Origin of the sequence: Paenibacillus paridis (assembly GCF_006345825.1) — a bacterium.
In the GTDB taxonomy this organism is placed as follows: domain Bacteria; phylum Bacillota; class Bacilli; order Paenibacillales; family Paenibacillaceae; genus Pristimantibacillus; species Pristimantibacillus paridis.
On record NZ_VCIX01000071.1, the window covers coordinates 57,672 to 115,342 of the forward strand.

At 49.7% G+C, this 57,671-nt stretch carries 48 protein-coding genes (2 of these 48 cut by a window edge); 19 read left to right on the plus strand and 29 right to left on the minus strand.

Features of this window, described 5'->3' with window-relative positions; genetic code table 11:
• From FJQ58_RS04965 to FJQ58_RS05000, 8 genes are all read right to left on the minus strand, one after another.
• Positions 1-298 carry the beginning of an endo-alpha-N-acetylgalactosaminidase family protein gene (locus FJQ58_RS04965; RefSeq protein WP_139991326.1) on the minus strand. 1,742 nt of this gene lie to the left of the window's left edge, so only the first 298 of its 2,040 coding nucleotides appear in the window; its start codon is at positions 296-298; its stop codon lies beyond the left edge, outside the window.
• 21 nt (positions 299-319) lie between these two features.
• Positions 320-1,984 (minus strand): extracellular solute-binding protein, encoded by a 1,665-nt coding sequence (locus FJQ58_RS04970; RefSeq protein ID WP_139991327.1) that lies wholly within the window; start codon positions 1,982-1,984, stop codon positions 320-322.
• Between the two features lie 80 nt (positions 1,985-2,064).
• Positions 2,065-2,958, minus strand: a complete 894-nt coding sequence (locus FJQ58_RS04975) for a carbohydrate ABC transporter permease (RefSeq protein WP_139991328.1) — start codon at positions 2,956-2,958, stop codon at positions 2,065-2,067.
• A gap of 25 nt (positions 2,959-2,983) precedes the next feature.
• Complete coding sequence (locus FJQ58_RS04980) at positions 2,984-3,925, minus strand: ABC transporter permease (protein WP_139991329.1); 942 nt, start codon at positions 3,923-3,925, stop codon at positions 2,984-2,986.
• A gap of 191 nt (positions 3,926-4,116) precedes the next feature.
• On the minus strand, positions 4,117-5,910 hold the full coding sequence (locus tag FJQ58_RS04985; protein WP_139991330.1) for a cache domain-containing sensor histidine kinase: 1,794 nt from the start codon (positions 5,908-5,910) through the stop codon (positions 4,117-4,119).
• Positions 5,903-7,534, minus strand: coding sequence for a response regulator (locus FJQ58_RS04990; RefSeq protein ID WP_162341318.1), 1,632 nt, complete (start codon positions 7,532-7,534; stop codon positions 5,903-5,905). The genes FJQ58_RS04985 and FJQ58_RS04990 overlap by 8 nt, the downstream gene beginning before the upstream one ends.
• Positions 7,535-7,698: 164 nt before the next feature.
• Positions 7,699-9,612: a threonine--tRNA ligase gene (gene thrS / locus FJQ58_RS04995; RefSeq protein WP_139991332.1), complete on the minus strand. Its 1,914-nt coding sequence runs from the start codon at positions 9,610-9,612 to the stop codon at positions 7,699-7,701.
• A 382-nt stretch (positions 9,613-9,994) separates the two neighbouring features.
• Positions 9,995-10,777: a helix-turn-helix domain-containing protein gene (locus FJQ58_RS05000; RefSeq protein WP_139991333.1), complete on the minus strand. Its 783-nt coding sequence runs from the start codon at positions 10,775-10,777 to the stop codon at positions 9,995-9,997.
• Positions 10,778-10,882: 105 nt separating this feature from the next.
• Between FJQ58_RS05000 and pyk the strand changes: the two genes are divergently transcribed.
• Positions 10,883-12,298 carry a pyruvate kinase gene (gene pyk, locus FJQ58_RS05005; protein WP_139991334.1) on the plus strand — a complete coding sequence of 472 codons (1,416 nt, stop codon included), beginning with the start codon at positions 10,883-10,885 and terminating at the stop codon, positions 12,296-12,298.
• Positions 12,299-13,753: 1,455 nt separating this feature from the next.
• Here pyk and FJQ58_RS05010 read toward each other — a convergent pair.
• Positions 13,754-15,007: a DUF1963 domain-containing protein gene (locus tag FJQ58_RS05010; RefSeq protein WP_139991335.1), complete on the minus strand. Its 1,254-nt coding sequence runs from the start codon at positions 15,005-15,007 to the stop codon at positions 13,754-13,756.
• Positions 15,008-15,126: 119 nt separating this feature from the next.
• On the opposite strand from FJQ58_RS05010, the gene FJQ58_RS05015 reads away from it, so the two are divergent.
• Positions 15,127-15,423 (plus strand): hypothetical protein, encoded by a 297-nt coding sequence (locus FJQ58_RS05015; protein WP_139991336.1) that lies wholly within the window; start codon positions 15,127-15,129, stop codon positions 15,421-15,423.
• Here FJQ58_RS05015 and FJQ58_RS05020 read toward each other — a convergent pair whose 3' ends face one another.
• Entirely contained in the window at positions 15,424-16,173 is a 750-nt protein-coding gene (locus FJQ58_RS05020) for a response regulator transcription factor (protein ID WP_139991337.1), read from the minus strand. It abuts the gene before it with no gap.
• Between the two features lie 6 nt (positions 16,174-16,179).
• On the minus strand, positions 16,180-18,066 hold the full coding sequence (locus tag FJQ58_RS05025) for a sensor histidine kinase (RefSeq protein WP_139991338.1): 1,887 nt from the start codon (positions 18,064-18,066) through the stop codon (positions 16,180-16,182).
• A 240-nt stretch (positions 18,067-18,306) separates the two neighbouring features.
• Between FJQ58_RS05025 and FJQ58_RS05030 the strand changes: the two genes are divergently transcribed.
• From FJQ58_RS05030 to FJQ58_RS05050, 5 genes are all read left to right on the plus strand, one after another.
• Positions 18,307-19,653: an ABC transporter substrate-binding protein gene (locus FJQ58_RS05030; protein ID WP_139991339.1), complete on the plus strand. Its 1,347-nt coding sequence runs from the start codon at positions 18,307-18,309 to the stop codon at positions 19,651-19,653.
• A gap of 129 nt (positions 19,654-19,782) precedes the next feature.
• Positions 19,783-20,658, plus strand: a complete 876-nt coding sequence (locus FJQ58_RS05035; protein WP_202915214.1) for a carbohydrate ABC transporter permease — start codon at positions 19,783-19,785, stop codon at positions 20,656-20,658.
• Positions 20,655-21,476, plus strand: a complete 822-nt coding sequence (locus tag FJQ58_RS05040; RefSeq protein WP_139991340.1) for a carbohydrate ABC transporter permease — start codon at positions 20,655-20,657, stop codon at positions 21,474-21,476. Before FJQ58_RS05035 ends, FJQ58_RS05040 begins: the two co-directional genes overlap by 4 nt.
• Positions 21,477-21,504: 28 nt before the next feature.
• Complete coding sequence (locus tag FJQ58_RS05045; protein ID WP_139991341.1) at positions 21,505-22,356, plus strand: AraC family transcriptional regulator; 852 nt, start codon at positions 21,505-21,507, stop codon at positions 22,354-22,356.
• A 34-nt stretch (positions 22,357-22,390) separates the two neighbouring features.
• Entirely contained in the window at positions 22,391-23,677 is a 1,287-nt protein-coding gene (locus FJQ58_RS05050; protein WP_139991342.1) for an alpha-L-fucosidase, read from the plus strand.
• 134 nt (positions 23,678-23,811) lie between these two features.
• On the opposite strand, the gene FJQ58_RS05055 is transcribed toward FJQ58_RS05050, so the two are convergent.
• Positions 23,812-25,473: a hypothetical protein gene (locus tag FJQ58_RS05055; RefSeq protein WP_139991343.1), complete on the minus strand. Its 1,662-nt coding sequence runs from the start codon at positions 25,471-25,473 to the stop codon at positions 23,812-23,814.
• Positions 25,474-25,855: 382 nt separating this feature from the next.
• On the opposite strand from FJQ58_RS05055, the gene FJQ58_RS05060 reads away from it, so the two are divergent.
• From FJQ58_RS05060 to FJQ58_RS05070, 3 genes are all read left to right on the plus strand, one after another.
• Positions 25,856-26,932, plus strand: a complete 1,077-nt coding sequence (locus FJQ58_RS05060; RefSeq protein WP_139991344.1) for a Gfo/Idh/MocA family protein — start codon at positions 25,856-25,858, stop codon at positions 26,930-26,932.
• A 71-nt stretch (positions 26,933-27,003) separates the two neighbouring features.
• Positions 27,004-29,394, plus strand: coding sequence for a glycoside hydrolase family 95 protein (locus tag FJQ58_RS05065; RefSeq protein ID WP_139991345.1), 2,391 nt, complete (start codon positions 27,004-27,006; stop codon positions 29,392-29,394).
• Between the two features lie 242 nt (positions 29,395-29,636).
• Positions 29,637-30,011, plus strand: coding sequence for a hypothetical protein (locus FJQ58_RS05070; protein WP_139991346.1), 375 nt, complete (start codon positions 29,637-29,639; stop codon positions 30,009-30,011).
• Between the two features lie 48 nt (positions 30,012-30,059).
• Here FJQ58_RS05070 and FJQ58_RS05075 read toward each other — a convergent pair whose 3' ends face one another.
• Positions 30,060-31,478, minus strand: coding sequence for a DHA2 family efflux MFS transporter permease subunit (locus FJQ58_RS05075; protein WP_139991347.1), 1,419 nt, complete (start codon positions 31,476-31,478; stop codon positions 30,060-30,062).
• 4 nt (positions 31,479-31,482) lie between these two features.
• The gene (locus FJQ58_RS05080; protein ID WP_162341320.1) at positions 31,483-31,908 is read right to left on the minus strand and encodes a MerR family transcriptional regulator; all 426 of its coding nucleotides are present in this window, start codon (positions 31,906-31,908) and stop codon (positions 31,483-31,485) included.
• A gap of 289 nt (positions 31,909-32,197) precedes the next feature.
• Here FJQ58_RS05080 and FJQ58_RS05085 point away from each other — a divergent pair, with 289 nt between their 5' ends.
• Positions 32,198-32,662 (plus strand): hypothetical protein, encoded by a 465-nt coding sequence (locus FJQ58_RS05085; RefSeq protein WP_139991349.1) that lies wholly within the window; start codon positions 32,198-32,200, stop codon positions 32,660-32,662.
• Between the two features lie 108 nt (positions 32,663-32,770).
• Here FJQ58_RS05085 and FJQ58_RS05090 read toward each other — a convergent pair whose 3' ends face one another.
• Complete coding sequence (locus FJQ58_RS05090) at positions 32,771-33,241, minus strand: CcdC family protein (protein ID WP_139991350.1); 471 nt, start codon at positions 33,239-33,241, stop codon at positions 32,771-32,773.
• A 635-nt stretch (positions 33,242-33,876) separates the two neighbouring features.
• Between FJQ58_RS05090 and FJQ58_RS05095 the strand changes: the two genes are divergently transcribed.
• The gene (locus FJQ58_RS05095; protein ID WP_139991351.1) at positions 33,877-34,428 is read left to right on the plus strand and encodes an NADAR family protein; all 552 of its coding nucleotides are present in this window, start codon (positions 33,877-33,879) and stop codon (positions 34,426-34,428) included.
• Positions 34,429-34,560: 132 nt separating this feature from the next.
• Here FJQ58_RS05095 and FJQ58_RS05100 read toward each other — a convergent pair whose 3' ends face one another.
• The 5 genes from FJQ58_RS05100 to FJQ58_RS05120 form a co-directional block, all read right to left on the minus strand.
• Positions 34,561-35,214, minus strand: a complete 654-nt coding sequence (locus FJQ58_RS05100; protein WP_139991352.1) for a suppressor of fused domain protein — start codon at positions 35,212-35,214, stop codon at positions 34,561-34,563.
• A 611-nt stretch (positions 35,215-35,825) separates the two neighbouring features.
• Positions 35,826-36,812 (minus strand): cation diffusion facilitator family transporter, encoded by a 987-nt coding sequence (locus tag FJQ58_RS05105; protein WP_139991353.1) that lies wholly within the window; start codon positions 36,810-36,812, stop codon positions 35,826-35,828.
• A gap of 280 nt (positions 36,813-37,092) precedes the next feature.
• Positions 37,093-37,485: a hypothetical protein gene (locus FJQ58_RS05110; RefSeq protein ID WP_139991354.1), complete on the minus strand. Its 393-nt coding sequence runs from the start codon at positions 37,483-37,485 to the stop codon at positions 37,093-37,095.
• A gap of 120 nt (positions 37,486-37,605) precedes the next feature.
• Complete coding sequence (locus tag FJQ58_RS05115) at positions 37,606-38,331, minus strand: hypothetical protein (protein WP_139991355.1); 726 nt, start codon at positions 38,329-38,331, stop codon at positions 37,606-37,608.
• A 359-nt stretch (positions 38,332-38,690) separates the two neighbouring features.
• Positions 38,691-38,990 carry a hypothetical protein gene (locus FJQ58_RS05120; RefSeq protein WP_139991356.1) on the minus strand — a complete coding sequence of 100 codons (300 nt, stop codon included), beginning with the start codon at positions 38,988-38,990 and terminating at the stop codon, positions 38,691-38,693.
• A 250-nt stretch (positions 38,991-39,240) separates the two neighbouring features.
• On the opposite strand from FJQ58_RS05120, the gene FJQ58_RS05125 reads away from it, so the two are divergent.
• Both FJQ58_RS05125 and FJQ58_RS05130 read left to right on the plus strand, forming a co-directional pair.
• Complete coding sequence (locus FJQ58_RS05125) at positions 39,241-40,200, plus strand: phosphodiester glycosidase family protein (RefSeq protein ID WP_238403821.1); 960 nt, start codon at positions 39,241-39,243, stop codon at positions 40,198-40,200.
• Between the two features lie 38 nt (positions 40,201-40,238).
• Positions 40,239-41,249, plus strand: a complete 1,011-nt coding sequence (locus FJQ58_RS05130) for a bifunctional glycosyltransferase family 2/GtrA family protein (RefSeq protein WP_139991358.1) — start codon at positions 40,239-40,241, stop codon at positions 41,247-41,249.
• Between the two features lie 75 nt (positions 41,250-41,324).
• Here FJQ58_RS05130 and FJQ58_RS05135 read toward each other — a convergent pair whose 3' ends face one another.
• Entirely contained in the window at positions 41,325-41,987 is a 663-nt protein-coding gene (locus FJQ58_RS05135) for a polysaccharide deacetylase family protein (RefSeq protein WP_139991359.1), read from the minus strand.
• Positions 41,988-42,164: 177 nt separating this feature from the next.
• Between FJQ58_RS05135 and FJQ58_RS05140 the strand changes: the two genes are divergently transcribed.
• Together FJQ58_RS05140 and FJQ58_RS05145 are read left to right on the plus strand one after the other, a co-directional pair.
• Positions 42,165-43,328, plus strand: coding sequence for a hypothetical protein (locus tag FJQ58_RS05140; protein ID WP_139991360.1), 1,164 nt, complete (start codon positions 42,165-42,167; stop codon positions 43,326-43,328).
• Positions 43,329-43,350: 22 nt separating this feature from the next.
• Entirely contained in the window at positions 43,351-45,090 is a 1,740-nt protein-coding gene (locus FJQ58_RS05145) for a hypothetical protein (protein WP_139991361.1), read from the plus strand.
• A 518-nt stretch (positions 45,091-45,608) separates the two neighbouring features.
• Here FJQ58_RS05145 and FJQ58_RS05150 read toward each other — a convergent pair.
• From FJQ58_RS05150 to FJQ58_RS05175, 6 genes are all read right to left on the minus strand, one after another.
• Positions 45,609-45,788, minus strand: coding sequence for a hypothetical protein (locus tag FJQ58_RS05150; protein ID WP_139991362.1), 180 nt, complete (start codon positions 45,786-45,788; stop codon positions 45,609-45,611).
• A 225-nt stretch (positions 45,789-46,013) separates the two neighbouring features.
• Positions 46,014-46,769, minus strand: a complete 756-nt coding sequence (locus FJQ58_RS05155) for an ABC transporter ATP-binding protein (protein WP_139991363.1) — start codon at positions 46,767-46,769, stop codon at positions 46,014-46,016.
• An 18-nt stretch (positions 46,770-46,787) separates the two neighbouring features.
• The gene (locus tag FJQ58_RS05160; RefSeq protein ID WP_162341322.1) at positions 46,788-47,552 is read right to left on the minus strand and encodes an ABC transporter ATP-binding protein; all 765 of its coding nucleotides are present in this window, start codon (positions 47,550-47,552) and stop codon (positions 46,788-46,790) included.
• Positions 47,553-47,583: 31 nt separating this feature from the next.
• Positions 47,584-48,405, minus strand: coding sequence for an ABC transporter permease (locus tag FJQ58_RS05165; RefSeq protein ID WP_139991365.1), 822 nt, complete (start codon positions 48,403-48,405; stop codon positions 47,584-47,586).
• Positions 48,393-49,340 (minus strand): ABC transporter permease, encoded by a 948-nt coding sequence (locus FJQ58_RS05170; protein ID WP_139991366.1) that lies wholly within the window; start codon positions 49,338-49,340, stop codon positions 48,393-48,395. Before FJQ58_RS05170 ends, FJQ58_RS05165 begins: the two co-directional genes overlap by 13 nt.
• A gap of 2 nt (positions 49,341-49,342) precedes the next feature.
• Positions 49,343-50,944, minus strand: coding sequence for an ABC transporter substrate-binding protein (locus FJQ58_RS05175; protein WP_162341324.1), 1,602 nt, complete (start codon positions 50,942-50,944; stop codon positions 49,343-49,345).
• Between the two features lie 135 nt (positions 50,945-51,079).
• On the opposite strand from FJQ58_RS05175, the gene FJQ58_RS05180 reads away from it, so the two are divergent.
• The gene (locus FJQ58_RS05180) at positions 51,080-51,838 is read left to right on the plus strand and encodes a class I SAM-dependent methyltransferase (RefSeq protein ID WP_139991368.1); all 759 of its coding nucleotides are present in this window, start codon (positions 51,080-51,082) and stop codon (positions 51,836-51,838) included.
• A gap of 72 nt (positions 51,839-51,910) precedes the next feature.
• Here FJQ58_RS05180 and FJQ58_RS05185 read toward each other — a convergent pair whose 3' ends face one another.
• Together FJQ58_RS05185 and FJQ58_RS05190 are read right to left on the minus strand one after the other, a co-directional pair.
• Entirely contained in the window at positions 51,911-52,141 is a 231-nt protein-coding gene (locus FJQ58_RS05185) for a DNA-binding protein (RefSeq protein WP_139991369.1), read from the minus strand.
• A 123-nt stretch (positions 52,142-52,264) separates the two neighbouring features.
• The gene (locus FJQ58_RS05190) at positions 52,265-53,524 is read right to left on the minus strand and encodes an ATP-binding protein (RefSeq protein WP_139991370.1); all 1,260 of its coding nucleotides are present in this window, start codon (positions 53,522-53,524) and stop codon (positions 52,265-52,267) included.
• Between the two features lie 346 nt (positions 53,525-53,870).
• Between FJQ58_RS05190 and FJQ58_RS05195 the strand changes: the two genes are divergently transcribed.
• Positions 53,871-55,082 (plus strand): hypothetical protein, encoded by a 1,212-nt coding sequence (locus FJQ58_RS05195; RefSeq protein ID WP_139991371.1) that lies wholly within the window; start codon positions 53,871-53,873, stop codon positions 55,080-55,082.
• Positions 55,079-57,671, plus strand: the 5' portion of a protein-coding gene (locus FJQ58_RS05200) for a DEAD/DEAH box helicase (protein ID WP_139991372.1). 356 nt of this gene lie beyond the right edge of the window; only the first 2,593 of its 2,949 coding nucleotides appear in the window; it begins with the start codon at positions 55,079-55,081; the stop codon falls past the right edge of the window. The genes FJQ58_RS05195 and FJQ58_RS05200 overlap by 4 nt, the downstream gene beginning before the upstream one ends.

Here is a 57,671-nt window from a genome sequence, read left to right on the forward strand (position 1 = left end):
CTGGATCAGCTTGGACCTCCACCCGCACCTTCACCATATTTTGCTCCAATCGGTACTCCATGTTCATTCGAAGCCCCGAATGTCGCCAATGAAGAAGATAAGAAACCTTGTCCAGGCCGGCTTCTACCGAGGCCGCAATCTCCCACTCCTCCCACTCGGTCGCTTTTCCATTCACGGCCAGCTTCCCGTCAGGACCGCTGCCCAGCAGCTTTGTATTCGAAGCTTTATACAAATAGTCTTTAATTCCCGGCCAATCATATAATTGAACGGCCAGCAGCTCGTTTTCCAGCTTATACATGTTGTTTCCTCCCGATTGCGTTTAAGAATTGCCGAGCTTTTGCTTCATTTCCGCATATTGCCTCGTGTACTCCGCTTCCAGCTTAGCGACTCCCAGCTGTTCGGCCACCTTCAGAAAGCTGTTGAAGGTTGCTTCAAACTCGGCTTCCGAGCTTGCAAATACCAGCTTCGTAACATAGTCCTCACGTGCTGAATTCAGCTTGGCATCAATGACGCCGAACTCGCTCGCGCTGTCGATTTTAAAGTTGAATTCCGGAAAAAACTTCATTCTTGGCGACATCAGCTTATCGTACGCCACCCTTTTCTCATCCTTCGGATTCCACTGCACCGTATTGGATACGGACCAGTTCGCAAGCAGAACAATCGGCTCGCCGAAGCCAACCTGGCTCCATGTGCCGCCCCAATCCTTGTTCAACGCATCACTGAAGTCTTTCGTATACGTTGGTTTGCCTTGCGGGAAATAATCATTCGGAACCGATGAGTCATAGTAGAAATGCGGGCCGTTCGCAAGATCCTTGAAATCCGCCTCGCCTTGTCCTTCGGCGCCAAAGAAGAAATCAGCCTGCCCCTCCTTCGATGCCGCATATTCCAGCAGCTTCATCGTGCGCTCTGGGTTTTTATTGCTTTTTGGAATAACGAGCGCGAGCCATCCGGTAGGAATGGTTGGAGCCATATACGTGCTGAACGGCTGCAGCATTTCGAACTTGGTGTCCGGATTGTCCTTCGGCGCCGGAGAGTTCTCTGCCGTTGAGTTGTAGGCCCACACGATTGAATCGCCAGCGGCGACCTTCTGAGCGGTAACATCGTTTGTGTTGACGAAGGACTCCTTGGTCAGCAGCCCCTTGCTTGCCAGCTCAAACCCAAACTTGATCATGTCCTTCCACTTCGAATCATATATTTTGTTCTTCACGTCATCGCCTGTTACGTAATACGGCTCAATGCCGAACTGCGGCTCAAACCAGCTTAGATTGCCGGTATGCTGGCTTTTATCGCCGAGATACGGAATTTTGTCTGGATGGTTCTTCGCCATTTGCTCAAGCGCCGCGATATATTTCTCCGGCGAAGAGGTATCTGGGCGGCCGATTTCATCGTAATAATCTTTACGGACAATGAGCTGCGGCAACCAAACGGGAGCAAGACCCGCGTTTTTCTTCGCTTCCTCCAAATACTTCTCCGTTTGATAGCCCGAAACCAGCTTATACGTTTTGCCGTCCTTCTCTTTGAAGTTTGTCAGCAGCTCCGGGCCGTACTGCTCATCCAGCACGCTGCGCAGCTTTGGCGCATATTGATCTATTAATTCATCCATCGAATACAAGTAATTTCCGTCGATCAGCTGCTGCAGCATTTTATTGCCGGCATCAACGACCAACACATCGGGCAGGCTGTTGCTCGCAATCATCAAGGAGATGTCTTTGCCGTCCCCGTCGTCTTGCACCGGTTTTTTGACGTTAAAGCCGATGCCCGTTTTGGCCTGAATCCGTTTGGCACCCGGTCCCGACCAGTCCCCATACCAGGCACGATCCGAGTACAAGCTGAGCGTCAGCGGCGCGCTGCCATCGACTTCAGCCCCGTTCGTTGCTTTCGTGCCATCGGTCTGGTTGCTGCCTGTGCCCGCGCAGCCCGCAGCTAATACTAGAGACATACATGCGGCTATCAAAACGGATAAGTTCTTAAACGATGCTTTCATTTTGTATTTCCTCCCTTTTGTCTCTTGCTTCAATGATCTATATCAAAGGACTCTTTGGAGCCTATGATACCTCTTCAAGCTTAAGCTTTGATTGCGCCAACCATCATGCCCTGCACAAAATATTTCTGGATAAACGGATACACGATCGTGATCGGCAGAATTGTTACTATTAAAGTGGCATATTTAATCGCAAGCAGCGTAGATAAGGGATCTGCCCGCATGCCCGGCGGCATGTTTTGCATGTTATCCATAATATTGACATCGGAAAGCATCCTGACGATGATCGTTGGCAGCGTCCATAGCCGTTGATCCGAGACAAAATAGGCGGAGGTAAACCAGTCATTCCAATGGTTGACGGCCACGAACAGCGCTACGGTTGCGAGCACCGGCTTGGAGAGCGGCAATATAATCCGCACGAAAATGTAAAGGTCTCCGCCCCCGTCCACCTTGGCCGACTCTTCCAGCTCGCTTGGCATTTGCCGGAAAAACGCCATAAACAACAAAGCGTTGTAAATGCTAAACATAGCCGGAATGATATACACCCAGAAGGTATTGAGCAAATGCAGCTTTTGCAGAAGCAAATAGCTTGGAATCAAACCCCCGCTGAAATACATCGTTACCAGACCTGCGATGGAGTAAACCTTTCGGAACAGCAAGCGTTCCTTCGACAGGGCGTAAGCCGCAACTGCCGTAAACAGCACGCCGGTAAAGGTGCCTAGCACGGTACGGCCTACCGTCACCAAGAATGAAGTGATCAGATGGTCGTTTTTAAAAACGTAGCCGAAATTATCGAGCGTAAATTGCCTCGGGAATACATAGAGCTTGCCGCTAGCTGCATCGATAGGATCATTGAGCGCATAGATAAGCAAGTAATAGATCGGATACAAGGTCGCAAGCATCGCAATCACGGAAAATACGGTAGCAAAAATGTTAACGACCCTATCCTCTGCCGTCAGCCTGATGTATTGGCGCATGGTCGATTTCTCCTTTCGGTTTCCATTAGAACAGTCGGTTGCCGGACACTTTCCCGGAAAACCAATTCGCTATCAGCACAAGCAGAATCGCCATCGTCGATTGGAAGAAGCTGACCGCTGTCGCGTAGGAATAACGAGTTAACTCCAAGCCCATCTGAAGCGAATAATATTCAATGACGTAGGACGTCTCTTTATTGAACGAATTGCCGAGCAGAACCGATTGATCCAGATTCCCGCTAAACAGCGTCCCGATATTCAGGATAAACAGAATCGAAAATAACGGAATCAGGCTTGGCAGCGTAATATGGATAATCCGTTTGACCCTTCCCGCCCCGTCCATTTTTGCCGCTTCATACAAATCGGGGTTGATGCCGGAGATCGCCGCCAAATAAATGATTGCTCCCCAGCCGACGCCCTTCCAAATGCTGATCATAATTGACAAAGGCCTGAACAATCCCGGCTCGGTCCAAAATTCAATCGGGTGCTGAATCATATTGAGCAGCAGCATGGATTGGTTCACCATCCCCTTGGGATCAAGCAGGAAGATCCACATGGAGGCGACCATAGAGAACGAAATGAAGTTCGGCAAGTAGCTGCTCGTTTGCACAAACTTTCTGAACCGCAGAAACGGAATTTCGTTGATGATCAGCGCAAACAGCAGAGGCGCCGGGAACACGATCACCATATTCAGCAGACTCAATATGACAGTATTTCGCATGGCCATATAGAAGGTCGGATCTGAAAACATTTCCGTAAAATTGGCCAGTCCGATAAAGGGGCTTTTGAGAAAACCGGTAGTTAAATTAAATTGTTGGAATGCAATGACATTCCCTGCAATCGGAATGTACGCGAAGATGATCAGGAAGATCATGCTTGGCAATATCATCATTTGCAGCGTCAGCTGCGACTTGAATACAGTAGTCCAATGTCTTCCCTTGCGCTCGTGGTGCGTATCGGTCTTATGCATGGTGTTTTCCCCTCCTGTAAACAAGGATAACACCCGAGCATCCGATCATATACGGGACAGATTTAAGGTTTACTGTTATAGATCTAAAGGGATTGAATCAAACGGAACAGAAACAAAAAAAAGCCAACCAGAATAGGCTGGCTGACCTCAATGTACGAAGACACCCCCCGCCGGAAGCCGTCTTCTTCGCTTTATGCTTCGAAATCATCAATATCCGTCGTGCCTTCCGGCAGCAACGGATGCATCAACAGAATCGTCGTGCCCTCATCAGGCGAGCTTTCAATTTCCAGGCCATAGTTTTCTCCAAAATAGTGCCGCAAGCGCTCATGGACATTCATCAGTCCTATCCCGCTATCTGCCTCGTTCTTGTTTGGCTCCGAGGGCTTAAGCAGCGTGGGGATCACTTCCTCGGGAATGCCCTGTCCGTTGTCAGTCACTTTAAATAACAACCGGTCGCCGCTTCGCTCGCCTTGAATGATGATCATTCCTTTGTCTCCTTTGCCTGCAAGGCCATGGCGAATGGCATTCTCAACCAACGGCTGCAAAATTAGACGGATCAGCGGGAGGTTCTGAATGTCCTCTTCAATCATAAACGTGACGCGGATTGCATGGGACTGCCGCTCGCTCTCAATTCGAATATAGGATCTTAGCAGCTCCAGTTCACGGTGCACGCTTGTCAGCTCCTTGCCCCGGTTCAAGCTGAGGCGGAACATCGTACTGAGTGACCTGACCATCTCGCTAATGTCGCTGATTTGATGAGCTTCCGCCTTCCAGCGGATCGTATCCAGCGTATTGTACAGAAAATGCGGATTGATCTGGTAGTTCAGCACTTGAAATTCCAGCTGCTTCTTTCGCCTCTCTGATTCTTTGGTTTCCTTCAGCAGCTTTTGAATTTCTCCGATCATGCTGTACATGCCGCGGTAAAGCCAACCGACCTCGTCGCTCCGCGTGGCAAAACGCGATTCCTCGGCAGCTGCTTCGTTGAAGTTGTTGCGGGTCAGCCGCTTCATCTGACGGATCAGCGAAGAGATCGGATTCGTATAATTAACGGTAATATACCCGACAAGAAACAAGGATAACAGGAAGTAAAACAACAAAAACAGTATCGTCAGCTTGCTCAGCCCGGCGACCGGATTATTCAGATCCTTAGTCGGCGTAATGCTGACCAGCTTCAGCTCGTTTTCCATAAAGCTTGTGAAATTGACAAGCGATTCGGTACCGTTATATTTGACCGTTCGGGACTTGCCTGGGCCAATCAGCACGCCCTCCAGATTAAGGTTTAGCCGCTGCTTGCCGTAATTGTCATCCGTGCTGTAGATGATCTGATTCGCCTTGTTCAGCAGCATTAGCTTCTGGCTTGGAAATTGTTTGACCGGCTTGATAAAATCAGCAAGGATCGAAGGGCGAATATCCATAATGACCACGCCCAAGGGCTGAAAACTCTTTAAGCTGTGCAGCCTCTTCACGCTGCCAATGGTGGGCTGCAGGAATAGACCGGCCTGCTCCTCCGGACCAAACACTTTCCAGAAGGACTTTCCCTCCTGCGTGATACCGGAAAACCAAGGCTCCGATTCAATGCTCTCTGGTACCGCTATCGCATTCATGTAGATGGGATACTCCGATGGCTTTAACGGGTATAGGCGAATTTTAAACAGCTGGTTCGAGTAGTTGACATTGTCGACATACGACAGCAGCCTGTCGGCATGGCTGATATCATCCGGTTGCCCGGCTGCTTCCGTTACCAATTGCTGCATTTCGTCGGAGGCCATCAGCTTGTCCTGCTCATTCTGCACATAGTGGAAAAAATAATTCAGGTTTTTCCCCAGCTGCACGACCGATTCATAATTCGTGTTATGGATGGTCTGTTCTGATTTGGAAAACGCGATATAACCGACCAACAGAAATGGAATAACAATAATGATAAAAAACACGAACATGAACCGAAAACGCATAGGCAGCTGATTGCGCAGCGAATAATCAGTCATCCGCCTGTATCCCCCTCAAGTTTCGGTAGTCTTTGGGAGTATACCCATATTTCTTTTTGAACAGCCGCGAAAAATATACCGTATCCTTATAGCCGACTTCATGGCTGATCTGGTAGATTTTCAGACTGATGTCCTGCAGCAGCAGCCTGGCCTCCTCCATCCTCAAATGAGTGACGTAATCCAGGAAGGTGGTTCCGAAATTCTTTTTAAACAGCGTGCTTAGCCACTCCGGGGTAATGAAAAGAGAATCGGCAACGGATTGAATCGTGATCGATTGTTTGTAATGCTGCTGAATATAACGTTCCGCCTGATGGATCAACTGATTTTGCGATTTGCCGCTAAGGTCCTTGTTGATTTGCAGCAAATAAAGCAGCACCTGCGGTTGAAGCGCTTCCAACGTATCGAAGGCCTCAAGCTTATCCCATACTGATAAGGGCTTTTTCTTCCACTCCTCTTGTTTCCAGCCCAGCTTTCTAGCTTCCTCGAAAAGTTCCAGCAGCCATTCAAACACACGGTGATGCAGGTCTCGAAGCTGGGTTACTCCCCACTCCTGTACCATCGCCGGAAAACTGGCCATCGCCTCCCTGACGTCACGCTCTTCTCCGTGCTTGAGCAGATCTGTTAATGCTTTCAGGTCCAGCAACAAATCGACGTCCCGGAATTGCCCGTTTCCTTCTTGATCCATAGCCATGCTTCCATAAAGCTTACTGTGCATGAGGTTGGTCAACGCTTCCTCATATCGCGCATTCAACGTTTCAAAGCTGCCAGCAGCACTTAGCGCCACGCTGACATTTACCCTGACATACTTGGCCATTCGAGCGATAAGCAAGCTTCTGAACTCGACTACCCAGGCCGAAAAAGAAGAAGCTGGATGTCCGTTTGCGCCAAAGATGACTACCCATTTGTCATCCTTTGCCGCGCTGAACGAAACCTGTTTGCTTGCCATCTCGCTTTGCTCGAGCAATGAGTACTCCAGTACGTTCCCGACGGCGAAAGCAATCACTTCTTTCTCGTTCACGGGGTCTCCAGCCTGCACGCGCACCTTCAAATTATCTACCTCAAGCACCAGCATAAACAGCGTATCCGTGCTGAGCCAGTCAAACCCGTATTGGTGAAGCAGCTCCATAACGCGTTGCTCCGATTGCAGGTTCTGGGTGGGATGGATTAAGCCCTGCAATACCCTTTCCTTTAACTTCGGTACGACATACTCCATCATGCTGAGGCTGTGCTGCTGCTTATCTTCTTGCTCCAAAATCACGATGGCTTTTTTTACGACTTCCTTCAGCTCGTCCATATCTACAGGCTTTAGCAAAAAGTCGATCACGCCATAGGTCATCGCTTGGCGCGCATATTGAAAATCGTCATAGCCGCTAATAATGATAACCTTTCCTTTAAATGCCATCTGCTCGTATAGAGCTTGAATAAATGCCATGCCTGACATTTTCGCCATTCTAATATCTGAAATCACCAGCCGAATATCCGGTTCCCTCTGCATCATTTCAATCCCAGAGCTTCCATCATCAGCTTCCAATACGCAGTCGAGGCCTAACTCGCTCCAGATCGGGTGGTTTAGCATCCCCTGCCGAATCACTCTCTCATCCTCTACAATTAGCACCTTGTACATGGTTGATATCACCCCGTTCATCATCCTGCGCTTACCCTAAATGCTCCCCCCTATCCTAGGGCATTTATTTCGAATTTGCAATCCGGCTTGGTCCTGCGCAAAATGAAAAAAGCCGCCCAGCGCGTCTCATTGACGAGCTGGGCGGCTTCCTCAGCCTTGGCTGTTTATTGCTTCGATTGGATTTCTGCGATTACACGCTGGATAATATTGTCGACCGACTGGGAGCCAAGATCACCCTCGCCCCGTTTCCTAACCGCGGCCGTACCCGCATTTTTCTCGCTCTCGCCTACCACCAGAGTATAAGGAACCTTCTCAAGCCCCGCCTCGCGGATTTTGTAGCCCAGCTTTTCATTGCGCGAATCCACCACTGTCCGTATGCCGGCTTCCGCCAGCGCTTGCTTCACTTGCAGCGCATAATCGATATATTTCTCGGATACGGGCAGCAGCTTCACCTGAACCGGAGCGAGCCAGAGCGGGAACGCTCCCGAGAAATGCTCCGTCAAAATCCCGATAAAGCGATCGATTGAACCGTATACCGCGCGGTGGATAACGACCGGACGGTGCTTCTGGTTGTCCTCACCGATGTAAGAGAGGTCAAACTTCTCCGGCATCTGGAAGTCGAGCTGAATCGTGCCGCACTGCCAACTGCGCTTCAGCGCATCGAGAATATGGAAATCGATTTTCGGGCCATAGAACGCGCCGTCACCTTCATTCACGCGATACGCGATATTGCGGTTGTCCAGCACGCTACGAAGCGATTGCTCCGCCTGGTCCCACAGCTCCTCCGAGCCCATGGAATCGTCCGGTCTTGTCGACAGCTCGATTTTGAATTCAAAGCCAAATACGTTGTACACATGGTCGATCAGCGCGATCGCCTTGTTGATCTCTTCTTCGATTTGGTCCGGCCGGACGAAGATATGCGCATCATCCTGGCAGAACGTGCGGACACGCATCATGCCATTAAGGGCTCCTGAGTACTCATGCCGGTGCACCTGGCCGAATTCCGCCATGCGAATCGGCAGCTCCCTGTAAGAGTGCAGGCTGTTTTTGAAAATAAGCATATGCCCCGGACAGTTCATCGGCTTGAGCGCATAAGGCGTATCGTCAACGTCCGTAAAGTACATATTGTCTTTATAGTGATCCCAATGGCCCGATTGCTCCCACATCCGCCTGTTCATCATGAACGGCGTACGCACTTCATCATAATCGCGCTGCCGCTGCAGGCCGCGGATAAGATTTTCCAGCTCCGTACGGATGGTCATGCCGTTAGGCAGATAGAAGGGCATGCCCGGCGCTTCCTCCGAGAACATAAACAGCTCCAGCTCTTTGCCGAGCTTGCGGTGATCGCGCTTCTTCGCTTCCTCCAGCATCTCCAGATGCTCATCCAGCTGTGCCTTCTTTGGAAACGATGTGCCATAAATCCGTTGCAGCATTTTATTATCCGAATTGCCGCGCCAGTAGGCGCCGGCTACATTTTGCAGCTTGAATGCTTTGATTCGTCCTGTTGACGGCAAATGCGGGCCGCGGCACAGATCAACAAATTCGCCTTGCTCATACAGCGTAATGACCGCGTCCTCGGGCAAATCGCGGATCAGCTCCAGCTTGAGCGGCTCCTCCTGCCGGGCAAATAACGCCGCCGCATCCTCGCGGCTAACCTCGTAGCGTACGATCGGCAAATTCTCTTGAATAATTCGCCCCATTTCGGCTTCGATCGCCGAGAGATCATCACTCGATAGCGGCTTCTCGATATCAATGTCGTAATAGAAGCCGTCTTCGATCACCGGGCCAATGCCCAGCTTCACAGCCTGCTCCCCGTAAATTCGTTTGAGCGCTTGCGCCATGACGTGAGCCGTGCTGTGACGGTACACTTCGAGCCCTTCCGGGCTGTCGAGCGTCACGATTTCGACTTGGCTGTTCTGGTTGACCTCTCGTTGCAGATCGACCAGCTTCCCGTCTACTTTGCCTGCGACTGCGTTTTTAGCGAGCCCCATGCTGATGGATTCCGCAATTTGCGCAAGTGTCGTGCCTCTCTGATACTCCTTAACTGTTCCATCCGGTAATGTGATTTCAATACTCATAATGCAGCCTCCGATCGAATTAGTGGAACGCAAAAAAACACATCTCTCCCAGAAAGGGACGAGTGCGTTCAGCTCGTGGTTCCACCCTCATTCGATCTGCCGCTATCTGTATGGCTACGCCATTGATTAGCAAAAACAAGATCCTTATTGAGCATCCGGTAACGGGGATGATTCGGTGTTATTTACAACCGCCAAGGCAAACAGCGGGTTCCATAACACGGCTGCAAAGGGGTAACTACACAATCGTCAGCTGGAGAGGCTCTCAGCAATTGCCTCATTCTCTGGACAGCACGTAAAGGTAATCATGTCTTTGGTCAAAGCCTATTTCTGGCTAAATTGTAATCCTAACTTCTAAGGATGTCAACCATGGCGAATCTCCGCTTTACACAGTTGAAGAGCGCTCATGCAGGAAATCGGAGGGTGACCGGCCCGTGCTCCGCTTGAAAATACGGTAAAAATAAGAGACGTCATTATAGCCCAAATAATCAGCGATTTCGCTGATCATCAGCTGCGATTCCGTCAACATGTAAACCGCTGTTTTCATCCGTTGATTATGAACATATTCGCTGATCGTTTGATTGGTGACCGCCTTAAATAAGGTCGCGGCATAATTAGGCGTCGTGCTGATCACATCGCCCAGCTCCTCCTTTGTCACTCTCTCCCGGTAGTGCGTCGCAATATATTGCTTCATGCTCTCTACCCGCCGGTGTTTCTCGGAGGAAATGACGCCGCGGTCCTTCTCCTGATTGAGAAATATCAAAGCCTCCGTCAAAAGGGCTTCCGCCATCAGCTCATAGTAGGCCGGTCGTTCTTTGTGCTGCGTCAATATGCCGCGAAGCCTCTCCTGAACGACCTCGAAGCAGCCAAGCTTCTGCTTGAAGGGCTCTTCCAGCCGGAGCAGCGGAAGCGCGCATTCCGCAGCAAGCTTATGAAAGTTGACCACATATTTGGTATGGACGACGGTTGGAATGCTTTTTCCATAGTATGGAACATGTCCTGGAATCAGCAGCAAATCGCCTTTTTCCAAGATGACCTTCTCCTCGTTCACCCAATAGACACATCTTCCATAGGTCACCAACGAGAGATGGAATGCCAGCTGGCGCCCCGCCCCCTCCTCGTACCAATCCGCTCCATTATCCTGATGCGCATCCGAAATCGCAATCATGAGACACACTCCCGTTTTCTGTACTATTGTACATTCATTGTACTATAGTTCTTAATCTGTTTCGAATTTTCGCGCTACAATGGAAAAAACGAGGAGGCCTACAACATGCTAAAAACAAAAATTATTTGTACAATGGGTCCCGCTTGCGATTCCGTTTCCACGATTAAAGAAATGATCCAAGCAGGAATGACCGTTGGTAGACTGAATATGGCTCACGGCGAATTAGAAGACCACGTCATGCGGATGAACAATATACGGCAAGCCGCGCGCGAGCTAAACACGTTCGTGCCGATTATGATGGATATTAAAGGACCTGAAGTGCGGATCGGCAAGCTGAAGGAAGCTTCTTGCGAGCTTATCGTCGGCGAAGAGCTTATTCTAACGACAGAGGATGTACTTGGCGATGCGACTCGCTTGCCTGTGAACTATAATGAGCTTCCGCTTGTGGTTAAGCCAAATGACCGGATCTTGATCGACGATGGGCTTGTGGATCTTACGGTGCTGTCCGTAGAAGGAAACGATATTCGTTGTAAAATCATAAGCGGCGGTACGCTGAAGCCGCGTAAAGGCGTCAACCTGCCGGGCATCAAAACGACCTTGCCTGGCGTAACGGAGCGCGACGTCGTACACATTCAATTCGGCATTCAAAACAACGTAGAAATTATCGCCGCATCATTCGTTCGCAAAGCCGAGGATATTTTGGAAATTCGCAATATTCTTGAAGAATCGAATGCTAGCCATGTGCAAATCATCTCCAAAATTGAGAACGAAGAGGGCATGAATAATCTCGACGCGATTATCGAAGCTTCCGATGGCATTATGGTTGCCCGCGGCGACCTCGGCGTAGAGGTGCCGATCGAGGATGTGCCAATGATGCAGCGCGAAATGATCAACAAATGCAACCTAGTTGGCAAACCAGTCATTGTTGCTACCCATATGCTTGAATCCATGCAGGTAAACCCTCGCCCGACTAGAGCTGAGGTCAGCGACGTAGCCAATGCGGTTATTCAAGGCGCAGACGTAGTCATGCTCTCTGGCGAGACGGCTGCCGGGAAATATCCGGTACCTTCCGTACGCACCATGGCTTCCATTGCCAAAAAGGCAGAATCCATGATCGATTACAAAGAGCAATTCGAGAAAAGAAGAGCTCAGCAAAGCACGAATATTACCGAAGTGATCAGCCAAGGCGTCGTCAGCTCTTCGCTTGAGTTGAATGCGAAAGCGATTCTTACCTCGACCGAAAGCGGCTTTACGGCACGCATGGTTTCCAAATACCGCCCAAGCGCGCCTATTATCGCAATCACGCAGCATGATCATGTGCTGCCGAAAATTTGCCTGCTCTCCGGCGTCATTCCGGTTAAGGGCGATCCGGTAACGACGACAGATGAAATGTTCGAATCCGCAACGCGCAACGCCAAACTAACAGGGTTGATCGACACCGGCGACATCATCGTGCTCTCTGCAGGCGTTCCGATCGGCCAAGCTGGAGCTACAAACTTGATCAAGGTTGCTCAAGTTTAGTATCGTCCGGGCTCAACTGCAGCCTTCTCTTTAAAAATAAGCTATTCCAGCCGTCATTTGACGGGGAATAGCTTATTTTTTTTGATACATACTGTGCACTTTAAGCTCGAATTATGTTAATAGATTTAACGAACTTAAGATAACGACGAAATGAGCTGCTTTTCGTGTGTTTAGCAGGCTGACTATGGCATGTTGGTGAGAATTTAGCTGGAATTTATCCCGTTAAAAAAGCATTATTCGCTGGGCAGGCAAACTAGCTGGAATTTGTCCCGTTAATTGGTCCATTTCTCGTCATTATCGTCATATTTTGTGGAATTAGCAGGAGGAATTCCAGCTAATTTACTTAAAACTCTAAGTTTCTTTAAATTAGAGGGACGAATTCCAGCTAAATCAGATCGTTTATATTCTAATGGCCGGGGTTTCAACACTTAATTCAAGATGCTCTCCAGCAACTTAGCTGCGCTCGCATCTCAAGATTCTAAGGCAAATAGGTGGTTTAATAATTGGTGATCTTGTGCATCCTGATATGGAGCCATGTTTAAATACTCTTCTCTGGAATGGTCTGGTAACTCTTCTAGATGAGTATTTATTTCATGGCTTATTTTTTTGGAAGTCATCATCTTACTGTCATTCTTTCTGGCTCCCCCTGACGATCTTAGATCTACTTTTTAGATCTATTTCTCACTGAGGTTCTATTTTGGGTCGATTAGATCTAAATTTTAGATCTATTTTTCCAAAAACCAACGATTTACCACCCTTTTGGAGCCATATGGCAGCTTTAGATCTAATTTTTAGACCTATTTCGTTCCACGAGTCTATTTTTGATTAATTAGATCTAAATTGTAGATCTATTACTCAAAAATGTAGCAGGTTTCTGCTGAAGTGGAGCCACCTGGCAGTAGTAGATCTTTTTTTAGATATAAATCTTTCTATGAGCTAACTTTGACCATTTAGATCTAAGGTTTAGATCTAAAATAGACTTATACATAAGCCCTCTGAACAAAGCACAGCAAGCAAATTATTCTGTGAGTTAACTCACCCATCAATATCATAAAACGCAAAATCGCATATAAGAGCTATCCCTTCCAACTTTAATAGTTAGAAGGGATAGCTCGAGTATACGTTACTATTTAACGGAATAATCCCATTGATCTGCGTATAAGCGTATGTCTATTTGCATATTTAAGTGCTTGTGTAAGCACTTGTGTATGTGAATGTATATGCGCCCGTTTATGCACTTGTATAGATGCTTGTATATGCGTTTGTGTATGTGCTTGTCTTTGCGTAATGTGTATGCAATTATGTTTGCGCTTGTCTTTGCGTAATGTGTATGCACTTATGTTTGTGCTTAACTATGCGCATGCGCCTGTTTTCGCACTAGTATATGTGCTTGTGTAGGTGTTTGTGCGTGTTGACCCCTATTAAGGTGGTTAGCCATCCTAGAGGGGGGGACGTCTACGTCTGCTGGTAATGAGTCGCTGCTACTTGGCAGGGAGAGCACAAAAAAGCATAATAAATGCCTTCGCCGTATTCCATCATTTCTCCACCGTCCAGCTGTCCGATAAAGGCCATTGTTTCACGGCAGTTTGGGCAAGCCGGAAACTCCGCGTCTTGTACCCACGTCGGATAGCCGCCGACTTGAGAAGCGCCTGCTTCAAGGACCCAGCTCGCAGCATAATAGGTGTGCCGAGGTTCCGCGGCTAAGTACCACTCTCTGCCTCCAAAATCCATCGCTTCTTCTGCCGCATCATCCAAATATGCAGGACGCTGGTTATGCTTGCTCCAGCTAAACTCGCCGTTTGGCCCAATGTCCGTATATACCACACTGTAGCAAGTACAGCCCAAGCAGGTGGCAATTCTAGTTCTGCTCCTTCGCTGCTGCTTGAATGCAATGCCCGCCTGATCATGGCCCAGATCCAGCAGTACCATCAATGGCGCTCCGCACCATTCGCATTTCTGTTCGCTCGGCTCCAGCCTCGAAATGGGCAGCACGGATGACCCTGTTTCTGCCACGAGCGCAAAGCAGCCCTCCTCGAACAGATTACGCCGTTTGCCTTGCCCGCTTAGCTCCCAGCCTGCCTCATGCGCATAACGCTCAGGCGCAACATGCAGCTTATCTCGCCACTGTGCGAACTGGCTTACGACCTCTGCATCGCCGATCCAGGCAAGCGCAAGCAGCAGATGGTTCCGATTTTCATCATCCCATTCGACGCGTTCACAAAGCTGATCCCGAATGACCGCAGGCGCGCCCAGAAACAATAGGCCCGGATAAAAAACATTCCTTTGAACCAGCATGTCCAATATAGACGGACGCATCGCCCAGCCGTTGAAGCATATCAGCTTCATCAACATTTCAGCAGCACGTTCACTATCGTCCTGCTCTATCAAACCTGCTGCGTAATCCGCCAGCCGCTGCGCCTCTTCGCTCGTAAGCGAAGCATAAAGCTGCTCCTCACTCTTCACATACGGCAGGAGATTTTCAAGCGGGTCGCGCTTCCTTGGCGTTTGCATCACAATTAAGATTTCAACGGAATCTGCGATTCCCTCATACAGATCAATATCCTTGCGATTCTCGCGAATAAAAGCCTCACGCTCAGCACGCTGCGCCGCCTGCTGGCATGGCATGCAGTAACCTCCGGTTTTCTGCGCCGTGTGGGGCAATATGGTTGCGCTGCAGCTCTCACTTTTGCATGGAATACGTTCACTCATTCGACATCCACCTCTCACAATTTCATGAAGCTTTCACAATATGCATGCCACCTCAGGGCCTATGGAGCATAATATAATAGTAACAACACTTACGTTAGTAAACCTGGGAGGAAACCGATATGAAAAAGGAACATACCGTTTATTTCAAGGTCATGCACGGAGCCAACACCAAAGTGTTGACGGGACTTATCTATCTGGAGGAAAATACAAAGCCTACCTTAGAGGATTATGAGCAATGCTTAAAGCAATGCGGGCATGACGTACATATCGAGAACAAGGAGCAGTTTATTTTCCGCTCCAACAATCCCGCAGACGATTATTTGATCGATGTGCTGGAAAATTATAAAAAGAACGACAAGGATCTGCACGCGGACCATCTGGCCCAAAGCTTCGTGAAAAAGACGCCGTTTCTTTAATTACTTCTGAAATTCCGTCGGTGTCTGCCCCGTCACCTGCTTAAATATGCGGCTAAAATAATACGGATCAGCGTAGCCCACTTGCTCGCCTACTTCCTTCACGGACAAGCCACGGTTATGAATAAGCAAATATTTGGCTTCGTTGATCCGCAGCGTTATTAAAAACTTGGAGGGCGGCTCGCCCGTATGCTTGACGAATATTTTGCTTAAATAAGACGGGTTGAAGTTGAAGTTAGCCGCAATTTTCTCCAAGCTGAGCTCTTTGCTGAAGTTGTCGCGCATATAGGACTGCACCTTGGCGACGATTTCCTCCGGCGTCGCGCCTTGCTGGAACGCGCCTTTCATGTTTTGCCCGTAGCTCGGATGATCGAACTCCGCTTTCAGGCGCGCCAGCGTTCCTGCCAGCTCGTTTGCGGAGATTGGCTTAAGCAAATAATCGACCACATTGTACAAAATCGCCTGCCTCGCATACTCGAAATCGCTATAACCGCTCGTGATGACGATTCGGATCCGCGGATAATATTTATCGACATTGCGGATCAGCTCTATGCCGTCCATGATGGGCATTCGTATATCCGTCAGCAGCAAATCCGGCTGAAACTGATGGATCATCTCCAGCGCTTCCTTGCCGTCCTGCGCTGCTCCAACAACCCGGATTGCCGGATCGCTGCTCAGCTTCTTAATGAGACTGTTGCGTATTAAATCCTCGTCCTCCGCGACGATCGTTGGAATGACCAATGATTTCTCCATGCCGCATTACCCTCCATTCGCAGTCCTGCCGCCGATGACAATTCTCGCGCCGCCGGACGGAAGATTGTTTACCTGAAACAACGCCGAATCCCCGTACGTTAAGCGCAACCGGATATAAATATTAAGCAGGCCCATACCGTTCAGCTGAAGCATCGGAATCTCGCCCATTCGCTCCATCTCCTTGCGTTTATCCGCAAGCGTCTGCAAGCTTTCCTCGCTAAAGCCCGCACCGTTATCCGTAACCTCAATGATCCATCTGTCGCCTTCTAACCTGCCAACGACCTGTATGAGCCAATCCGGCTGTGTCCGCGTCACAAATTTAATCGCATTCTCAACCAGCGGCTGTATGACCAGCTTCGGAATTTGATCCTGCGTAATACGTTCATCGACAACAAACGAAAATGCAAGCTTGCGCCCGAACCGAATTTGGTTGATTTCCAAATAATTGCACGTATGCTGCAGCTCCGTCTCCATAGTGACGAGCGAAGCATCGGATGAAATGTACCGTAGAAACCCCGACATGTTCTCGGAGAGGGACACGATCTGCTCATTCATATTTTCCTCTGCCATCACCTGAATCGTAGCCAGCGTATTGTACAAGAAGTGAGGATTCATCTGCGACTGCAGCGCGACCAGCCGGGACTGGAGCTCCTGCGACTGCGCGAGCAGCAAGTCATCCATCGATTCCTTCACCCTCGCGCTCATCCGCTGAAACTCCCAGTGCAGTTGATCCAGCTCATTTAGTCCGCTGTTCAGCTCACGCGAGGCGATCCGGCCCGTGCCTGCATCCTCCAATTGGTAGTTGCGCACGGCACGATGAATTTTCTGAATGGGAGACGCGATTCTGCGGGCCGCGGCAAAGGACAGCACGATTGCCATCAGCAAAATAACGAAAGCGACCAGCACCGTTTTTTTGGAGAAGGCCGACAGCGGCGAGAGCAGCTCCCGCTCCGATACGATGAGGACAGTCGTCCAGCCTGTCAGCTCCGAATAATGGACCGAGAGCAGCTCGTCCTCGCCGCTGGCGGGGTTGCGGACTGTCGCACTCGAAGCGGCAGAGACGTCATTTTCTCCTTGGCGTGCAGTCAGCCGGATATAAGGTTCATACCTAGCGGAATCCTCTCCCATAGGAAATACGATCTGCCCCTGCTTATCGTAGACAATGACCTTTTCCCGGTAAGCCCCGAGCTTTCGCTGGTCTAATATACTCCGAAATATTCGGCTATAATATTGTTTAATTTCAACAATGCCAATCGGTACGTTATAGTTATCAAAAAAGACGCGGAACAGCGATATGGAATATTGCCCTTCGCGCGAGGAAACAAACTTCGCCATCTCGCTGTCGATGGCCGGCTTGCCGATATGCTTCATGGACGGGTTCTGGACTACGCCTTCATACCAAGCCTTGCTGGCAGGGTCGTAGGTGCGTTCCCCGTTGTCAAAGCCGTTGCCGTACATTTTACCTGCAAAATCATACAGGTACAACTGCTCCACTGGCCGCGAAGGACCGATTGCAGCAGTCAAAATATCCGCCAGCTGCTTCGCGCTCTCCCTCTGGCTGGGGATAATCGGTCCCTCCGGCAGCGCGGGGGTGCTGCCGCTCCCGCCTTGCACATCCTCATCCGATTCGCCCTCGACCAGCCGTTTGAATTGGTCCTTGACCAGATTAGAATACATTACATTCAAGGAAACATCATTCATCTTCTGAATTTCGGAGTCGATCTGGTCCTGTACGGAGGTACCCATGCCGGCTAGCGTATCCAGCGCATTGCGCCGCAGTTCTCCGGAAGCCCACGAGTAAAACCAGAGGACAAGCACCGTAAATACAACGACAATGATTAGGGTATAAGTAAGGAACAGAATGGTTCTAATGTTGTTGAAGCGATTCGCCATATGCGTCCTCCGCAGTCCGTCATTTCTTGCGTTTTTCTATTGTGCGTTCGGGGCAAAGCATTTGTCAAAACATTTAATTGGAAATGTAAGCGGTAAAATAAAGATAAAAACGAATCCGTTTTCTCCATGGAGGCAAAGCTCCTTTGCTCTTATATTAGTTATAAGTCAAGCGGGCAGCAAGCTTCGGCCAAGACAGACTGAAAGCGAATACAAAATTTTGCTTAAAGGGGAGTACCATTTATGAAAAAATCAGTTTGGAGCATCATTTCCCTCGTTCTTATTATGGCTTTAGTCGCAGGCTGCGGCAGCAACAACGGCAATAGCGGCGCAACAGACAAGCCTGCTAACGGAAACGGCGGCAGCTCAAGCGGCGGCAAAAGCGACGTCACCCTAACCTATATCGCCAGCCAAGGCTGGATCAAGGATGCCGAGATGGAGCTTGCCAAAAAATTCGAAGCGGAAACTGGCATTAAAATCGATTATCAAATCGTACCTTCCGATCAATATTTCAACGTGCTGAAAACTCGGCTGAACTCCGGCGAGGGCCCAGACATTTTCGGCGGCCAAAGCGGCAAAAGCGAAATCCAGCTCAACTACAATGTAGAAAAAAACGCGGTCGATCTAAGCGACCAAGAATGGGTAAAACGCGAAGATCCGTTGTCGCTAGAACAGCTGTCCATCGACGGCAAGGTTTATGCCCTGACAATCTGGGATACTTACAGCAGTTTTGTAATCGCATACAACAAAAAATTGTTTGCCGACTTAGGACTAAGCGTTCCGAAAACCTACGCTGAATTCAAGGACATCAGCCAAAAAATCAAAAATTCCGGCGTAACTCCCATCTATGAGCCGATCGCTGACGGCTGGCACCATGTACTCTGGTTCGCCGAGCCAGGTCCACGCTACAACGAGCTTCATCCGAATCTGTACGATGATTTGAACGCCAACAAAGCCAAGTTCGAAGGCAATGAAGCAATGACAACGGCGCTGACGCAATTGAAAGAGCTCTATGATCTTGGCTACTTCGGCGACAATGCTTTCTCTGATACCGGCTCCGATACGCCTAACAAGCTAGGAAACGGCGAATATGCAATGTCCCTGACAGCGCAAAGCACGCCTTCCGATATCGCAGAGGCATTCCCTGACCTGAAAGCAGAGGACTTCGGCTATTTCGTAATTCCGCTTGTCGACAACCAAATCTACTACATTAATCCCGGCGGCCCAAGCAAATTCATCTATTCCGGCTCCAAGCACATTGACGAAGCTAAGCAATATTTCGACTTCTTGACCAAGCAGGAGAACCTGCAATTCGTTCTGGATAACGATACAACGATCGCCAACCTCAACTTCCCTGATCTGAAGGATAAATACAGCGACGACCAAAAAGCTTTGTTCGAAACTTACCCGGTCAAAGGTACGGATATCCAAAACATCGTCAACTACGTGAATCCACAGTGGATGGATATCGGCAAGGATATGCAAGCGATGTTCGGAGGCGCTATGACGCCAGAAGCATTGCTCAAGAATATCGACAAGCGCCGCGCCGACATGGCGAAGGTAGCCAAAGATCCCTTATGGGCCAATTAATCCTGCACTTCACACCACTAGACGGATAGAACCAACATAGAAAGGGAGCGGCCGGACGCCCTGCAAGGCTGGATGAGCCCTGCAGGGTGCCGCTTTACCGGTCTCATGATTGCGAGAGGAGAGAGCACTGTGAACAAAAAAATATATCCAATCCATTTTGCATGGATCACGCTTGCGTTATATACCGTTTTTTTCGTATTGCCCGGCCTGATGGGCTTCTATTATTCCTTTACCGACTGGAACAGCTTCTCTACCGAGATCAACTTTATCGGCTTTGACAACTTCAAACAGCTATTTTCCGCCGACGAAAACTATTTGGGCTTCATTAACAATACATTGATTTTCACGTTTGCCACCGTATTACTGAAGACGGGCCTTGGCCTCGCCTTTGCGATTGCCTTGAACGAGGGCGTCCGCATGAAGGGCTTCCACCGCGTCATGCTTTTCCTTCCTTCCATCGTACCGATGCTCGTCGTTGGCCTCGTGTTCAAGTCGATTCTAAACCCGGCTACCGGGCTGCTCAACGAAACGCTCCGCTCCATAGGACTTGGCTTTCTGGCGCAAAAATGGCTCGTTGACCTGGACTGGGCGTTTAAATCCATTATCGCTGTTGATACGTGGAAGGGCGTCGGCTATATCATGATTATTTTGCTCGCAGGCCTGCAGGCCATTTCCAAAACGTATTACGAGGCTGCCTCGATCGATGGCGCAGGGGCTTGGAATAAGCTTCGCCACATTACGATTCCATTGCTGCTCCCAGCCTTGACCGTGACGACCGTGCTTAACCTGCTTCATGGACTCAAAGTGTTCGAAGCCGTTTATGTCCTCACCAACGGCGGCCCCGGTTACGCGACAGACGTGCTTTATACGTCTATATTCAAAGAATTTTCCATGGGCCGCTTCGGCATGGGTACCGCGCTGTCTACGCTGTTATTCGTATTTATGACGATTGTCGGCTACTTTGTCGTTCGGCTCATGTCGAGAGAGGGGGACGGTGAGCGATGAAAACCGGAAAGCTGCTCTCCCTGTTCCGCAACGTCTTTGCTTGGGCGCTTAGCCTGATCATGTTTATTCCTTTGCTGCTTGTCGTCATCAATGCATTGAAGACAAAGAGCGAGGCCAATGGCATGAATATGTCGCTGCCCAGCTCCTTTCAATGGAGCAACTTCGCTGTCGTTATTGAAGAAGGCAAGCTGATTCAGTCCTTTTTCAACAGCCTGCTGTATGCCAGCGCCTCAACGATTTTGAGCATTATTTTGGCATCTGCAGCTGCATATGTACTATCTCGCAATCGCACGCGCATCAATAAAGTGCTGTATTTCTATCTCATATTGGGGATTGCGATGCCAATGAACTTCGTCACGCTGACCAAGGTCATGCAGGCTACCCATCTCATGAATACGCAAATCGGCATCATCATCCTGCTTGCGGCTTCCGCGCTTCCGTTCAGCGTATTTCTCATTTATGGCTTCGTAGGATCGGTGCCTAGAGAGCTCGATGAAGCTGGCATCGTCGATGGCTGCTCGCCGCTCAGGCTATTTTTCTCGATCGTACTGCCGCTGCTGCTGCCCGTCATCGTAACGGTAGGCATTCTGAATTTCATGGGCGCATGGAGCGACTTTATCCATCCGCTATATTACCTGAACAGCTCCGATAAATGGCCAATGACGCTCGCGGTCTACAACTTCTTCGGGCGCTTCCAGGTGAACTGGAACCTTGTATCCGCCGATATCGTCCTCACGACGCTGCCGGTTGTCATTATCTATTTGCTCGGTCAAAAATTCATTATTTCCGGCATGACCTCAGGTTCGGTCAAAGGTTAATCCGGCCGGTAATCAAGGAGGATTGCTGATGAGGTACGATCATGATCTGCGTCCGGACCGTGAACTAAAGATCGAATGCCGCTTGGACAGCGAGACCGATCATGAGCTGCACCGCCACGACTTGCTGGAACTCAACGTTCTGCTGGAAAATGAAGCTCGGTTTCGGCTCCTTGACCTAGATTACGCGGGCAAGCCCGGCGATGTGTTTCTGTTCCGTCCCTACGAGCCGCATTACAACCTTGCGGCTGCCGAAGGGGCGCCGATCCGCTGGATTATGCTGCTCTTCTCGCCCTCTATCGCAAGGCTTATTCCGCAGGGCGACCGGCTGCTTTATCCGTTCTACACAAGCCGCTCAACCCCGCTGATTAAAGCTGACTCCGAGCATGCAAAGCGCATACACGCAGCCGCGGCCGCGGCACTTGCAGAGCAAGAACAAGGCTTGCCCGGCTGGGAAGCCAAACGGTTTATGCACTTTGTCGATATCCTTGTCAGTGCTTACCGACACTCTCTGGAAGCAGCCGAGGAGAGCGCGCCTGAAGATGAAATCAAGGTCGAGACAGGTGTCGTCACCGCCGTGGAATACATGATCCGAAACGTAACCGAGGACATCGACATGCGCCAGCTCATTGACGGCTACGAGCGGGGCAAAACCTATTTTTACACCGACTTCAAGCGGACGGTCGGCGTGACGCCGAATCAATTCATTCACCGGATGCGCATGCAAATCGCCATGCATCTCTTGCAGACAACAGGCAAAACCGTGACCGACATCGCCTTCGAATGCGGCTATCATTCGGTTCACTACTTTAACAAACACTTCAAGCAATACCGCAGCGTATCGCCGCGCGAATACCGAAGCCGGTATCAGCGGCCGGTGTGACGGCAAGCATTCATTTTGGAAGGAGTATCATTATATGACGACAGACAGAACAGCTTGGTTTACGCATGATCGGTTTGGGATGTACATCCATTGGGGGCTATATGCGCTAGGTGCGCGCCATGAATGGATGCGCTCACGCGAATTTCTGAGCAACGAGCAGTACAACAAATATTTTAAACGGTTTGATCCTGATCTCTATGATCCTGAGCTTTGGGCACAGCTCGCTGACGAAGCCGGCATGAAATATATGGTCGTAACGGCCAAGCACCATGAGGGCTTCAGTTTATGGGATACGCAGCTGTCGGATTACAAGGTGACAAATACGCCAGCCGGCCGTGATTTGCTCCGTCCAATGCTCGACGCCTTCCGGGCAAGGGATATCAAAGCAGGGCTCTATTACTCTCTGCTCGATTGGCATCACCCGCATTATACGGTTGACGTAAAGCATCCGCAGCGTTACGATGCCGCCTTCGTGGAGCAGAGCAAGCAGCGCGACTGGCAGCAATACATCGATTATATGTTTGGCCAAACGGAGGAGCTCCTGTCCAAATACGGCAAGATCGACGTCCTATTTCTGGACTTTTCGATTCCACCGGAGCAGGGCTTCCCCGGCAAGGGCAAGGAAGAATGGCAAAGCGAGAAGTTCGTCGAGCTCGTGCGCAGGCTTCAGCCGCAAATCATGATCAACGACCGTCTGCAGGTTCCGGGCGATATTACGACGCCGGAGCAATATCAGCCGCGCGAGTGGATTAAGGTCAATGGCGAGAAAGTCATTTGGGAAGCCTGCCACACCTTCAGCGGCTCATGGGGCTATTACCGGGACGAGGAGTCGTGGAAAAGCGTCGATATGCTCATTAAAATGCTAGTGGATACCGTGGGCAAAGGCGGCAATTTGCTGCTCAACGTCGGCCCGACAGGCCGCGGCGAGATCGATGAGCGCGCAGTCGATCGGTTAAAGGGCATGGGACAATGGATGCGCCGCCACAATCGGTCCATTTACGGTTGTACGGCTGCGCCGGAGCCGTTCCGCTGCCCGGATGATTGCCGGTTTACTTATAACCCGGAAACGAACCGCTTGTATTTGCATATTTTCAGCTGGCCATTCAAGCATCTGCATCTTTCTGGCTTCTCTGGTCAAGTCGAGTATGCGCAGCTGCTCAATGACGCCTCCGAAATCCGCATGATTGAAGGAGCGCAAGAAATGACGATGGAAGCCGGCGCTTTCAACGAAGGCCGCAGCGCGGATACGCTGACGCTGGAGCTGCCGATTAAGCCGCCAAACGTCGCCGTACCTGTTATCGAGCTATTCTTGAAATCATAGCACGATGCGCCCGCCCGATCGGCTGACACATTCCCGTGTCGAACACGGGGCAGCCCTATACCATGTCGCAAATGTCATGCAAAAACCTCCGATAAGCCTAATTAACGGCCAGTCGGAGGTTTCCTTCTTCTCGCTTATTTACTGCGTTTTACCGTTTCGAAGTCCAGTGTGAACCCGTCGCTGTCCCGCGGATATATCCGCACTTCGTGATCGCCAAAGCGCTGCGTCCAACGTTTCTCGCCTCCGATATATGGAGCAGCCTGCTCACGGACGCGATCGGCTAAGAAATCATCGGCAGGCAGCCAGCTGCCGCCGCTTGCAAAGCTTTTCTCTTCCCGCCACTCAGCTGGCAGAAGCCACGCAGCGGCAATGACGGCAGCGCCTTCCTCCGCCAGCTTGCGGACATCCTGCAGCGTGGCTGCGGATACCGATGATCCAGCTACGAGAATCAGGCGCGGGCGTCCGATCTGCTCCGCACGGACAAATCCGTCGAACACGAGCGTGCTGGGCAGCGGCGCGAACAACGGGTGCACGGCTGGCGGATAGCTTCCCTCTGCAGCGGTATCTACGCCGCTTGGCAGTGGAAACGCATCTGCAGCTACCCTTCTTTTTAATTCATGGCGCGGAAAATCATACCCCGGAATATGCAGGCAGCTGCCATGCGCGGGTATGACGCCGCTGCTAAGCAAATGCCAAACGTCGAATATGCTTTGTGACGTTTCAGGCATGGGAAGCGAACGGCTGCCGAAGGGACGTTCATTCTGTCCGTAATTGCTGTCATCCGAGTGGATAATGATGACGTCCGCTATCGCATCTCGATGTGACCAGTCGAGCGGCTTTGCCGCCGCAGCGAAGCTTTGCCAAACATCGCCAAAGATAGATTTCTCAAACCCTCCAGCGCCGTAGCGAAGCAAGACATCCGCATTTTCCGCAAAAAGATGCGTCGGGCCAAGCAAATAGCCCATCTGCAGCGCCGAGGCGAATTCTTCTGGCGAGTGGCCGGGAAAGCCCGAGGTGCGCGTGGGCCACGGTCCGACATCCGGGCCCCATAGATCCGCGCATACCCACAAAGGCAAGCCGTACTGCTTGGCTGCGCCAAGTGCTGTAGCTAGCTGAAGCGGCTGGAAAGACTCTTTCATGATTTTCGGGCACGGCGCCATTCCGCCCCGCGCCTGGGCATGGAACAAGGTTGGAAACACTTGCTCAGACAGCATTGGCACCGTTTCGGGCTGGGCTCCTGCAGCTGCCAGCTGCTTGCGGACATGCTGGGCACGCGCAGACACCGCTTGTGTGACCTGCTCTCTGGCCAAATCCATCGATGCGCTGCCGCTATCGCCCCAATGAGGCAGCCACGCATCCTTGCGGTACTGGCCTACATTGATTTGCAAATGCTCGGGCTCATCATAGAGCAGGCCGATCAGCTTGCCGGACGCCGCCGCCGCATGCAAAGCATCATCCGGCACATCGTACCGGTTCGTCCCTTCCACCCAAGGGCCGTTAATATTGCCGTATTCATTGCCTAGAACCAGATCGATCCCACTATCGCAGGCGTCAAGCAGCAGCTGCTGCTGTCCCTCAAGTCCCGGGAAGATGTGATGAACGTAGAAATCTGCCTGCAAGTCCTTCAAGGCTGCGATAAATTGCTTTGGCGTTGGCGTCTGGTCCTGCGAAGCAATGACCGCTCCCGTCCCTGTGCGCATGTATAAATCAGAGGCTTCCTGCGCCCAAGGGTCCTGCCAACCGATCACGGTTCCTTGTATCCCTAAGCGGGGCTGATGTGCAGCATTCTCAGTCATGAGCGATTCTCCTTTGTCGATATCCATTTGTTGGCTTCACTTTTTTAACTTTATTTATAAATTTCGATTGCTTCTCTATAAGGTAGCACAGTTAGCAGCCTGTGGCTTGAGTAAAGCATGCGCAAAAGTTGCAAATCTGTCCACCCCTATAATAAGTACTCAAGCAAAAAAGCCTTTGGCGTCCTTTAGACGCTGAAGTAGCTTTGACGGTGTAGCGCGTTTCAATCGGAGAAATGTAGAGAAGGAATAGCGAATTGATATACTTTCCTGTGTTTGAACAAAATCGCAACTTCCTGCCTGTCTCCTGACAAGCGGAATGACTTGCGATTCGTTATAATTTGCCTACCAACTACTACACGAGAAGGAAAGGTGAAATATTCACATGACAAAAACCTATAAACTCGGCGTTATCGGGCTCGGCGAAGGCCGCAGCATTATGTCCGCGGCGCTGCAAAGCAGCCGTTGGAGCCTAGAGGCCGTATGCGACTTAAACGAAGAGCTATGCCGTGCCCGCGAGGAAGAATTCGGCTTCTCCGGCTGGACGACCAACTATAACGAATTGCTGCAAAATCCTGAAATCGACGTGATCGCCATATATACGCCGGACCAGCTCCACTTCACCCACATCAAGCAAGCTCTCGAAGCTGGCAAGCATGTCGTCTGCACGAAGCCCGTGCTTCCATCGCTTGATGACGCAGCTGAGCTGCTTCGCCTGAGCGCATCCACGGACCGCAAGCTCTTCGTGGGCCAAAGCACGCGCTTCTTCGAGCCGATGCTGCATCAGCGCCGCGACTTTGAAGCCGGGAAGCACGGCGCATTATCCGTTGTGGAATCGCATTATATTACCGACGGGCGCTGGTTTCTAGACAAAGGCTGGAGCAAGCAAAAAGGCTTTAGCTGGATGTATGGCTTCATGATCCATGCCGTGGACATGGTGCGCTGGTATTTGCCGGACGTAAGTGAGGTAACAGGCTATGCCTTAACGAGCGACAATACGAAGGAGCATGGCATGGATGCTTGGGATTCGCTTCGCTTCCTGCTGCGCAACCCCTCCGGCCAAATCGCCCAAATCGCTGGCGACTATACGCTTCCGACGCTTGGACAGCACGTAGAGCCTTCGATTGCCTGCATCCTTCGCGGAACCAAAGGCAGCTCGCGCTCCGAGTATTCTAACCTGCAATACCACTCGCACTTTGCTGGCGAAGCGCCTGTTACGCAAACGTTCGAGGAGAAAAACGATTACTATTTCCGTTTTGAAGGCAAGAGCCACCATGCCGGGGAATATCAGAACTACATTGAATATTTTGCAGATTGCCTCGATAACGGAACAATTCCGCTGCCTGATGCCGGGGAAGCGATTCGCACGCTCGGTCTGATGCTAGCAATGGAACGCAGTGCACGAACAGGAGGACAGCCTGTAAAGATTGACGATGTGCTCAAGGAATTTAATATTGGCTAAAAACCGCAACTCAATAAACAGCGATAACAGCCAGTAGGACAAGATAGGCACGCTGAAGGGAGAACCTCAAGATGAAGCTCACATACGATAAGCCGGCACGCCTCTGGACCGAGGCGCTGCCGATCGGCAACGGCAGGCTCGGAGGCATGGTTTTCGGCGGCATCGATCAGGAGCGAATCCAGCTTAATGAAGATTCGCTCTGGTCGGGTTATCCCCGAGACTGGAATAACCCCAAAGCCCGCGAAGCTCTTCCAGAGCTGCGCCGCCTCCTGGACGAAGGACGGCATGAAGAGGCAGAGCAGCTTAGCAAAGCCGCCATGATGGGTCCTTATACGCAGTCCTATATGCCGCTTGGCGATCTGCATCTGCGTTTTTTCCACGGCTTCTTTATTAGCGATTACAGGCGCGAGCTTGATCTTGAGGACGCGATAGCCCGTACCTCCTATCGCATCGGAGAAACCATTCATTCACGCGATGTATTTGCCTCCTATCCCGACCAAGCCATCATCATTCGTCTGCGTACGAGCAAGCCCGGGCTGCTCAGCTTCCGTGCGTCTCTGGATAGCCCGCTGCGGTCTTCCGTCACGAGCAGCGATGAAGGCTTAACGCTGCAAGGGTACTGCCCGGAGGAAGTGGACCCGAACTATTACGATACGGATCAGCCGATCCGTTACGGAGAAGCAGGAGAAACGAACGCCATGCGCTTTGTCGGCCGGCTCGGCTTTCGCCTTGAAGGCGGCGGCCGCTGGCGAACCGATGCCAGCGGCCTTCATATTGAAGGGGCGACAGCTGTTACGCTTATTTTTTGCGCGGCAACAAGCTTTAACGGATTCAATCGTATACCTGCCGGAGAAACTGGCAGCCAGCCCGAGCCATTGACGGCTCAGATGATGAGTGCCGCATTGTCCCGTACGGACGAAGAGCTTCTGCAAGCGCATCTTGCGGACTATCGGCCGCTATATGAAGCTAACGGAATTCAACTCGGCCATTCGCCTGCCCCTGAACCATTAACAACCGATCGCAGGCTTAAGGAGTATGGAGCAAACGATCCCCGATTAGTGGAGCTTATCTATCAATACGGCCGTTACCTACTGATCGCTTCTTCACGTCCAGGTACGCAGCCCGCCAATTTGCAGGGCATTTGGAATGCCGATGCACGGCCGATCTGGAGCAGCAATTATACGCTTAATATCAATCTGCAGATGAATTATTGGCCTGCCGAGGTATGCGGCCTAGCGGCTTGTCATCTTCCGTTGCTTGACTTCATCCGCGAGCTTGCCGTCACCGGAGAGCAAACGGCCCTGACCAACTATGGCTGCAGAGGCTGGGCAGCCCATCATAATTCGGATATTTGGCGGCAATCCGCACCTCCCGGCGACTATGGGCACGGCAATCCGCTTTGGGCCAATTGGCCGATGGGCGGCGTCTGGCTGTGCTCCCACCTATGGGAGCACTACAGCTATGGCAAGGATATCGATTATTTGCGGGACCATGCTTATCCCGTTATGCGCAGCGCCGCATTATTTTGCCTAGACTGGCTCGTTGATGACGGATCGGGCGGGCTAACCACCTCCCCCTCCACTTCACCGGAGCATCGTTATGTTCTTGCCGATGGGCGCATGCCCGCACTCAGCAAAGGAACGACGATGGATATTAGCCTGATCCGCGAATTATTCACGCGCTGCATAGAAGCTTCGCGACTGCTTCAAGAGGATTTCTCGTTCGCAGAACAGCTCGCAGCTTCCTTGCAATGGCTCCCGCAGCCCCAAATCGGACAATATGGGCAGCTCCAAGAGTGGTCGAAGGACTACGGGGATGAGGATCAACTGCACCGCCATGTCTCGCATTTGTATGACGTGTATCCTGGAGAAGCTCTGCAAGCGGATCAGAGCCCTGAGCTCCTGCGTGCGGCGCAGGTATCGCTAGAGAGACGCGGTGATGGCGGAACCGGCTGGAGCCTAGGCTGGAAAGTGAACCTTTGGGCCCGCTTTAAAGACGGCAACCGAGCCTTCTCGCTCATCTCCAATCTATTGAAGCTAGTCGAGGATGACGGCGTCATGGACTTCACTCGCGGCGGCGTCTACGTGAACTTGTTCGATGCGCACCCTCCGTTTCAGATCGATGGCAATTTCGGCGTCACGGCCGGTATCGCTGAGATGCTGCTGCAATCCCATCACGGAGAGCTTTGCCTGCTGCCCGCTGTACCTGATGCTTGGCCCGAAGGGAAGGCTTGGGGTCTTCGGGCTCGCGGCGGCTTTACGGTGAAGCTTTCCTGGTCCGATGGACGCCTTCTGGGTGCAGAAATTCAATCCATTCAAGGTCAGCGCTGTACGATTCGCTCTACTGCTGTTCTGCGTGTCACTTGTCATGGTGCAACGGTCGCATGCCAAGCTGATGAGAGCGGCCGTTACACTTTTGCAACGAAGGCTGGAGAAGCATATCTCTTGACCCCAGCGCCATAACGCTCGAAACCATACAAGAAGGCTGTTCCGCATGGTCCTTAGACCTAACGGAACAGCCTTCTTGTTTTAATGGATATAAATCCGGGGTATTTTCCGTTTCCGCTCCTAAAGTACCTACTTATTTATAAGTCCTTGGAAATATTTCCATCTAATATCTATTATGCTATGCTTTTTCATAGTATAAGTTATACACAAGCTTGCGTTGACAGCTTGGCCTCATCCTCCATGAAAGTTGGTGAATTGTGAGTACCGGTGAAAGCATTATCCTCGTTGTCGTAGCTCTCATCTCCTTGCCGCTTTGCCTGCTCGCCTTCATGGTCATCCGGCAATCATTCAAGGATAATCGGGAAATCAAGTTTATTTTAAAAAATGGCGTTCCCTTCGATGCTACCGTTAGCTCCATACGGCAAACCAACACGGAAATCAATGGCCATCCCGAAGTGTTTATCGGCTTAACGATCCCAAGGGAACACGCCGAGCCTTACCGCACCATCATTAAAGCGGTCATTTATATGGTCAATATCCCTCAGTATCAGCCCGGCCGTAAGGTGAAGGTAAAGGTACTTGAGACCGATGGCAAAATCAAGGTCGCCTTGGAAGGCGTGCATGTTTTTTAGATAAAGGATTATCGATATAGCAAAGAGCGCCCGCAAAGGCGCTCTTTCTTATGTTGTAACAGCTGCCTTCGGCTTGCGCAGCAATAATGTGAGCGGCAAAGAAACAATGATAATCATCGTTCCGAGATGGAAAACATCCTGCACGCTAAGCGAGAGCGCCCCCGTTTTGTCGACGCCGCCAGCACTTAGATGAGCAATCGTCTGTGACGACAAAATGGAACTGAACAAGCTGATCGACAGCGCCGACGTCCCTTGCCTAATCCAATTCATGACGGCCGAGGCATGGCCGGAGTTCACGCTTGGCACTGCGGACATTGCCGCGTTCGTGACCGGCATATTGCTGAAGCCGATCCCCATATAACGAATCGCTACCCATACGGTGATGAACAATGTGCTTGTGGCGACACCCGCATGACTAAGCTCCCATGTCGCTATTCCCATCAGAAGCAGACCAAGCAGGATCAGCCTTGAAGGCCCGATTTTGCCATACAGCCGCCCAACCGCAAGAGAAACCAGAACCATAGCCAGCGTTCCCGGGAGCATTGCCATGCCTGTTGCAAAGCTCGACTCTCCCTTAATATTTTGCATAAAAATCGGTACCAACAGCGTGCCGGCATACAGGGACACCGTGATGCAGCAGTTCAAAATCAGTCCATACGTAAACCGCGGAATCTTGAGCACGCGTAAATTGAGCAGTGGGTTGCTTACTCGAAGCGTCCTGCGTACGAAATAGAAGAGCACAACGATTCCTGCGGCAATCATGCCTAGCGTCTGCCAGCCGGCCCAGCCCCATTGATGCGCCTCGCTAAAAGCGACCAATAATGCGCTAGTGCCTACGAGCACCGCGCCAAAGCCGATCCAGTCGAGCTTAATGCCGCTGCTCAAGCGGTAATTCGGAATGAACTTGGCTGCCGCGATTACGGCGATAATCCCGATCGGGGCGTTCATGATAAACAACGACTTCCATCCGTATATTTCGGCTAGCCAGCCGCCTATGGTTGGCCCAAGCGCCGGGGCGAGCATCGCAGCCACACTCCAAAGGCTAACGGCGACCGCTTGTTTAGGTTTCTCGATCGTTTGATAAATGATGGTCATCGTCGTGGGCATAATAATACCGCTGAACAGCCCTTGCAAAATTCGGAAAACGATCAGCGATTCGATGCTCCAAGCGAACGTGCAGAGCAACGAGGATAACGTAAATCCCGCTAAGGCAATGACATACAGTCGTTTATAGCTCCATTTGTCTCCCATAAATCCAATGATCGGAGCAATAATCCCCGTCGCCATCATAAATCCGGACAACATCCATTGCACCGTATTCAGGCTAGCTTGAAAATCATCCATAAATATAGGTAACGCCACATTTATCGTAGTTGTGCTTAAGGACGCCATAAAATTACCAAAAAATACGGCAATCATAATGGTCCAAAATGACGATGCTGCTCTCTGTGATGGTTCCACATTCATGCTCCTATTCTTGTAATTGGTCAATCGCCTTGAGTACGCGCTGCTCGAACTCGATCAATTCCTCTTGGAACTGCGCCATCCGTGTCAGCTTCAAGTCGATCATCATTTTCTCTTTTTGCAGCACTTGCGACATCTCTATGAGCTTCGAGCGCCTCGCTTCACGATCCTCCGTCGTTCGGTACTCGCTTTTTTGCTGCTCAATAATCGTTTGAAATTCGAGGTACTGCTGCAGTTCGGCAAGCGAGAAGCCAAGCACCTCTTTCGCCAAAATGATCTTATTGATTTTCTCAATGTCCTCTTCCGAATATAACCGAATGCCCCCTTGTGTTCTCTCCGGTGCGGAAATCAACCCAAAATCCTCATAATAACGAATCGCCCGCTTTGTTAACCCCGTACGCTTAGCTACTTCTTCAATCTTCAACAGCTCCAACTCGCCGCACCTCCGATATCTTATGGTTTAAGCATACGCTTAGTTACAGTTAACGTCAACGTTAACTGTTGGTGAATAAACAGCATTTTCCACCTAACCTAAACTACCTGTTGCTTGAACGATAGAACAATATAAACATACCTATTCTATAATAATTATCCAAATTATTGAAACTTTATTATATATTTAACTTACTAGAAACGGTAATAGATAATACATGTGACATGACACACGGAAAATTCGGATCATTTTTAAACTATTCATATCTTATAAAGGGAGGTTTCCCAACTTGAATAAGAAAATATATTTTCCTTTCCTCATTGCCCTTGCGCTTATAGCAGGCTGCAGTAGCCATTCCATTCCGAATAAGCCCGAGCAAACTTCGTCAAATATCGAAAAAGCACGTGCAGGAGCCCTGTCTCTTGATTACGTAAACCAATACTTTAATGAAACCGATATTAACATCAAAAAAGCATTCGTCGCAGAACATATTCACCCTGATACGCAATCCATGTTCGTGGCTTCAGCAGACATTATTACTAAAGCGGAGGATAAGATTTTGAATCCGCAACTCATAGACAGCTCTGAGACTCTAAGTGATGGTACAACTGGCTATGCTTCTCTCCTAAAAGGCGACGGCGAGACCGAAATCATTGTGATGGAAAAGGGAGGTAAAGTGGTTTGGGGGTACTTCTCCACTTCTACAGGAGACCAGAAATCCAACTTCGACATGCTGCGTAAATTATTTAATTAACCTTTCATTTCGCACGATGTCCTCTCATTCGCCTACACGAAAGGCTGCCTGTATGCCAGACAGCCTTGGTTCAAAATTGGGGTATTTACACTGTTGTATTTCGATGGTTTAAGCAGCCACTCGCTGCTGAACCACCTTGCGGAATTTCAAGTACGATACGATGCGCCATGGCACAATGTAAGAGAAGGCTACCAGCATAAACAGCGCACCCAGCGTTTGAGGATCAATGCTACTCAAATAATTACGCAGCGCGAAGCGAATAGCGACCACGACGATAAATGCGACAATGAAGCCCAAGTTTTTCTTAGCATAGATTTGATTGTCGTCTCGCACCTCGTAATTAGTCGTCCAAATCAGCGGCAAGGATAATACTGCTCCCAATACGGCTGCAATTAACCATTCATACATCGGCGCATGAACAGTCGGATCAAACCAAAGCATAACGCCCGGCAGCATAAATAACAGTGGAAACAAAATGCGTCTTCCATTTCCACGAATCGGCTTATAGAAGCTCCTCGTTCTTCTCCATAACACTAAACCAACGACTAAGAGGATAATGACATAATAGGATTCATTCATTTCTGTTTCTCTTTCCTTTCTTTGCGCTCATCATTTTTTTTTCTATTTTTTGCAGTAACCACTCCAGCAAAACTTGGTTTCCCTTATGCTTGTCACGCGATCCGTTAATAACCAAGTCGGCTTACCAACGTGTGGGCTCAACATATAAATCATGCCTATGTCTGACAAGATCCAAATATTCATTTGCGATCTCTTCATTCTTTTCCTTGAGTACAGGATCATTTACCCTGAACTGACTCTGAATCAGGCCATCAGCCAAAAACTTGCTTATTGTCGTTTTTCCGCTGCCCGAGCCTCCGGCTATGCCTATTGTTAACATGGAACGTATGACGACCCTCTCTATACTAAAATGAAATCACACACTTATATTACCATATGAAGGGAAATGAACGCATACTCTAAGTATAGAATTGCGAAAAGCCTTCTTTTCTTCATCTACTGTCAAATTGAGACATGCTGTGATTTGTACAGCTTAAGTTCTTCTCCCAACCATGTTCTCCAATCACGATAGATCCGTTGACAACACAAGATTAAATATGTTATTTTGATATTATCATTATGAAAATATTAATTACAGTTGCATAAATGCAGACATTCGCATGGCAAAAATAGTGAACAAGTCGGGAGGAAATCCTTTGATATACCAACTAGATGATTTACATAAAGCCTATCAGGCAGGGGAGAAAATGAAATTTCTGTTTTTCTGGGGGCATACGCCTCCTGCTGACGGCAGTGTTAATGCCAGCTGTTTCAGCCAATGGTGGATCAGCCCTTTCATCGTGGATGGCGTTTCTTACAACTGTACGGAGCAATATATGATGGCGGAGAAAGCCCGGCTTTTTGACGATAAAAACATGCTGGATGCCATTATGAAAACGATACACCCAAAAGAGATGAAGGCATTCGGACGTGCGATTCATTCTTTCCGCAACGATATTTGGGAAAGCCATTGCTACGACATCGTCAAACGAGGAAATTATGCGAAATTCGAGCAAAACCCTGAGCTTTGGAACTATATGAAAACAACGAAAAACCGAATTTTGGTGGAAGCAAGTCCTGTCGACCGCATATGGGGAATTGGGTTAGCCATGGATGATCCACATGCAAATAATCCGATGAAATGGCGGGGGAGAAACTTGCTTGGTTTCGCACTGACCGAAGTGCGCGATCAATTACTACAGCCATAACGTGCTGCCGATAGGCTTATTAGTGAAGCGGATCATATTCATCAGCTATTCCTTGCCGGGAATATGATCCGCTTGTGGATATAAACAATCGCCGTACGCAATGAAGGACTTACTTTGGATAAATTTCGTTGCCTAGAATAGTCCAAAAACCTTTTTACAAGTATTTTTACGGTTCAAGTTCACTACGTCATCCGTACCTATCTTGTTAAGCTTCGCGAACAAAGCCTCCATGCCGTTTTTCATTTTATAGTCCATTTCCTCTTGGTAAATGGGAACCAAGTTGAAGAAATGTACGGTTTTTACGCTGGAGAGGTCTAAATTAAAAAATCCTTGCTTATCCTCTACATCTGGAAACGAAAGCAGCATGCCTTGAAATCCCGCATTATCACTGTACCGCTTTGCCGGTTGGCCATTCGCAAGGGTATGCCCCATATATAGCCACGTTTGATACTCATGCGGAAATCTTGCTAAGGTCTTTAGCGCGCGAATCGGCCAGTAATTCCGTTCATCTTGAAAAGCTTCGTCGGAAATCTTCCAGGTCGGCGGCAGACAGATCATCAATTCGGCGTAACGGTAGTCCTCGGCCCCTTCCGGTACCGTCATTGGCAATTCGCTCATTCCGTATGTAACCATCGTATAATAATTTCGTTTTGAAGTTGGGGCTGCCACAATAATATCAACCGCCATGACATCTGAAACGATCTCCCGAAAAACCCCTGCGATAGGGCCAATATGCTGTTCAACATGGTTATAAATTTTTTCGTAATTTTCGGCTGACCGTACCATTCCCATACCTCCATAAATAATAAATTCCATAAACCGCAAATTCCGTAAATATTATTCTCTTCCCTTCCTTTTATCGGTAACTGTCTTGCTTGTAATAATAGCTAGGCATTTTATAAAAAAGAGGCGGCCTAACTCCTATGGGTGCTTTCATTCCTATTCAGTGGTGAGTACATAATGGTTGTACATTAACTGGAATTTCTCCTGTTAAAATAGCGGGATTCACTGATCAAATGGATTAAAGGGAATTTCTCCTGTTAATTCAGCCACTTCTCTCCATTTACGTCTTATCCATGGTAATTAACGGGAAAAATTCCTTCTAAACGCCCCAAAATCCCCAAATCCTCTGAAATAGAGGGATAAAATCCTTCTAAATCACTCAGAGGTAGCTAACGCAACAAAAGGGGACAAGCTCGGACAATATGGAGGGTTAGAAGAAGAATCCCCGGGCAGCACAGAGCCTTGTTACAGATAAAATTGTTATTTTCCAAGCTCATTTCCTATAGACTGAACGTTTGTTCCATACCATAAATAGAACAAACAAGCGCAATATCCCTCGGGGGACATTGCGCTTGTTTTGTTCTCTCATTTCAGTAACTCAACCGGCCAACCCACTATCGCTTATCAATGGGAACCCAGCTTTTTACGCCGTCGTCCTCGATAATGCCTAAGATCGCGTCCGTAATGTCAGAATCCTGGAGCAGCTTATCGCGAACCTTGAATTTAATGTCATCCGCATCGGCCAGCGTAAGTCCCGGCTTCAGCTCCATCAGCGCCTCTACGTGGTAATAGCGCCCTTCCTGCAAGATACGCAGCTGATAAATATCCGTCACGAACGGCTCGGAGAAAATGATTTTGGAAACCTTGTCGGCTACCTCCTTCGGTGCGGAAACTCCGATCAGGCCAATCATATTATCGTACCCCACCCGGAAAGCGACACCTACCATCAACAATCCAATCAATACCGTGACGACACCGTCCATGATCTCAAAGGTCGTTAAGGAAACCACAAGAACAGCAATCATCGCCAGAAGCGCTCCCGTAACGGCAACGATATCCTCATAAAAGACTAACCGTGTGGCTGGCGCCGAGCGTCCTACATTTTTGAATGCGGCTCCTACCACCTTAAGGCCATGCGCTTCCGCCTTGGTCTCGGTCAGAATTTCTTTCATAGCCTTGACCAAAATCAACCCGTCTACGATAAGATTCACGAGCAGAACGCCAATATTAAGCCAAATCCCTTCGCTCGCGACAGGGTGCTGGATTAAATGCCAGCCTTCCCGAATCGTTTCATAAGCCATAATGGTAACGACGATGACGGCCACCATACAAAAAATATTAATGACACGCCCAAAACCGGTCGGAAACCGCGGCGTCGGCCTTCTCTCCGAGAGAATGCTCCCGGCAAATACAAAGCCCTGATTAATGGCATCAGCTAGGGAGTGCATTGCCGATGCAAACATAGCGCCACTGCCGCTAAAAGCTGCAGCGAATGCTTTAATCGCCGCAATCACGGCATTCCCAATCATCGCTATCGCGGAGGATTTATTGCCTTTCTTCAGCATAGCTACAAAGCCTTGGCGTTCTGACGTTGCGTTCATAGAATCCTCCTTCTATTTTTCATTTATCGTTTCCAGTCCTGCGTAACCATTGCTTTGTTTTTCCTATTTCCTCATCCATTTACAAAATAACGATCTCTTCTAAATCATTCCACTTAACGGGCGTTCCTAGACACTGCAGCCCCACCTAGGGACTAAGAAAGAGATCCTTACGAAACGGTCGCGCTATCGTATCTGTATTTACCCAGGTCATGAGATATACAAACACCGTCTTCCTTTGCAAAAAAAGTGGCGCGACATCACTGTCGCGCCTCCTTCTGATTTACTTATTCTTTTGAGCCCTCATAATGAGAGAAATGACTTCGACCACCAAGCCAACGATAAAACCGGCAGCCACCGCCTCGAGAAAGACAATAAAGCTAATTAAGTCCTCCCAGCCTGTCGTATCCCGTGAATACATAGCCATAAGCACTAGACCGGTCACGATGCCCAAATTCGAGAACAGCCAAAGCTTCCTGGCACCCAGCCAACCTGCAGCACCTAAAAAGAAGGATAGCACGACAGCTAATAGCAAAAATCGGAAAGCATGCATGCCCGTAAACGGCTGACCTAGAATGAGAAAACGAATGATCCACAATAAAATACCAATTAATAATGAAGATGCTCCAGCCAACAACCACCAATGACTGCTTCTTGCGGCGGGAATCCAGCGCATCTGAAATAACCCCTCTCTCCAAGTCCATTCTTGCTTATATAAACGCATGAAGCGCTTACTTTGTTTCGCTCGTTTATTCTAACTCCTTCTGATTAACAATAGAAATCTCACTTTGCTAGCCTATCTTACATATATTCTGGCCGCTTCATCCACAAGCCCCATGCTTCGCATTTCCTTTGCAACTATGGCTTGAATCTCCACATCCTCATTGATAATGTAATGGAACTGTATGTCACGGAAAATAGCTAGTTTGTGCTCATAATGAGCCGTCTTGAAGTATTCTGAAAGTGCCTCCAAATCCAAATCTTCATCTGCATGGATATAAAATAGCGGTTCAGCAATCTGCCCAGTAGCCGGTACTTGACTCGTTACGCCCAAACCATCCTGAGTTGCCACTATGATACGTTTTGCTCGTTCATTCTTAGCCCTTACTGAATACGTGTAGGGATCGTCAATTAACGGAAGCGACAGTTTTTCTTCCAGCTTTTTCACGACAGCTGCTTTATTCTGCTTTGACTCATCCGATGGCGGAAAGCTCAGTTCATTTTCAAAAGCAAGATAGGCTTCTTCGTTTGCATATTCCATATACAACATGGAGGAATCCAGCATCGCAATTCGAATAAATTCCTTCAAATTATTCGCGACCACCTTTACCGGTCGATCAAAGGACATAGGCGACACCTCGACAATCGGCGCATTCTCCAAATCAGCAGCCGTTCCATAATCAGTTAAAAAGCCGTAATGAATGCCGTCTCCTCCCGTCATAGCAAATACAACTACGTCGCTCGGCGTATTAAAATAACGATATTGGCTATCTTCAAAAGTAAAGCCTAAAACCTCCCACATGCTATAGCCCTCATGATCGAGCTCCTTTTCAAGCTTAATTAATGTGTTTAGTGTAGGGGGAACCTCATATTTTCCATAATTCACTTTCCTATCCGATTCCTTATTAAAATGCAGAATACAGAGGGGAACTGCAACAAGCAGAAAAATGAGCAAGAAAAAGACATAACGCTTCGTGACCATTCACCTCGATGTATTGAAATCCATTTTTCACTAGGAGATTATATCATTCCATTTCTAAAATAACACTGAAATCCCCCTAAAACTTCAAGGAATAGCTCAGCTATTCCTCCTTTTAAAAATCACAAAAAAGCTGGACAGAAGTTATCTTCTGTCCAGCTTTTTTCATATCGGCGACTAAGCTACTCCACGCCGTCCTTAAAGTTTTTATTGTAGTTTTTATCGCCCTTATGCTCAAGATCATTCAACGTTTTTTCCAACGTAGCCACAATTTCTTCCTTCACCTGAGTCAGCGTTTCATAAAATAGCGCCTCTTCTGTACCCACAATTTTGACACCGCTAATCGCCTGCATCGATTGAAAGCGTCTGTGCTGGTCAGCGAGATCGTCTATTGCTTTCAGGGTGTGCGTCGTTTGCAGAAACAAGTCCTTATGATGTTGGTTGGCAAGTCTATCCTCGAGTTGTTTCATTCGTGTATTCATGAGCACTCATCCCTTCATTTACGGTATGTATAAGGCTTCTTCAAGCAGGTTCTTCACCCATTGTACAATCTTTTCCAACGTAAATTCAACTGTCGCTGCTGCTGCCGCTTTATGACAGACCCATGCCCTTCTGCATTCAGTAAACGTTCAGTCCCGCTTCATATGAACTTAACGTTTCGGGATCACAATAGCAATATTCAGAAACGGATGCCCGGCTTATTCGGGAAAGATCAGCTGGCTTCTTATCCCCTTGCAGGAGTTGATTACGATTATTAAGATAACGAAACGCAAAAAAATCGGCTTTGCCGCAGCTCTTTGTATTCTACTGATCGGAGGCATTCTGTATTCGCTTGCCGACCGATATCTGATCGAGCATGTGGAGGTCACCGTTGCTGCCCCTCAGACGCCTTCCGTTTCCACATCATCCGACGAAGCTCAAGCTGTGCCAGAACAGGTGGAGCAGGATGATTGGAATTACAAAAGCGAGGACACCCGCATTCAAATTAAAAAGGTAGAAACCGGCACGGGCAGCGATATGATCACCTATTACGTCGCGGATGTTCAGCTTGAAGAGCCCGCTCTGCTGCAAGCTGCTTTTGCCAAAAACGCATTCGGGCGGAATATCACGGAGGATACCTCGACCATTGCCGCGGAGAACAATGCCATCTTTGCCATTAATGGCGATTACTACGGCTTCCGCAACGATGGCGTTATTATTCGCAACGGCACCCTTTATCGGGACGAGCCTGCCCGCGACGCCTTAGCATTGCTGTCTGACGGCACAATGAAATCCTATAACGAAGAACAATTGTCCTCCTCCGAGCTGCTTGCCGAGGGAGTGACTAACACCTATTCCTTCGGCCCCGTCCTTGTAAAGGAAGGCGCGGTTGCAGATGACTTTGATAAGGTCGTCATCGACACGAACTTCGGCAATCGTTCCATTCAAGGCTCGAATCCCCGAACGGGCGTCGGCATGATCGCCCCTAATCACTATGTATTCGTCGTGGTGGATGGACGAAAAGCCAACTATAGCAAAGGAATGACTTTGGCTGAATTTGCGGACGTCTTTGTCGGGCTTGGGGCAACCGAGGCTTACAATCTAGACGGCGGCGGATCGTCAACGATGTATTTCATGGGCAGGGTTGTCAATAACCCGCTTGGCAAGCAGCAAGAACGAGGCGTCAGCGATATCCTCTACATCTCAGAGTAATGCGCAGCAACCATAACAACTACAGGAGGCATGACGCCATGAATCTATTAATCCCCTCCTATGAGCCGGATATAAGGCTGTTAAAACTTATTGATCAGTTAAGAGCCAGCGGCTTATTCACTATCGTGATCGTCGATGACGGGAGCGGCGAAGCCTACAGCGGAATTTTTCGCGAGGCAAGGGAGCTTGGCTGCACGGTCATCACGCATAGCGTCAATCGGGGCAAAGGGTATGCCTTGAAATCAGGCTTTCATTATTTTATGCAAAAGGGCTACTCCGGCGGTGTTGTCTGCGCTGATAGCGACGGCCAGCATCTTCCGCAGGATATTATCAAAATCGGCAACAGCATCGAACAATATGATGGTCATATCATTCTCGGAAGCAGGCGCTTTACCGGTAACGTGCCCCTTCGCAGCCGCTTTGGGAATACAGCCACCCGTCTCATCTATGCCATGACGACCGGCCATCGCATTTACGATACACAAACAGGCTTACGCGGCTACTCTTTCGATATGCTCAGCTGGTTGTGCAGCATCCCAGGCGACCGCTTTGAATATGAGATGAATCTGCTGCTTGAGGCACCGGGGGCGGGGTACTCTTTTCACGAAATAACCATCGACACTGTATATCTCGATCACAATGAGTCTTCCCACTTCAGGCCCATTGCCGATTCTGCTCGAATTTATGCGCCTTTCCTTAAGTTCAGCCTGACTTCCATACTTTCTGCCTTGATCGACTACCTATTGCTTGCGGTCATACATTTGTTTAGCTCCAGCCTGCTGCTGGCCGTTCTGGGAGCACGGCTGGCAAGCTCAATCTTCAATTACACCATGAATAAAAATTTCGTATTTTCGAAAGGCAAACGATCGGCCATTCAATCGTCTATGCCAAAATATTTTACGCTGGTCTTTATTATCATTTGCTTAAATTACGGACTGATGTACGTCTTTAACGAACGAATTGGCATACCGCTGCTCATTGCGAAGCTTTTGACGGAAGGCACGCTGTTTCTCTTCAGTTACTGGGCCCAGCGAAAATATGTCTATTGAAGGCCACGCCTCACAAAAAGACGGGTAAAGCACACGGCTATTGTCCGTTGTGTGCTTTACCCGTCTTTCCTGTCGCTAGATGTAGGCCAAATGAGCATCCGCAGCTGCATCTACTTCCTGAGGAAGCCCAAAACCTAGGCCAATGGACAATAACTTGTCAATCAATGTCTGAAATGGCGCTAATCCGATCCAGTCGTGCAGCTTAATGATGTGATTGCCGGCCTCATATAGCAAACCGCCTTCTTGGCTAAACGCAGAAGCGTCGCTGAGATCAAACGTATCACAGGTAAACGTAACGTGATGCTCTGATCCGATTCCAGCGCTATTTTCAAAAGGAAGCCCGCTGTACCCAAGCTCCCCCAGCACGCGATCTATCCCTGCAAAATGCTCTACCATCGCTTCATGCTGCATGTAAGGAAAACGAAACAACTTGGCGGTTCTTGCTACCTTCGCTTCCGTATACAGCTCATTTATAATTTGGTCGGTTTGCCCGATCTGCTCCCTCGCATTAGGAAGGGAGATTGCCGACAAATCGGTATGGTCATAACTGCCATTCCCAATCCAATGTCCAGCTTTGATAGCGAATATCGCCTCATCCGAAAACTTTTCCAACGCCTCGCCCATACAAAACCAAATCGCCCGAATGCCTTTTGCGTTTAAATACTCTACCTTTTGCCTAAAATCTCCGGCCGGACCCTCATCAATCGTCAGGTACGCCGTTCTTTCAACCGCCAACATAGCCAGAAACCTCCGTTTATCTTTTGCTGCCAAAATGGCTGTTCTCTCTATTATACCTCATATTTCACCGTATGTTTGATCGCAGGCCAAATTGGTTATTTAAAACCCATGTGATCCAAAACACTATCCCTATCGTGTATAAAGTAACAACCGCATTGAAAGGAGGTGAAACCCCCTATGCCATACAAGCTTAACCGCCTGAGGTGGCTAAAGCTGTCGATTACGGTGGCAATGCTTATGCTAATCGGCTTTGTCGTTCAGATGGCTCAGCCACCCAAGGCGTCTGCGCTGCTCAAGGAAATAGTTAGCCCCATTATTCATGTCGGCACACCAGAGCAAGCGGCTTCCGAGTCTTCGGACATCAAAGAACAGGGCACAGGCTTGCTTGATCTTTCACTGCCAGCCCTTACAATCGAGACGCCCATCGTTCAGGTGGAAACGCCTCAAGTTGCAATTCAAGTAAAGGATTCGATTGGTGTCACTGCCGAAGTTTCTCCTATTGGCATTTCGACACCCGTGCTGAACGTCGAAACATCCGGCAAAAAAATCGCCGTTGACGCGCAGGATAATCTTCTGCCTAACATCAAGGTAGAAGCTCCCGCTATTAAGGCGAAAACGCCTCTCTTAGCAGCAAGCATTCCCTCTGTAAAGGCCATCGTGGGAAGCGGAAATGATAGGCTGCCCGAAGTGGAGCTTGAACTGCCGGATATTAGCGTACGCTTGCCAGTCGTGAAACCAAGCGTTCCTCCTGTGGGATTGGACAAGGAAAACGATGATGCGGTGGAGACGGTTCCTGTTCCGCCACTTGTCGAATCTGCCGACCCTTTGCCGGAAAAACCTATTGAGCCTGTCATCGTCACACCTTCACAGGATAAGATAGCAAGTGACGATGAGACAAATGGACAACGAGATTTAGAAAGCACAGGGCCTCGGGTGCCCAATCAGGACAAGCCAGATACTGCAGTCAAAGAATCAGGCAGCAATAAAGGATCAGTCAACATTAATGAAACGAAAGCGTCAAGCAGCCGCTATGATCGCGCAGCGGCGCCAGTCACAAGACCACCTCTGACGCTGCCGCTTGCAGTTCCTGCTAACGCAGTAGTGACTGTTAGCCCTGCGGTTGCTGGCTCAAATGCTTCGGCAGCAGGAGGTCCAGCGGTCAATAGCTGGTCAGCTCCTTGGATGATCTTGACCATGCTGAATGTTAATGCGCCCCGTGGATCTGCCTGGCGTGTATCCAGTCTTTACTTAATCGAGAACGACCAATGGTCACAGGCACCACCGGAGCAGCCACCTATGTATGCCTCTTTCTCTCAAACCTTGAATCTTACATTCAATTAAAAATGAGAAGGAGTGCATGAAAATGAAAAAAGGACCACAATGGGTAAAAATGACGGTGTTATCTTCGGCGTTCGTAATCGGATTATTAGGGGCTTCGCAAATGAGCTATGCTTCGGAAGCCAGCAGCTCTTCAGCTGGAAAAGGTGCGTTAGGTCTGGGACTTGGCATCAAGGTTGGCGTTGAAGCGCAAGCTAATTCCGAGTTCAACGGAAATTCCGGTCGCGAGAACAACCGCAGCAATGGCAGCCTTGGGCTCGGCCTTGACCTTCAATTGGATGCTGCTCTTGCAGGGAATTATGATGCCAACACGGAAGGTCGTCATGGCAATCAATCGTCGGAAACTTGGAAGGCAGGCAATGCTGGCTTGAGTGCCGGTCTTAACGCCAATGTTCAAGCAGATACGGCATCTAAAACCAAGCTCCAAGGTGACAATCGTGACGGCCATGCCGCCAATGAAAATTGGACCAGCAGCAAAAGCGAAATCGGTCTAGGCTTGCAAGCCGCTGCCGATCTAGAAGCCGCTTCGAAGTCGTCCGAGCGCAGCAGCGAGTATAGCTCTTCCTCTGAGAGCTGGAACAGCTCGAAGAGCGACCTTGGGCTAAACTTCAATGCCGCTAGCGAGTCCGAGTCGGCTGTGAAGTCTGAGAAATCAGCTAGCAACGATAACGATCGCAACTGCAGCAGTCGCGAGTCTAGCTCTTCCTCTGAGAGCTGGAACAGCTCGAAGAGCGACCTTGGGCTAAACCTCAATGCCGCTAGCGAGTCCGAGTCCGCTGCGAAGTCTGAGAAATGGGCTAGCAACGATAACGACCGCAACAGCAGCGAGTACAGCTCTTCCTCTGAGAGCTGGAACAGCTCAAAGAGCGACCTTGGCTTGAGCTTAAATGCGGCAAGCGAGTCCAAGTCCGCTGCGAAGTCTGAGAAATGGGCTAGCAACGATAACGACCGCAACAGCAGCGAGTACAGCTCTTCCTCTGAGAGCTGGAACAGCTCGAAGAGCGACCTTGGGCTAAACCTCAATGCCGCTAGCGAGTCCGAGTCCGCTGCGAAGTCTGAGAAATGGGCTAGCAACGATAACGACCGCAACAGCAGCGAGTACAGCTCTTCCTCTGAGAGCTGGAACAGCTCAAAGAGCGACCTTGGCTTGAGCTTAAATGCGGCAAGCGAGTCCAAGTCCGCTGCGAAGTCTGAGAAATGGGCTAGCAACGATAACGACCGCAACAGCAGCGAGTACAGCTCTTCCTCTGAGAGCTGGAACAGCTCGAAGAGCGACCTTGGGCTAAACCTCAATGCCGCTAGCGAGTCCGAATCCGCTGCGAAGTCTGAGAAATGGGCTAGCAACGATAACGACCGCAACAGCAGCGAGCACAGTTCTTCCTCCGAAAGCTGGAACAGCTCGAAGAGCGACCTTGGGCTAAACTTCAATGCCGCTAGCGAGTCCGAGTCGGCTGTGAAGTCTGAGAAACCAGCTAGCAACGATAACGATCGCAACAGCAGCGAGTACAGCTCTTCCTCTGAGAGCTGGAACAGCTCGAAGAGCGACCTTGGGCTAAACCTCAATGCCGCTAGCGAGTCCGAATCCGCTGCGAAGTCTGAGAAATGGGCTAGCAACGATAACGACCGCAACAGCAGCGAGTACAGCTCTTCCTCTGAGAGCTGGAACAGCTCGAAGAGCGACCTTGGGCTAAACCTCAATGCCGCTAGCGAGTCCGAATCCGCTGCAAAGTCGATGCAATGGTTTAGTTACGAAGATCACCGTTAAACTCATTAGTATCCTTTCTACTCATTTAATCGCTTAGTAATTAACGAAAAAGGGATATCCAAAGCAGACATTCTGCTCAGTGGATATCCCTTTTTTCTAAGTTTCTCGACCATTTACTGTTAGTACGACCATTACCATTACCCAGCTATCCTGTATTTCCACAGTAACTTTGCTCTGTTTCCCCGCTGCACATACTCTATCCTGTATATCTGCATTAGAATGGTTCAAACTACCACCTTATGACTCCAAAGAGGTAACCTATGTTGTATGGCCTACAACATAGGTTACCTCTCGCACCTTTTATCGGCTTCTATACTGCTGATGTACAGGATAGATTCCAGCAACACAGCCACACTTAACATTACAAAGTATTACCTAAATAAAGCTTTCAACATGGTTGCCTTTCATTGACTCCCATCGCCTTCTCTTTCCTTACGCTCACAGCTCCCGCACTTCTTCACTGTGCTCATCATCATAATTAGATTGATTCATTTTATAGGTTAATGTTGATTTAACGGTCACGAATTTTTCTTCGCCGCGTTCATCTCGATCTCGTTCTGATGCCATTCTTTGACCATGTTCTGATAAAAATTGCTTTCCTGCAGGCTAAGCCCCTGCTTGTTGTCTTTCATGATTAAGCTTCCGATATTGCGCTTCAAAATAATACTCCGACGTCCTAACATGTCCATGTAAGTCAAGTAAAATCACCCTCCAGATAATGTTTTCCAATCGGTCCATTTAAGTATATCGAATACTAAACCTAATGAAAAACCGTATCCGGCCGCGCTATTTCTAATAATTCCGTCTTAGACGGGGTGAGCGGAAACCAATGCTATCCATTCGGAAACATCCTGCCGTATCCTCCATATAACGGCAAGATCATCCCAAAGCAGCTCCGCTCTGGCTCAAGCACGCTATTTTCTTTATGCTCCGCGGCCAAGCAGCCTGACCGCCTCGAGCAGTGCCTTTGTATAGGGCTGACGCTCGCCGGACAGCAACGAGTCCGAATCGAACAGCTCGACCATCCGCCCTTCTTTCATGACGAGGATTTGCTCACATAAACCCGCGACGAGGGTGAGATCATGCGTAATAAAGAGCAGCGACAAATTCTGCTCTGCCTTTAGCCTTTGCAGCAGTTCCATGATCTTGTGCTGATGGATGACGTCCAGATTGGAGGCGATTTCGTCGCAAACCAGCAGCTTAGGCTTAACGATCAGCGCTTTAGCAATGCAAGCACGCTGGTACTGTCCGCCGCTTAACAGCCCCGGTCTAGCCGCCAACTGCGACAAGGGAAGACCTACCAAAGCCGCGTATTCTGCGGTCATCTCCCGTCTTTCCGCCTTGCCAAGCTTCGTAAAATGACGAAGCGGCTCCTCAATGCTCTGTCCGACCGTCATTCGTGGATCGAGAGAGGCGGCCGTATTTTGAAATACGAATTGGATGTCACTATACCAGCCTCTAAATGCGGCGGTCTTGCGGGTTGGAGCGAGCGTGCCCTCAAACCTGACATCGCCTACGGTTGGGCGCTCCAGCGCCATTATGATTCGCGCAAGCGTCGATTTGCCGCTGCCGCTCTCACCGACAATTGCTAGCGAACCGCCTGCCGGCAAACTAAACTCCATATTCGAGAGGATCTTTTGGGACCCAATCGTTTTCGACAGCTGTCTGATTTCGAGCATTATTGCTCCATCCCCTTTCTACGGAAGCATAAATGCGGAGCGGTATTGCCATAGCTCCCTCGTATACGCATGCTGAGGGTGCTTCAGCACATCCGCAGCCCTGCCCTGCTCTACGATCTCTCCTCGGTACATGACCGCAATCGTATCCGCCAAATAATTGGCGATGAGCAAATCATGCGTGACAAACAGCATGCTCATCTGATTTTCCGAGATCAAACCTTTCAGCAGGGTTAAAATTTCGGCCTGCGTCGTGACGTCGAGCGCGCTTGTCGGCTCATCTGCTATGAGCAGTTCCGGCTCCAGAAGCAGCGCCATCGCAATCATCACACGTTGATTCATGCCTCCACTCAGCTCATAAGGGTAGCTCTTCATCACCCGGTCAACGTCACGAAGAGAAACCTTGCCCAGCATCGCTTTGGCTTTTCTCTCCGCCGCAAGCCTCGTAATCGGAAGGTGGCTTCGAAGCAAATCCCCGAGCTGTCTTCCGATGGGAATAGCGGGATGAAGCGCCTGCTCGGGCTGCTGAAAAATCGTGCCGATTCGTTTCCCCCTTACGCGCTGCCAGTCGCGCCTGCGAAAGCGACGGATTGGCTCGTCACGGAAAAAAATATCTCCCGTCCATTTCAGCGGGAAAGGCAGCATGCCGAGCAAGGCTTTGCCTGTTAAGGTTTTGCCGCTGCCGCTCTCGCCGATCAGGCAAAGCGTCTCTCCAGCGCGCAGCTTGAAGGAGCTGCCGCCAACCAACGTCCGATTGCTGGAATCCCTAATACAGAGCTCTTTCACTTCAGCAATGACTCCAATCTTCGCTCACTCCTTATTTCAGCTTAAACACACTGCGCAGCTTTTCTCCGCAAATTTGAAAGGCGCAGGCGGTCGCAAATATCATAAGTCCAGGAAAAAAGCCCATCCACGGAGCAATCTGCAAATAGTTTTTGCCATCGAGCAGCATGACTCCCCATTCCGGTGACGGAGGCTGAGCACCAATGCCCAGAAACGAGAGGCCCGATAACGTTAGAATTACTCTGCTTACATCCAAAATTGCCAGCGTTACCACCTGCGGCATCAGGTTGGGCACAATATGGCGAACAATATGAACGATCCCAAACGAACCGCTTACCCGGCTGGAGAGCATAAAGGGCTCTTTCTTCACATCATGAACAAGGCCACGAATAATTCGCACGTACTTGGCCCACCAGGATAGCAGAATAGCAGCATAGACATTTTCCATTCCAAAGCCCAAAAAGCCGATAATAACGATGGTCAGCAGTATATTAGGCACCGCCACAAAAATATCCGTGATGCTCATCAGCACCATATCGAGCCGCCTTCCGTAGTAACCGCTCAAAGTGCCTAATAAGAGGCTAATCGCCATGACAAGGCCAAGGACAACAAAAGCAGGAAATACCGACTGGCTGATTCCGGCCAGCACCCGGCTGAGAATATCCCTACCCAAATAATCAGTGCCAAACAGATGCTTGAAGCCTGGCGTTTGCAGCTTGGCATCATAATTAGGCTGATAAGGATCATAGGGTTGCAGCCATGCCGCAAACATACCGGCTAGCAATAAGAACAATATAAACAAGAGCGCCGCAGACAAAGTTTTGTTTTTCAACAGGAAGCCAATCAATTCTCCCACCTCTGCTTCTCAAGCCGAACGCGCGGATCAGCCAAATAATAACAAAGGTCCGTCATGAAATGAACGATAAAAATTGCAGAAGCAAGCAATAGGCTGCAGCCCTGTATCACAGGGAAATCCCTGATGTAGATCATATCCAGCATGTATTTGCCGATTCCCGGAAAGCTGAACACATTCTCAATGATGATCGACGAGCCAAAAAAACTGGGGAAGCTCGTGCCCACGATAGTGATGAAAGGAATAAGCATCGCTCGGAACAGGTAGGAAGGGTATAAGATTCGCCGTCTCAAACCACGTGCAACTGCTGCTTCAATGTAGAAAGCCTGTTTGGATTCCAACGTGAAGGAGCGAATCATTCGGATAAAATAGACGCTCTGTATCATGCTGATTGTCGTGACAGGAAGGACATAATGACGCAGCGAGCCGCCTCCGATAATCGGAAAGAGCGGCCAAATGACGCCAAAGAGCAGCATAAGCATAATGGCAAGCCAGTACAGAGGGATCGACAAGCCCAGCACCGTACCCCCATAAACGACACGGTCCAGCAAGCTTCGCTCCCGCAATGCCGTCAGCACGCCGAGCGGGACAGAAACGAGAAAGGTCAGAACAAAGGAACTCGCCATCAACATAAGCGTGGGGCCCATCCGTGAAAAGATCTCATCCGCTACAGGCTTATTCGTAATATAAGAATGACCCAAGTTGCCTTGCAGCAGCTCCAGCAGCCATGTCAGGTACTGCGCTGCAAACGATTGATCGAGCCCCCATTTATGCTGATAGTACGCGATCATATTGCCGTCTGGGGAAGCGCCCAGCCCTTGCAGCATTAAGGCGGCCGGATCTCCCGGAGCCAGATGCATAAGCGCAAATACAAACAAGGTTAACAACAAGAGCGTAAGCAAGAGCATACCCAAACGACTGGCTAGATATCGAACCATTTTTACTCCTCAATAACTAACTGATGCCATTTCACAGGGTTATCTTCAATGGTGCCAAAAGCAAAGCCTGTGATCTTACTGTTGTGAACAAAGGTCTGCTTCGTATAATAAATCGGCACCGTCATCGCTTCTTCGTGCATACGTTCAAACAGCCGGTTAAACAACTGCTGCTGCTCAGTCTCCGAAACCGTTCCAGCAATCTCATCCAAATAACCGGTCAGCATCTGATCCTGATAGGCGACCGCTGGCGCTTCTGCCGTATGGTAGAACAAAGAGGTCAAGAAACGGTAAGGCAGCTGCGCATCCGTATAGGTTCTGTACAGCAAGAGATCATATTGTTTGTTCGTCCAAAGCGCGTCATAATAAGCCGCCCGTTCCTGATTGAGGATATCGACCTTAATGCCAATCGTCTTCATCTGATTCTGGAATATCTCGGCCATTTCCTTCCACTCTGGATACTCTTCCGTCTGAATGACCAGCCGCAGCGCGATGGTCTTGCCATCTTTTTCGTAAAGGCTGGTGCTTGCATTCCACTGATAACCCGAAGCTTCAATTAATTGCTTTGCCTTATCCGCATCATACCGATAGGAGGGCTGGTTATCCGGCGTAACGAAAGCGACTGTGCTTTGGAACAATCCGGCAACTTCCGCTCCTTGGCCGCTCATCATTTTACTCGTATCCGTACCGTAATTTAGAGCTTGCCGTATATTTTTGTCCGTCAAAAACTCGTTTTTCTGGTTCAAGACCATAAAATAAGACATCGTGCTGGCGTTATGCTCCAGCTTGAATTTATTGTTGTTCTCAAAAAGCGGCAGGCTCTCATAGGGGATGCTGCCCACCTCGCCGCCGGCGATATCGATCTCGCCGCTTTGAAGCGCCAGTACGCGTGCCTGAGGATCGGTAACCACTTTAAATACGAGCGAGTACTTTGATGCTGCTTCCTTCCAGTAGTGCTCATTCGCCACCAGCACGGTTTCCGATCCTTCCTTGTAGCTGTCCAGCTGCCACGGTCCTGTGCCGACCGACTTGATGAATTCACCGTCAATCGCTCCGGCCGGGGATACCGCATTCGGGCTCATGATCCGGAAAGGCCTAGCTTGGCTAAGCTCAAGAAGCGTCTGCGCGGCCATTTCCTTAAAATGCAGAACAACTGTATGGTCATCCGGCGTCTCCACCTTCTCCAATTTGCGTGCAATTTCAAGGGACGCCGTCTCCTCATTGGCTACGGTACGCTCTAGCGAGAACTTCACGGCTGCGGAGGTAAAAGCACTGCCATCGGAAAATAAAACATCCTTCCTTAAGTGAAAGGTATATGTCCGCCCATCTTCCGATGCCTCCCAAGCCTCGGCCAAGCTAGGCAAGATCGTGCCTCCTTCGCCAAACTCCACCAAGGCATCATAGATGGCCGTCTGTACGGCGCGTGCGCCGTTATAGGTGGTTGCATCGATTTTGCCCCCCTTCAAATCTTGGGTAATCGCAACCGTAATCCGTTTGGCCGTTTCTGCCTGGCCGGTCTCCTCAGTCTCCGACTTTGCAGCGCAGGCTGCCAGCGTGAAAATAAGACAAAAACTGATTACAGCTAAAGCCATCCAACGTTTAAACATGTTTACTCCTCCTGATATGTAAGATAAGGCATTCATCGTATGGCTTGACTTCGTCACCCAACTGAGGTTAAATATTAATCGTAATTATTACTAATAGCAAGCGTTTTTTAAAAATACTTTTCGGGGAGCATACCAATGACCATCAACAAGGAGCAACAGAAAGTGCATCAGCAATATTGGGATAAAGGCGCTGACATTTACGAGGAAATCGTAGAGAACGAGATGATGAATGAATCTTACGACAAATGGAATACGATTATCGGCAAGCTTCTCCAGGGCAAAAGAGAGCTGAAGGTGCTCGATGTTGGCACCGGGCCCGGATTTTTCGGGGTGCTGTTATCCCGCATGGGACACCAAGTAACCGCGATTGATTCCTCGCCCGGGATGATTGCCAAAGCCAAACGGAATGCCAACAAATATGGATGCAACATTCAAATTATCCAATCCGATATTTTAGAGTTTGAACCCTCGTTGACGTTCGACCTAGTCATCTCAAGAAACGTAACCTGGTTTCTGCCAAACCCAGTAGGTGTTTATGAGAAGTGGCATGAGTGGCTGAATGAGGACGGGCAAGTCATTATTTTCGACGGAAATTGGAATCTGTTCTTGACGGACCCCAAGGAAGCTGCACTCTTCCAAGCAGCTAAGCAAGAGGCGATCGAAGCAGGCTATGTGCCTTATCGTACAGAGGATGAAATAGCTGAGGGCGATCAAATGGCGCTCATGCTGCCGCTGACTTACGTGAGACGGCCCGCTTGGGACGTTGAAATGCTGAGCTCCATCGGCTTCGGGCAGGTGACGACCCTGCATGGCTTTGATTCCGGCCTCCACAGCCCTGCTGAGCAAATCCTAAACAAATACCGCCCTATGTTCGCTATTATTGCTAGTAAATAATTTTTCCGCGGTCCACTATGCCTACAAACAAAAAACCACAGCCTCAAAGGAGGCTGTGGCTCATCGCAAATGTCAGGACTTTGCTAGAATCTCATCTATTTCGCTTTTCAGTAATAGATATCTGTGGACGCTGCGATTAATCGCAACCTTCGTCAGGTTATGCTTAAGCACATAAACCTTCATTTGGTCTTTCGTCAGGCCAAGCAAGTCTCCCGCCTCAGTAACCGTAAGGACCTCCTGTTTGCTGGTCGCGTTAAACGTCTTCTTCACCTTTTGATCCCAGTCTTCAAATACTACCTGCATATTTCCGACTCCTTTATCATAGTCAATGATCTTTATTGACTGCACATCTTAATTATAACACGAACAGTCCAATAATCTTAACCTGATAAAAATTAAATCAAAAAATTTAATGAAACCGCATGCTTAGTTTGCCTTCGGAAACATCAAATTAAATTCTGTGCCCACTCCTAGCTCGCTCTTAATTTCAATTTTTCCATTCATCTTCTTGATAATGCTGAAGGATACCATCGTTCCCAGACCCGTCCCTTTTTCTTTCGTAGAATAATAAGGCGTGCCCAGCCGCTTCATCTGCTCGGGAGTCATTCCGCTTCCGTTATCGCTTAAAATAATCCACGCATGCTCGTTCTGAACGCTGGTCTTCAGCTCCAGCGTACCGCCACCCTCCATCGCTTCGATGGCATTTTTCCCAATATTAATGAGAGCTTGCCGGAATTTATAGCGGTCTCCCTGGATTTTAAAGGGATGCTCCTCTGAAGCCATGACATGGATCTCGATATTATGGTAATTGGCATAGGTCATCAAGACGTTCGCTAAGTAATGAACTTCATGATGAATATCGATTGCTTCAACGATTTCCGGATCAGGCTTCGCCAGCGCAAGGTAATCCGCAATAATAAGCTCGGAGCGGTCCAGTTCCTCGAAGCATATTTTTTTGTACAGCTCCTTCTTTTCCGAATCGAGATCCGCAGAGGCAAAGAGGTGGATGAATCCTCGGATCGTCGTAAGCGGGTTACGTATTTCATGGGCCACCGATGCCGCCATATCGCCAACGATTTTCATTTTCTCGCTTTTGACCATCTCTTCCTGCATAAGAAAAAAGGTATGCAGCATATGAAGCGCATATACGCATAAACCGATAATTAACCCTTGCAGCAAATAGGTTTGCACCGTCGCCCAGGGCTTATTGAACAACAACTCGATTTGACCGGTTATCGTGAGGAAGGTTGTAAAGGTCATCAGCTTAATCATCGAGCATAAGAACACGGCAGCCGCTATTTTACGGGCCAGGCTTAGCGAGTTGTAGTATTTATATAGGGCAAGAAAAACGAAAAAGCTCGGAAGGAGAGAGATCACGTAAATCCAGTTATGGGGGCTATCGAGAAAATAACGGTATAGCAAAAGCGTCGCGTATAAACAGGCCGATACCAACGCGCCGCCGGACAGAGAGCCTAGCGCGAGCGGAATCGAGCGGAAATCATACAACAATCCGTTCATATTAATGGGGAACGACATCGTCATGATCAGGGACAAGGAAAAGAGGACATACAAATAAAAGCGATATAAACGTAAATTGCTCTTCATCTTATGGATGTAAGGATACAAGACCAGCGGGGAGCAAATCACAAAAATATTCAATATAAAATCTTTAAAATAGCCCAGCACATCCGCCACCAGCCTAGCATATTTTCCATATCAACATTTGTATCGTTCACTATCCTAATATAGCATATAAAGGAAGAAAAAGAGATAGCTGAATTCATTTATGTGTGCTTTACTATGGTTTAGCGCGGACCGGCATTGGAGAGAAAGAAAAGAAAGGATAAATGTTATAATAGACTTATCAAGGTGAAACGATTGTCGCTGTCCTTTGGCGGCGCAGCGCGTTTCATTCCGAGAAATATAGAGAAGGGATAACGAAATGTTATGCTTTCCTATATTACAAGCAAAAACGCCTTCGGTGTCCATATTCTTAAAAATAGACTTTAATCGCACGGGAGATCCCTTAGCCATGAAATCAGAACGCACCCTAAATACGACGAAATGGCACGAGCTATTTCGCGAGCAAACCGCTCCATTGGCCAGCCACGTCCGCAATTTAGCTTTTGTCCGTGAAGCTCTTGCAGCCATACATATCGCGCGTCCCGAGCTCTCGCCCCCAATGAACCGCCTATTCGAGCTGCATGCCCACCTCTATCTACTAGGTCTGCTGCTCAACCGCTCGCCTGACCAGACCGGGCATGGCGGCGCATTCATCGGCTTTCACACACACGAGGCCATTGCCGATACGCAGAAGAGGATTGCCGCCCTTTTGCATGAGCAAACCGTAGTTAAGGATGAGACGAGCTACTGGTTAATGATCGGCGAAACGGTTGACTACTTGCGCAAGCAAATGCTGACCGAAACGGGCACCAAGCTTTATTTTGCCGAGCCTTACTTTTGGCTGTGGCATCATACGATTTCTCCTTATCAAACCGACAACCGTCTGTACCTCGACGAGCTACAGAAGCTCCAAGCCGCCCAAACGGAGCTTGGCCAGGCGCTATCGCGTTATTCCTGGATGACGGCGCAAGCCTGGATGCATTTCTTTTTGCGTCAGGATACGGAAGCCCATGCGGCTCTGATGGAATTAAATAACCGGATCCACCTCCAGCCGACTGATGTGTTTCTCCTGCTCCAAGCGTTAGAGAATACCGGCGAGTGGGAGCGGCTAGCGGTTTGGCTGAACAAGCTGACACCTCTGATGGAGAAAGAACGGCAGCTTACACTCAATAGCTTTTACCGCTACTGGGACGCCGTTATCGAGCATCTCCCTGCACTTCAGGAGCAGATGTGGGAGCCGATTATACGCGCGCTGCCGTATACCGAGTCTATTTATGAGGAAAAGTTGCTCCGTTACGAAAAATGGCAGCAATGGATGGACTACCAGCTCAGCACAGGCACCGAGCCGCTTAGCTACCGCGTAAGCGTACTCGCACCAATCGAGAAGCATTCGCCCGAGCTTCTGCTTCCCTTCTATCATCAGGCAGCGGAGAGGTACGTGCTTCTGAGAAATAGAGATGGCTATAAAACAGCGGTCAAGCTGCTCAAGAGGCTCGCGAAGCTGTACAAAAAAATGAAAGACGAAGAACGCTGGGAGGCGTACATTGACGCCTTCTCCACCCGCCATAGCAGGCTGCGCGCGCTGCAGGAGGAGCTTCGGAAAGGAAAGCTGATCACATGACCCTACATACTCAAACCTTCACGGTCCATGTCAACCTAACGACGCATGGCGATGCGCTTCTGTACGGCGTGAGCAGCAGGGCCGATTATTTGAGCGGCATCACCTTGAAGCAGCGTTTATTCGCTTGGCATCAGGCTTCCTTCTACGGCACGGAGCTGGAAATTCAGCAAATCGAAGGGCTGGAGCTTGTGCTGCTCCCCGCGGAGCAGGTCATTCCCTTCTTTGCGGAACAAAAATGGCTTGCGCATATCGCATGGAGCTGGGGAGAGCAAGCCGAGCAGCTCATTCAGCTCGCGCCCAAGCTTGCAAAAGAAATAGAGGCTAGACGCTATCGCCCAAGCTTCTCGGCTTTCCGAGCCGGAAAGCTGCAATGGACCTGGGATCACGCGGACATAAACAAACAAATACAAGCTGCAGCACCAAATGAGGAAGAAAATCAAGCGTTTCAAAAGGGACTCCAGGCCGCCTTCTCCGCGGTTGTCTTCGACGCCTGCTATGGCACGGAAACCGCGGCTGCCGATTTGCGGAGAGAATATCCTCTGCTCTTCGCCAAGAATCCTGCCGCAGCTGCCGGCCTTGATGCGCAGGCATGGCTAATCGCGATTGGCTGGAAAGCCGATCAAGCGTTATTTCGGCCGCTGCTCCAGCTGGTGGAGCCGGAAGCCATGGACGACCCTTGGCAGTTAAAGCTCGTTTTACAGGATAAGCTGGACCAAGCCGTGCTGGTGTCAGTAAAGCTGTCGGAATCGGGCGAAGCTTTTGGCTCTTGGCCCGCTTCATGGACAGCCTCCGTGCGAGAGCGATCGGGCAGCTGGCTTGATCGCCTGCGCGTTTGCCTGCCAAGAGAGCGGATGGCTGGAGCTGGCGACGATTTATTGAACGCCCCTATGGCTAATGATGCCGCATGGCGCTTTCTAGCCGTCGACAGCCCCCGACTGTTAGAAGCCGGCTGGCAGGTTCTTCTTCCCGCGTGGTGGGAAACCGCCAGCCGCAAGAAACCTAAGCTTCGCGCCAAGGTCAGCACCCCGGCGGAAGGCACCCGCGAATCGTTGTTTGGCCTCGATACGCTCATTGACTTCGATTGGCGCATTGCAATCGGCGAGACCGATCTCAGTGAATCCGAGTTCAACGAGCTAGTTGCACGAAATGAGCGGCTGGTGCGCTTCCGCGGACAATGGATTGCGCTGGATCCTGCCTTGCTCGCCCAAATACGCAAAGCGATGGCTGGCATTGACCGCTCTGAGGGTCTATCCTTTCAGGATGTGCTTCAGCTTCATCTGCTGGGCAGCGGCAGTGAGCCGGAGAATGCTCAGGCCGAGCAAGATCCGGAGCAGGAGCAGCGCATCCAGCTCGAAGTCGAGCTGAACGAGCATTTGATGAAGCTCGTTAGCCAGCTAAGCCAGCAATCGGAATGGCCTGTGCTAAATGTGCCGACCGGACTGAATGCCGAGCTGCGGACATACCAGCGCGAAGGCTTCGCCTGGCTCGCTTTTCTGCGCCGTTTTGGGCTTGGCGCCTGCCTTGCTGATGATATGGGGCTCGGCAAAACGGTACAGCTTATCGCTTACTTGTTGCATCTCAAAGAAAACTCGGCAAGGGAGAAGGAGCAAAGCCCAACGCTTATTATTTGTCCCACCTCGGTGCTTGGCAACTGGCAGAAGGAAATCAGCCGGTTCGCGCCTTCGCTGAACGTCATGCTTCACTATGGCGGCAGACGCCTTGCAGCGGAATCCTTCGAGGCCGAAACCCGGCAGGCGGATGTCGTTTTGACCTCCTTCGCCACGGCTACGCTGGACCAAGAGCTGCTGAAGTCGTTCCGCTGGTCAACCATTTGCCTCGATGAGGCACAAAATATTAAAAACGCTCAAACCAAACAAGCCGCAGCCATCCGCAGCTTTAAAGCCAAGCATCGGATCGCGTTGACCGGAACGCCGATCGAGAACCGATTGTCCGAGCTGTGGTCCATCTACGATTTCATGAATCCCGGCTTTTTGGGCAGCGCCCACGGGTTTCAACAGCGCTTCAGCAACCCGATCGAGAAGGAGCGCAACGTGCAGCGCACCGCCGATCTGCAGAAGCTCGTCAAGCCGTTCATGCTGCGCCGCAAGAAGAAGGACCCTGCTATACAGCTGGATCTGCCTGACAAAAATGAGATGAAAACGTACATTCACCTGACAGCCGAGCAAGGGGCGCTTTATAATCAGACAGTTAACCAGCTCATGGACCGGATGCAAAAGCTTGAGGGCATCGAGCGCAAGGGCGCTATCCTGTCCGCGATTATGCAGCTGAAGCAGATTTGCGACCACCCCCTGCTGCTGACGAAGGAGCCGCTGCCAGAGCTAAGCGAAGCCGCAAGCGGCAGTATCGATACCGAGCCGTTGATCAACCGCTCCGCCAAGCTGGAGCGTCTGCTCGCCATGGTGAAGGAGCTTCGCGACGAAGGAGAGCGCTGCCTGATCTTTACGCAGTATCTGGGCATGGGGCAGCTTCTGCAGACCGTAATGCAGCATGAGCTGAAGGAACCGGTGGTTTACTTGAACGGCAGCACCTCCAAGCTGGCGCGCGACCGCATGATTGACAAATTCCAGT

Excerpts from the sequence above, each read along its gene's own strand:
- FJQ58_RS05045 (WP_139991341.1), top strand. The coding sequence starts at position 21,505 with ATGAGGTACGATCATGATCTGCGTCCGGACCGTGAACTAAAGATCGAA.
- FJQ58_RS05100 (WP_139991352.1), bottom strand. The coding sequence starts at position 35,214 with ATGGTACGGTCAGCCGAAAATTACGAAAAAATTTATAACCATGTTGAA.
- FJQ58_RS05175 (WP_162341324.1), bottom strand. The coding sequence starts at position 50,944 with ATGTTTAAACGTTGGATGGCTTTAGCTGTAATCAGTTTTTGTCTTATT.
- FJQ58_RS05055 (WP_139991343.1), bottom strand. The coding sequence starts at position 25,473 with ATGACTGAGAATGCTGCACATCAGCCCCGCTTAGGGATACAAGGAACC.
- FJQ58_RS05180 (WP_139991368.1), top strand. The coding sequence starts at position 51,080 with ATGACCATCAACAAGGAGCAACAGAAAGTGCATCAGCAATATTGGGAT.
- FJQ58_RS04980 (WP_139991329.1), bottom strand. The coding sequence starts at position 3,925 with ATGCATAAGACCGATACGCACCACGAGCGCAAGGGAAGACATTGGACT.
- FJQ58_RS05145 (WP_139991361.1), top strand. The coding sequence starts at position 43,351 with ATGAAAAAAGGACCACAATGGGTAAAAATGACGGTGTTATCTTCGGCG.
- FJQ58_RS05090 (WP_139991350.1), bottom strand. The coding sequence starts at position 33,241 with ATGAATGAATCCTATTATGTCATTATCCTCTTAGTCGTTGGTTTAGTG.
- FJQ58_RS04970 (WP_139991327.1), bottom strand. The coding sequence starts at position 1,984 with ATGAAAGCATCGTTTAAGAACTTATCCGTTTTGATAGCCGCATGTATG.
- thrS (WP_139991332.1), bottom strand. The coding sequence starts at position 9,612 with ATGAGTATTGAAATCACATTACCGGATGGAACAGTTAAGGAGTATCAG.
- FJQ58_RS05025 (WP_139991338.1), bottom strand. The coding sequence starts at position 18,066 with ATGGCGAATCGCTTCAACAACATTAGAACCATTCTGTTCCTTACTTAT.
- FJQ58_RS04985 (WP_139991330.1), bottom strand. The coding sequence starts at position 5,910 with ATGACTGATTATTCGCTGCGCAATCAGCTGCCTATGCGTTTTCGGTTC.
- FJQ58_RS05135 (WP_139991359.1), bottom strand. The coding sequence starts at position 41,987 with ATGTTGGCGGTTGAAAGAACGGCGTACCTGACGATTGATGAGGGTCCG.
- FJQ58_RS05065 (WP_139991345.1), top strand. The coding sequence starts at position 27,004 with ATGAAGCTCACATACGATAAGCCGGCACGCCTCTGGACCGAGGCGCTG.
- FJQ58_RS04975 (WP_139991328.1), bottom strand. The coding sequence starts at position 2,958 with ATGCGCCAATACATCAGGCTGACGGCAGAGGATAGGGTCGTTAACATT.
- FJQ58_RS05115 (WP_139991355.1), bottom strand. The coding sequence starts at position 38,331 with ATGTGGGAGGTTTTAGGCTTTACTTTTGAAGATAGCCAATATCGTTAT.
- FJQ58_RS05195 (WP_139991371.1), top strand. The coding sequence starts at position 53,871 with ATGAAATCAGAACGCACCCTAAATACGACGAAATGGCACGAGCTATTT.
- FJQ58_RS05170 (WP_139991366.1), bottom strand. The coding sequence starts at position 49,340 with ATGGTTCGATATCTAGCCAGTCGTTTGGGTATGCTCTTGCTTACGCTC.
- FJQ58_RS05010 (WP_139991335.1), bottom strand. The coding sequence starts at position 15,007 with ATGAGTGAACGTATTCCATGCAAAAGTGAGAGCTGCAGCGCAACCATA.
- FJQ58_RS05140 (WP_139991360.1), top strand. The coding sequence starts at position 42,165 with ATGCCATACAAGCTTAACCGCCTGAGGTGGCTAAAGCTGTCGATTACG.
- FJQ58_RS05000 (WP_139991333.1), bottom strand. The coding sequence starts at position 10,777 with ATGATTGCGATTTCGGATGCGCATCAGGATAATGGAGCGGATTGGTAC.
- pyk (WP_139991334.1), top strand. The coding sequence starts at position 10,883 with ATGCTAAAAACAAAAATTATTTGTACAATGGGTCCCGCTTGCGATTCC.
- FJQ58_RS05020 (WP_139991337.1), bottom strand. The coding sequence starts at position 16,173 with ATGGAGAAATCATTGGTCATTCCAACGATCGTCGCGGAGGACGAGGAT.
- FJQ58_RS05120 (WP_139991356.1), bottom strand. The coding sequence starts at position 38,990 with ATGAATACACGAATGAAACAACTCGAGGATAGACTTGCCAACCAACAT.
- FJQ58_RS05030 (WP_139991339.1), top strand. The coding sequence starts at position 18,307 with ATGAAAAAATCAGTTTGGAGCATCATTTCCCTCGTTCTTATTATGGCT.
- FJQ58_RS05050 (WP_139991342.1), top strand. The coding sequence starts at position 22,391 with ATGACGACAGACAGAACAGCTTGGTTTACGCATGATCGGTTTGGGATG.
- FJQ58_RS05075 (WP_139991347.1), bottom strand. The coding sequence starts at position 31,478 with ATGAATGTGGAACCATCACAGAGAGCAGCATCGTCATTTTGGACCATT.
- FJQ58_RS05110 (WP_139991354.1), bottom strand. The coding sequence starts at position 37,485 with ATGCGCTGGATTCCCGCCGCAAGAAGCAGTCATTGGTGGTTGTTGGCT.
- FJQ58_RS05155 (WP_139991363.1), bottom strand. The coding sequence starts at position 46,769 with ATGCTCGAAATCAGACAGCTGTCGAAAACGATTGGGTCCCAAAAGATC.
- FJQ58_RS05130 (WP_139991358.1), top strand. The coding sequence starts at position 40,239 with ATGAATCTATTAATCCCCTCCTATGAGCCGGATATAAGGCTGTTAAAA.
- FJQ58_RS05015 (WP_139991336.1), top strand. The coding sequence starts at position 15,127 with ATGAAAAAGGAACATACCGTTTATTTCAAGGTCATGCACGGAGCCAAC.
- FJQ58_RS05185 (WP_139991369.1), bottom strand. The coding sequence starts at position 52,141 with ATGCAGGTAGTATTTGAAGACTGGGATCAAAAGGTGAAGAAGACGTTT.
- FJQ58_RS05060 (WP_139991344.1), top strand. The coding sequence starts at position 25,856 with ATGACAAAAACCTATAAACTCGGCGTTATCGGGCTCGGCGAAGGCCGC.
- FJQ58_RS05105 (WP_139991353.1), bottom strand. The coding sequence starts at position 36,812 with ATGAACGCAACGTCAGAACGCCAAGGCTTTGTAGCTATGCTGAAGAAA.
- FJQ58_RS04990 (WP_162341318.1), bottom strand. The coding sequence starts at position 7,534 with ATGTACAAGGTGCTAATTGTAGAGGATGAGAGAGTGATTCGGCAGGGG.
- FJQ58_RS05040 (WP_139991340.1), top strand. The coding sequence starts at position 20,655 with ATGAAAACCGGAAAGCTGCTCTCCCTGTTCCGCAACGTCTTTGCTTGG.